Origin of the sequence: Agromyces salentinus (assembly GCF_009749395.1) — a bacterium.
Lineage (GTDB): Bacteria > Actinomycetota > Actinomycetes > Actinomycetales > Microbacteriaceae > Agromyces > Agromyces salentinus.
On the sequence record NZ_WBIR01000005.1, the window covers coordinates 112,369 to 170,039 of the forward strand.

A 57,671-nucleotide genomic window follows, 5' to 3' on the forward strand; every position below is an offset into this window, starting at 1 on the left:
CGCGAGGCCGGCGCTGAGCGGCGACATCCCGAGCACGATCTGGAGGTGGAAGGTGAGGTACAGCGTCGCGCCGATCATGACGCTGCCGGCCACCGCCTGGATGAGGAAGGCGCCGCCGCGGATGCGGTCGGCGACCACGCGGATGGGCAGCAGCGGCTGCGCGACCCTCGTCTCGATCCAGACGAACAGGGCGAGGAGCACGACGCCGGCGGCGAGGAATCCGATGGTCGACAGCCGACCCCACCCGCCCTCGGCGAGGCTGAAGCCGTAGACGAGCGAGCCGAGGCCGAGCGTGACGGTGACGGCGCCGACGAGGTCGTAGCGGTTCTCGCCCTCGGCCCGGCTCTCGGCCAGGAAGAACAGCCCGCCGATGAACCCGATCACGACGAACACGAGGTTCACGAGCAGGCACCAGCGCCAGTCGGCGAACTCGGTGAGCAGGCCGCCGAGCACGAGCCCGACCGCGGCGCCCGCGCCCGCGATGGTGCCGAAGACGGCGAACGCGACGTTTCGGTCGCGTCCCGAGGCGAAGGTCACCGTGAGCAGCGCGAGCGCGGCGGGGGCGAGCAGTGCCGCGAACGCACCCTGCAGCCCCCTCGCGACGATGAGCTCGGCGCCCGACTGCGCGAGCCCGCCATAGAGCGATGCCGCGCCGAAGCCGACCATGCCCACGAGCAGGGTGCGCTTGCGGCCCCAGTAGTCGGCGACGCGGCCGCCGAGCAGGAGCAGCGCGCCGAAGGCGAGGGAATACGCCGTCACGACCCACTGGCGCAGGCCGTCGGAGAGGCCGAGCTCGGCCTGCGCCTCCGGGAGGGCGATGTTGACGATGGTGCCGTCGAGCACGACCATGAGCTGGGTCAGCGAGAGCACGATGAGCCCCAGCCAACGGTTGGGGATGCGGGCGCGTGAGGACATGGAAAAACCTCCGGTGTCTTGTGAGAGTGCCGGAGGTTTCAAGCCTCGGACCACGCGCGAATCGCGGCGTGACCACTCTGGCCGGGGGCCAGACAGGTCTTCCAGTGTAACGGATGCCCCACGTCGTTCGGGATTCGCGGCATCGATGCAGCCGGCGGACGCGCCCGTCGCCCGGGGCCGCGCGCCGCGCGACGCGGCAACAGTCCGGCGCGGGGGACGACGAAGCGCGCGGCATCCGGGGTCGGATGCCGCGCGCTCGCGTGGTGCGGAGGGCGGGCCTATTCGGCTTCGCACACCTCGGTGACCGTGACCGCGGCGGCCTGGATGTCGCCGGAGGCGGTGGCCTGGGCGTCGGGGTCGATGGTCGACTCCTCGCCCTCCCCGGGGGCCGCGGTCGGCAGGGTGGCCGCGTACTCCTCGGCCGCCGTGATCTTCTCCTGCAGGCCGTCGATGGCCGTCACGAGGTCCTCGTCGTCGGCGTTCTCGTCCGCGACCTCGTCGAGTCGCTGCGAGTAGCCCTCGAGCTTCTCCGTGAGCGTCGGCTGGTCGACCGACGTGGCGATGGCGTTCTGCGCGCCGTTCGAGATGTCGCGAACGGCGACCCGGACGACCTCGCAGTTGTCGTCACCGGATGCGGTGTCGGAGCCGTTGCTCGAGGCGCAGCCGGTGAACAGCAGTGCGCCGGCGAAGAGCAGGGCCGTGGTCTTCATGATCTTCTGCATGGTGGCAGATCCCCCAATATCGATTTGTGACTCGAAGAGTCTAGCCACGATGGGAGGCGGCCCGAAGCATCAGCCGGATTTCTCGACGGCTGGGGAACAGAGCGGAGACGAGGGGATTTGAACCCCTGGTCCCCTTACGGGGACTCCACCTTAGCAGGGTGGTGCACTCGGCCGGACTATGCGACGTCTCCTCGCAGCGGCGCTTGCGCGCATGCGACTGCCATCATAACCCGCGGATGCCGCGAAACACGATTCGGCCGGAGCGCGAGCCGAGCACGCCGAGATGGAGCGGGTCCGGCACCGTTCGGAGGCGGCATCCGACCGGTGGGAACGCGCGCTACTGGTCCTCGAGGGTGCGGCCGGCGGAGCAGCGGGTGTCGGCCGCGGTCTGGCCGGTCACGTCGCTCGGGAGCGCCTCAGCGGTGGGAGCCGGCGCCTCGGCGGGCGGCGCCTCCTCGGCAGGCGCCTCCTCGGCAGGGGCCTCCTCGGCGGGCGCCTCCTCGACCGGAGCCTCCTCGACCGGGGCTGCCGCCTCGGCATTCGGATCCGCCGGGATCGCCGACGGGTCGGTCGCAGACGCGAACGACGCCTCGGTGGCGGTCGGATCGAACACCACGGGGATGTCCTGCTGCAGCGCCTGGTTCACGACGTCGGCCGAGTACGCGGGCTCGACACCGCCCTCGACGGCCGAGGTCGGGTACTGGATGAACGCGATCTTCGAGAGGTCGACGTCCTTCATCGCGACCGCGATCGAGACCATCGTCGTCGGGTTCACGAGCGTGTCGGACAGCTGCATGTTGGCCAGCGCCGCCTTCGCGATGCCGAACAGGGCGGCCGGGTCGGAGAGCGTCCCGCCCTCCTGCAGCTTGCGGGTGAGGGCCGAGAGGAAGACCTGCTGGTTCGAGATGCGACCCAGGTCGGAGCCGTCGCCGACGCCGTGGCGCGTGCGGAGGAACTGCAGGGCCTGCATGCCCGACAGCTCGGCCGTGCCGGCCGGCAGGTAGAGGTCGGTGTGCTCGTCCTCGATCGGCTCGGCGATGCAGACGTTCACGCCGCCCACGGCCTCGGAGAGGCCGGCGACGCCGAGGAACTGCACGACCCCGGCGAAGGGGATCGTCACGCCCGTGAGCTGCTCGACGGTCTTCACGACGCAGGCCATGCCGCCGTACTCGAGCACGGAGTTGATCTTCACGCCGTACTGCTCGTAGAGCGGATCGCCGGCGGGGTCCTCGGGGTCGGTGCACGCGGGAACGTCGACGAACATGTCGCGCGGGAAGCTGATGACCTCGACGTGCGAGTGGTCCTCGGAGATGTGCAGGAGCATCGTGACGTCGTTGAGGACGGCGGTCTCCTCGTTCGGATCGCCGAACGCGTCGCCCTGGCCCTCGCGGCTGTCGCTGCCGATCACCAGCAGGTTCACGCCACCTGGCATCGCACCGATGTCGGGCACGCCCTCGAGCACGCTCGCGTTGCCCAGCGAGACGGTGGGCTTCGCGGTGTTCGCCAGGTCCCAGGCGGCGTAGGCCGCCACGGCCGAGCCGGAGACGAGCGCGACGGCGACGACGGAGGCCGTGATCTTCGCGATCGAGCGCCACACGCTGTGTCGCTTGAGCCGCCCGTGACGCGCGATGGCGGGGTTCTTCGCGGCGGTTCGGGAACTGAACTGGCGTTCGTCGGTCACGGTCACCTCTCTCGGATGGTCGTCGCGGCAGGCGCTGGATTCGGGTCGGCAGGGCGGTCATCGACACGAGCGGAGGGCGTGGGATTCGAACCCACGAGACATTTCTGCCCACTGGTTTTCAAGACCAGCTCCATCGGCCGCTCGGACAGCCCTCCTCGCCCGCTCGGGGCGATGGAACGTGCTCCGGGGCGGACAGGCCACGATTCTAGCCGACTCGCGTCCCGTCAAGACTGGCAGCGATGCCTGTGAACGCCCTGAGGCGGCAACGGCGACCGGCCCATGCCCCGCCCGTCCCCGCGATGCGCGGCGCCGTCACCCCTCGTTCGCGCTCGAGCAGCGCACCTCCGCGGCGGTCTGGCCCGTGACGTCGGGGGGCAGCGGCGCCGCGGGCTCCGCCGGGGTCGCCGGATCGGCCGCGGCATCCGTTGCGGCCGGATCCTCCGGCACCGTCGGCTCCGACTCGTCGCCCGGTTCGACGGGCTCCACGGGCGCGATCGTGGGATCGGGGGCCGTCCCGAACTCCGACTGCGTGGTGGCGTTCGGATCGATCGCGAAGGGCAGGTCGGCCTGGAGCGCCGCGTTCAGGGCGGCCGCGGATTCCGAGGGCTCGACCGCGGTCGAGTCCTCGGTGTACACGGTCGGATACTGCACGAACGCGATCTTGGACAGGTCGATGTCCTGCACCGCGCGGGCGATGGAGATGAGCGCCGTCGGGTTCTGCAGCCGACTCGAGAGGTTCATGTTCGACAGCGCGGCCTTCGCGATGCCGTAGAGCTTGACGGGGTCGTTCAGCGTGCCCGACGACTGCACGGTGCGCATGAGCGCCGAGAGGAAGACCTGCTGGTTGGAGATGCGGCCGAGGTCGCTGCCGTCGCCGACGCCGTGCCTCGTGCGGAGGAACTGCAGGGCCGCCATGCCGGTGAGCGTGTGCATGCCCGGCTCCAGGTAGATGTCGGTGCGCTCGTCGGCGATGGCCTCGGCGACGCAGACCTCGACCCCTCCGACGGCCTCGGCGAGCGCTGCGACGCCGTAGAACTCGACGATGCCGCCGACCGGCACCGTGACGCCGGTCAGCTGCTCGACCGTGGAGGCGACGCACCCGAAGCCGCCGTACGAGAGGACCGTGTTGATCTTCACCGACGAGAGCGACGAGAGCGGCTCGCCCGCGGGGTCGGCCGGGTCGGGGCACTCGGGTACCGCGACGAGCATGTCCCTGGGGAAGCTGACGACCTCGACGTGCGAGTGGTCCTGCGAGATGTGCACGAGCATCGTCACGTCGTTCAGGACCGCCGAATCCTCCTCCGGGTCGCCGAAGGCGCCGTCGGGCGGGCGCTTGTCGCTGCCGACGAGCAGGAAGTTCAGGCCGCCCTCCATCGCGCCGATGTCGGGGACGCCGTCGAGCACGGACTCGTTGGCCAGCGTGAGGGTCGGCTTCGAGGCCACCGTGGTGACGAGGTCGGCCGCTGCGAAGGCCGCGACGGCGACGCCGCTCACGGCGATGACCGCGACGACCGCCGCCGCGAGCTTGGCACCCGAGATCCAGCCGCCGTGCCGCGGCATCCGCCCGTGCCTCGGCGGTACGGGCTTGGGAGCGGCGGAAGGGGGCAGGTCGGGCTCCACCGCCTCGGACGGCTCATCCGCCTCGGCAGGCGCCTCGGTCGGCTCATCCGCCCCGGTGGCCGCCTCGGACGGCTCATCCGCCCCGGCGGGCGCAGGGCTCTCCATCGACTCGCCCTGATCGCCCGAGTCGGGTCGTTCGCCGTCGTCGTCCACGCGCCCCTCCCCCGAAAGCCGAGTGTAACTCCGGAAGCCGGGGTTGCGCCGGAAGCCGCCGAATCAGGGCAGCGAGTCGAGCGTCGCGGCGAGGCCGGCCTCGTCGATCGACGCCGTGACCTCGGTCGCGGCGTCCTTGACCTCGTCGGGCGCCTGGCCCATCGCCACGGCGCGGCCCGCCGCCCCGGCCCACGCGAACATCTCGATGTCGTTGCGGCCGTCGCCGACGGCGATGACCCGGTCGAGTTCGTGCCCCTGCCACCCGCGGACCCGCTCGAGCGCCGTCGCCTTGCTGACGCCGTCGGGCGCGATGTCGAGCCAGGCGGTCCAGCCGATCGCGTAGCTGACCTGGTGCAGGCCCATGCCCGCCACGATGTCCATGAACTCGTCGGTGCCGTGCTCGGGCGAGACGACCACGACGCGCGTCGCGCTCGGCACGAAGAGCTCCTCGAACTCGACCTGCCGCGCCGAGTCGAGGTTCCACGTGTCCATGCCGGCCGTGTAGATCCGCTCGCCGTCGGGGAGCTCGACCATGAAGCGTCCGTCGGGCAGGAAGGTGCGGATGCGCTCGAGCGCCCCCGACGGGTCGAACGTCTCGATGTGATCGCGCACGTAGCTCGTCGCCGCCTGGCCGTCGGGTGCCCCGTGGTCGCGCTTCATCGTCACCGCGCCGTTGGCGCACACGACGTACTCGGGCCGCAGGTCGAGCGCGTCGAGCACGCTCGCGGTGCCGGCCCACGAACGACCGGTCGCGATGGTCACCTCGTGTCCGCGGTCACGGGCGGATGCCACGGCGGAGACCACGACGGGGTCGATGGACTCGTCCTCGTGCATGATCGTGCCGTCGACGTCGAGCGCGACGAACCACGGGTCGTCGGTGACGTCGGCAGGCGGCATCCGCTCGCTCATCGCGTGACGGGTTCGAGGACCTCGAGGCCGCCGAGGTACCCGCGGAGCGCCTCGGGCACCAGCACGGAGCCGTCGGCCCGCTGATGCGTCTCGAGGATCGCGACGATCCAGCGGGTCGTGGCGAGCGTGCCGTTGAGGGTCGCGACCGGAGCCGTCCGGCCGGACTCGGTGCGGTGGCGGATGTCGAGCCGGCGCGCCTGGTAGGTCGTGCAGTTCGACGTCGAGGTCAGCTCGCGGTAGGCGCCCTGCGTGGGCACCCAGGCCTCGACGTCGTACTTGCGCGCCGCGCTCGACCCGAGGTCGCCGGCCGCGGTGTCGATCACGCGGTACGAGAGCCCGAGGTCGCGGAGCATGCCCTCCTGCCAGGCGAGCAGCCGCTCGTGCTCGGCCTCGGCGTCGGCCGGGTCGATGTAGCTGAACATCTCGAGCTTGTTGAACTGGTGGACGCGGATGATGCCGCGGGTGTCCTTGCCGCCCGAGCCCGCCTCACGGCGGTAGCAGGTGGACCACCCGGCGTAGCGGATGGGGCCGTTCGACACGTCGATGATCTCGTCGGCGTGGTACCCGGCGAGGGCGACCTCGCTCGTGCCGGTGAGGTAGAGGTCGTCGGCCGGCAGGTGGTAGATCTCGTCGGCGTGGGCGCCGAGGAACCCGGTGCCCTGCATGATCTCGGGCCGCACCAGGGTGGGCGTGATGAGCGGCGTGAAGCCGGCGGCGAGGGCCCGGTCGAGTCCCATGTTCATGATCGCGAGTTCGAGGCGCGCGCCGATGCCCTTGAGGTAGTGGAACCGGGCACCCGACACCTTCGCGCCGCGGGCCATGTCGATCGCGTCGAGGAGCTCCCCGATCTCGAGGTGGTCGCGGGGCTCGAAGTCGAACGTGGGGATCTCGCCGACCTCGCGGAGCAGGACGAAGTCGTCTTCGCCGCCGGCCGGGACGCCCTCGAGCACGATGTTGCCGATGCGCTGGACCGCCGCGGTGAACGCCTCCTCGGCGATCGCGGCGTCGGCGCTGGCCTGCTTCACGCGCGCAGCGAGCTCCTGGGCCTGCGCGACGAGGGCCGCCTTCTCCTCCTTCGGAGCCCGGGCGACCTGCTTGCCGAACGCGTTCTGCTCGGCACGCAGCGACTCGAACGCCGTGATGGCGTGCCTGCGGGCGGAATCCGCGGCCACGGCGTCGTCGACGAGGGCCGGAGACTCCCCTCGGAGCTCCTGCGAATGCTTGATCAGGTCGGGGTTCTCGCGAAGCAGCAGGGGGTCGATCACGCGTGCCAGTCTAACTGCGGGCCCTCGATGGCATACCTTTGGCTGCGTGGCGCGGGGCGAGAAGCAGCAGACGACGGATGCGGCGCACGCGCGCCCGAAGGTCGCGGTGATCTACAACCCGAGCAAGCAGGGCATCGACGAGCTCCGGGCGACCATCGCGAGGATCGCCGACCTGCAGGGATTCGCGTCGCCACTGTGGATCGAGACCACCGTCGCGGACCCGGGAAAGGGCATGGCGATCGAGGCCCGTGAGGCGGGCGTCGACCTCGTGATCGCCGCGGGCGGCGACGGCACCGTGCGATCGGTCGCCGCGGGCCTGCGCGACAGCGGCCTGCCGTTGGGCATCGTGCCGCTCGGGACGGGCAACCTCTTCGCCCGCAACCTCGACATCCCCGTGAACGACGTGCCGGATGCCGTCGTGCTCGCCTTCTCGGGCTTCGCCCGCGCCGTCGACGTCCTGGCGATCGACGTGACCCGGCCCGACGGTGACACCGAGAACCACACGTCGCTCGTGATGTCGGGCATCGGCATCGACGCGGCGATGATCTCGAGCACGAACCCCGAGCTGAAGAAGCGCGTCGGCTGGCTCGCCTACGTCGACGCCGGCCTGCGCGCCCTGCCCGCCTCCAAGCCGTACCGGGCGGTCTACCGCACGGATGCGGGCAAGCTGCACCACTCGAGGGTCTCGACCATCCTCGTCGCGAACCTCGGGTACCTGCCCGGCAACATCGAGCTCATCCCCGGCGCCGAACTCGACGACGGCCGTCTCGACGTCGCCGTGCTCCAGCCTCGCAACTGGATCGGCTGGCTGTTCATCTGGCGCAAGGTTGCCTGGGAGAACCGGGTGCTGAGCAAGAGCGACCTCGGCCGCCAGATCATCGACCTGACGGGCGGCAAGCGACGTCGCGAGATCGTCTACTCGCGCGGGCGCTCGGTCGAGATCGAGATCGTCGAGGGTGCCGAGGAGTTCGAGATCGACGGCGACGAGTTCGGCACCGTCGTCTCGGCGAGGTTCACCGTCGACCCTGCCGCACTCATCGTGCGCGTGCCCTCGCTCGACTGACCCGCCCGGCCGGCAGGGCCGCGTCCGCCCCGTGGCCAGAAGCACCAGACGAACACAAGCGCCAAGGCGGAGGTCGCGGCCAGCACGCCGAGCGCGTTGATGGCCTGGTTCATGGCGTCCAGGGTCATCCACTGCACGTTCAGAGCATTCATCTCCTCGGCCGTCGTACCCTGGCTCGAGCTCAGGGCGTCGTAGCCGTCGGCGACGATCCGTGCGAGTCCCTGCACGGCGAGGATCGAGGCGACGAGCACGACGCCCAGCCCGATCACCGCCGGGTTGCGAAGTGGCTTCGGGCGAGGCATCACGACCGCCGACCCCGTGCGACCTGCACCGACCACAGCGCAAGGACCACGACGATGCCGAGCACACCCGCCTGCACGAGGCCCAAGCCGAGCGCGTGCATCGTGCTCAGGAACGCCTGGTCCTCACCGCCGATGCGGCCGCCCGGCTGCATCTGCTCGAGGTTCACGTTCCAGTAGAGCACCGCGCCGATGAGGACGAAGGCGATGCTCGAGGCGAGCGACACCCAGAACGCGAGCGACGGATGCCGGACGAACGGGGACTCGCTCTCGTGCTCGGCATCGGTGACGGATGCGTCGAGGAGCTCGGCCATGCCGGAGTCGGCATATTGGCCGGCCGCTGCGGGGGGCGCCTCGATGCGCGCGCCCCGGGGCGGTCCGCCGGTCGACCCGACCGCCTCCGACCCGGTTTCCCGGCCGAAGTATGCGAGCAGGGCCGCGGCATGGTCGTGGGCCTGCTCATCCGACACGATCGCGGTGTCGCCTCGCTGCGGCTTCCGGGCGACCGCGGCTTCCGTCGCGGCGGCACGGCCGCCGGGCTCGCGCTCGACGCGCTGCGCCTCGCGAGGGGCCTCGGGCACCGCAGTCGGCACCTCGTGGACGCCCGGCGTGTACCCGCGCTGGTATCTGGGGTCGAACCTCGGGTCGATGGCCCGCGCAGCCTCGTCGCTCATCGCGTGTCCTTCATGCCTGGGCGCCATCGGCGCCGGGTCGGGCCTCCGCCGGGGCGCGGGAACGTCAGTCGGGCTCGCCGCTCAGCAGCCCGCGCAGCCAGTCCCTGGCCTCGATGAAGATCTCGTCATCGTACTTCGCGTGGTACTCGATCTCACGCTGGTCGGCGCGCGGATACGAGCCGAGGAAGATCACGTTCGGGCTCGTGCGGCGAAGGCCGAGCAGCGCGTCGGCGACCCGCTCATCGGCGATGTGCCCGTCGAGGTCGACCACGAACCGGTACCGCCCGAGCGCGTCGCCGATCGGACGGGACTCCAGCAGGGACAGGTTCACGCCACGCGTCGAGAACTGCTCGAGCATCGCGAGCAGCGCACCGGGCTCATCGCTCGGCAGCTCGACGATGAGGCTCGTCTTGTCGGCACCGGTCGGCTCGGGGAGCACGCGCGAGCGCGAGACGAGCACGAAGCGGGTCACGGCGTTGGGGTTGTCGCCGATCTCGCGGGCGAGCACCGCCACGTCGTGGTGCTCGGTGATGCCGGGAGGTGCGACCGCGGCATCCGCTGCGCAGTCGGGGTCGAAGAGCGAGGACGCGGCCTGCACGTTGCTCGAGGAGGGGATGTGCCCGTGCTCGGGCAGGTGGCGCTCGAGCCAGCCGCGCGACTGCGCGTAGGCGACGGGGTGCGCGTTGACGACCCGGACGTCCTCGAGCGCGGTTCCGGGCCGTGCGACGAGGACGAAGTTCACGGGCACGAGCACCTCGCTCACGATGCGGAGGCCGGGCACCGTGGCCAGTGCGTCCTGGGTGGCCGAGACGCCGCCCTCGATGGAGTTCTCGATCGCGATCATCGCGGCGACGGAGCGGCCGCTCGTGACATCGGCCAGGGCCTCGCCCACGTTGTTGACCGAGCGCCAGGGCCTGCCCGCGGCCTCGGGAACCTGCTTCAGCGCGGCCTCGGTGAAGGTGCCGGCCGGCCCGAGGTACGAGTACGTCTCGTCGGGGGGCGTGGCTGCGGCATCCGTCATGCCGCAAGCCTAGCCACCGGGGGCGGGCGCGAACGGCTAGCGTCGAAGGGGTCCGCGACCCGTGATCGGAGGATGCGATGACCTCGACCCTGGAACGGCCGCGCCCCCGCCCGCGCGCCGCCGTGCCGACCGACGCCGAACGACTCGTGGCGCTGCGGCGCATGAAGCGGTTCGCGACGAGCCTGCTCGCCATCTCGGCGGTCGTGTTCGCCGTGTCCTTCGCGCTGCAGGACCAGGTGCCCTGGCTGGCGTACGTGCGGGCCGCCGCCGAGGGCGCGATGGTGGGCGCGCTCGCCGACTGGTTCGCGGTCACGGCGCTGTTCCGGCATCCGCTCGGCATCCCGATCCCGCACACCGCGATCATCCCGACCCGCAAGGACGAGATCGGCGCGAGCCTCGGCGCGTTCGTCGAGCACGAGTTCCTCTCCGACGAGGTGGTGCTCGGAAAGCTGCGGTCCATGGGCATCGCCCGACGCCTCGGCAGCTGGCTCGCCACCCCCGCGAACGCCGAACGGGTCACGGCCGAGGCCTCCGTCGCCGGACGGGGCCTGCTCGCCCTGCTCGGCGACGACGACGTCGAGGACGTGATCGAGCGACTCGCGCGCCGGCACCTGTTCGAGCCCGAATGGGCGCCCTCCATCGGCCGGGTGGGCGCGCGGCTCGTCGCCGCCGACCAGCAGCGGGCGGCCGTCGACGCGCTGCTCGAGAAGGCCGAGGACTGGCTCGAGGCGCATCCCGAGGCGTTCGGAAACATGGTCTCCGACCGCCTGCCGAAGTGGATGCCGGGGTTCGTCGATCGCTTCGTGGACGACCGGGCGTCCCGCGAGGTGCTGGCCCTCGTCCGCGCCGTGCGGAGCGACCCGGCGCATCCGGCGCGCGAGGCGATCGACCGCTACCTCGCCGACCTCGCCGACTCGCTGCAGCACGATCCGCAGACGATCGAGCGCGTCGAGGCGCTGAAGGCCGAGCTGCTCGCGAGCCCGCGGCTGCGCGAGTTCGCCGGCGAGGCCTGGGCGAGCGTGAAGGAGTCCCTCGAGGCGGCCCTCGCCGATCCCGGGAGCGACCTCCGCGCGAGCCTGACCTCGGCGGTGGCCGAGGTCGGCACGCGACTCGTGACCGACGAGCACCTCTCCGTGAAGGTCGACACGTGGGTGACCAAGGCCGCGGGGTACGTCGTGCGCAGGTACCGGCACGAGGTCGCCGACGTCATCACCGAGACCGTCGAGCGCTGGGACCCCGCGGAGACCACCGGCAAGCTCGAGCTCCAGGTCGGCCGCGACCTGCAGTTCATCCGCATCAACGGCACCGTCGTCGGCGCCCTGGCCGGCCTCGCGATCTTCACGGTCGCCTCCGGCCTGCAAGCGCTGTTCTGAGCATCACCCGGTGACGCGGGCACCGCCCGCTGACAGACTGGAGGCATGCACGCACGCGCGGGAACCCAGGCCACCGAATCCGACCTCATCGACGTCGAAGCGCTCGTGAGGGCCTACTACGAGCAGACACCGGATGCTGCGGTGCCCGAGCAGCGCGTCGCGTTCGGCACCTCGGGGCATCGTGGCTCCTCGTTCTCGACGAGCTTCAACGAGCACCACATCCTCGCGATCACGCAGGCCATCGTCGAGTACCGCACCGCGCAGGGCATCACGGGGCCGCTCTTCATCGGCTCCGACACGCACGCCCTGAGCGCGCCGGCGCAGACCACCGCGCTCGATGTGCTCGTCGGCAACGGCGTGCGGGTGCTCGTCGACCAGTACGACGACTACGTGCCCACCCCCGCGCTGTCCCACGCGATCCTCACGTGGAACAACGACCCCGCCAAGCGCGCCGAGGGCGAGGCCGACGGCATCGTCATCACGCCCTCGCACAACCCGCCGCAGGACGGCGGCTTCAAGTACAACCCGCCGCACGGCGGTCCGGCCGACTCCGACGCCACCGGCTGGATCGCGAACCGGGCCAACGAGCTCATCGCGGGCGGCCTGCGCGAGGTGAAGCAGGCCGAGCCGAGCGCCGTCGAGACCTACGACTTCCGCACGGCCTACGTCGCCGACCTCGCGAACATCATCGACTTCGACGCCATCCGCTCGGCGGGCGTGAAGATCGGCGCCGACCCGCTGGGCGGGGCATCCGTCAACTACTGGGCGGCGATCCGCGACGCGTACGACCTGGACCTCACCGTCGTCAACGAGCGGGTCGACCCCGCGTGGTCGTTCATGACGCTCGACTGGGACGGCAAGATCCGCATGGACCCGTCGTCGCCGAGCGCGATGGCCTCGGTGCTCGCGCACTCGGGCTACGACATCCTGACGGGCAACGACGCCGACGCCGACCGGCACGGCATCGTCACGCCCGACGGCGGGCTCATGAACCCCAACCACTACCTCGCGGTCGCGATCGAGTACCTGTTCGCTCATCGCCCCGAATGGCGAGCGGATGCCGCGATCGGCAAGACCCTCGTCTCGAGCTCGATGATCGACCGGGTCGCCGCGGCCCTCGACCGCCGCCTCTGGGAGGTGCCGGTCGGCTTCAAGTGGTTCGTGCCCGGCCTCGTCGACGGGTCGGTCGGCTTCGGCGGCGAGGAGAGCGCGGGCGCGTCCTTCCTCCGCTTCGACGGCACCGTCTGGACGACCGACAAGGACGGCATCCTGCTGTGCCTGCTCGCGTCCGAGATCCGCGCGGTCACCGGCCGCTCGCCCTCCGAGCTCTACGCCGACCTCGTCGAGCGCTTCGGCGACCCCGCCTACGAGCGCAAGGATGCCGCGGCGACCCCCGCGCAGAAGGCGGCGCTCGGCAAGCTCACCGGCGACGCGATCACCGCGACCGAACTCGCCGGCCAGCCGATCACGGCCAAGCTCTCGAAGGCGCCCGGCAACGACGCGGCCATCGGCGGCGTCAAGGTCCAGACGGCCGACGCCTGGTTCGCGGCGCGCCCGAGCGGCACCGAGGACGTCTACAAGATCTACGCGGAGTCCTTCAAGGGCGCCGACCACCTCGCGCAGGTGCAGGAGGAGGCCAAGCGCGTCGTCGACGCGGCGCTCGGCGGCTGACGCGGTTCGCACCGACGGGGAACGCCCGGCCGAGCAGAGCTCGACCGGGCGTTCTGCGCCTGCGCGCGGCATCCGATCAGTGGATCGAGAAGTACGTGACCGAGCCGCCGCCGGACGCCAGGGCCACGTCGACATCCCAGAAGTCGATGTCCTTGGTGTGGCCGCCGACCCAGACCTTCGTGCCGGCGTCGGTGTGCTCGACGCGAGTGACGACGGCCGTGTGGTCACGGTCGCCCGAGGAGTCCCAGTCGAACTGGGCGATGTCGCCCACCTTGACCTGGGCGCGCTGCGAGTCGTCGAGGGCGGTCGCGCGAGCGGGCTGGCCCAGGAGGTAGTCGCGCAGCGCGGTCGAGCTCGACCAGCTCGAGGACATCGTGCCGGTGCCGCCGTCGTAGAACCAGCCGGCGTCCATCGCCCAGCCGCGGGCGATGAGCGACTGGCTGGCGAAGTTCGCGCAGTCGACGCCGCCGAACACCGGGTACTGGGCCGAGTTGTAGCTGCTCCAGTAGGTGAGCACGTACTGCAGCTGCGCGTCGATGCCGGGGTCGCTGGTGTACGTGAGCACGAGCGGCTCGGCCGGCTTCTCACCGGCGGCGAGCTCCTGCTGCACCTCGGTCGCGTCGGCCGACGAGATCAGCGAGGCGACCGTGGTCGCGGCCGTCGAGGCGGGCGCCTCCGTCGTGACGACCTCGACCGGCTCGCCGTCGGCATCGGCCATCGTCACGTCGACGGCAGCACCGGCAGAGCCCTCGGCGACGGCCGGCACCTGGAAGGTGATCTTCGCGTCGTCGGCGGCGACGATCGTCGCCGGGGTGGACCCCACGGTCACGGAGGCGACCTCGTCCAGCGAGCGGCCCTGCACGGTGACCTGCGTCCCGCCGGTGAAGGGCGCGGCCTCGGTGGAGAGCCCGCTCGTGATCGCCGGGCGTGCCTCCGCCTCGGGGGCGGGCGTGATCGAGTCGAGGGCGGCGGCGTCGATCGAGTCGGCGTCGGCGGTCGAGGTCGCCTGGGCGGTCGAGTTCGCGTTCGCGGAGTCGCCACGGGCCAGCGAGTCGGATGCATCGGCGTCGGCGGCCGGGAGGATCGCGCCGAACGCACTGAGCCCGATGAACGCCACGGCCGATCCGAGCGCGGCCGTCCGCCGCACCGAGGCGCCCGCGCCGCCCTTGCCCGCGCCGGTCCGGCCGGCAGCCGCGGTGGGCGCACCCGCGACCGCGCGCCGGTTGCGGATCCGCTCCGCGCGGTGGCGCGGCGCGGACGCCGCACCGCGATCGGTCGCGGCCGTCGAGGCGGTGGTCGCGGCGGTGGTCGCAGCATCCGAGCCGCGGCCCGAGCGGTCGCCGCGCTCCTCGGGACGGTCCAGTTCGTCTGGACGGTCGAGGTCGTCGGGGTGGTCGAGCTCATCCAGGTGGTCGAGTTCCTCCGGCAGGTCGAACCCGCCGCGCGGGTCGACCGTGACGACCTCGGTCGCACCCTCGATCACGTCCGCGCCGTCGGCCGGCACGACGGTCACCTCGAGCGTCGACTCCGCGGCCGTCGGCTCCGTCACGGATCCGGCCGCAGTCGCGGCATCCGGCGCGTCGGCGGTCGTCGCGAAGCCCTCGGCGGTGGGCACGACGGAACCGCCGGAGGGCTTGGAACGGGCGCGGCGTCGACGCTTCGACGGCTCGTGCTGGTCGTCGGGTTCGATCGAGGGGGCCTGGAAGGTGGCGCGGCGGAGGACGGGGAGATCGGAGGGAGTGAGCAAACCGTGGAGTTTCGTGTCGGCAGAAAGGGGGACCCCCAGCCCAACACGTCAGTTTGTGAGGATCCCTCTTGAACGCTGGGAGACGTATGGGAGCGCGTTCACGCCGCCTGCGCCCGTCGCTGCGCCATGATCCGGAGGCCGACGACCGCGAGCGGCACCAGCACGAGCAGTGCCACCACATTCACGCCCGCGAACCCGAACGCGCCGAGGACGAGCCCCGAGAGCGCGGCCGACAGCGCCGCGGCGAGGTTCATCGCGGCATCCGTCGCGCCCTGCAACGGCACGCGGATGCGGGCCTCGACCGACGTCGTCACGAGCGTGGAACCGCCGATCATGCCGGCCGACCAGCCGAGCCCGAGCAGCCCGAGCGCGAGCGGCACGAGGAGCAGGTCGTCGCCAGGCGCGAGGATCCCGATGACCGCGGCGACGACGAGGATCGCCGAGCCCATGAGGATGACGCGCACGGACCCGATGCGATCGACGAGCCAGCCCATGAGCGGGCTCGCGCCATACATGCCGAGGATGTGGAGGCTGATCACGAGCCCGACGAGGTTCAGCGAGAGGCCGTGGGCGACCATGTGCACGGGCGTCATGACCATCACGCCCACCATCACGGTGTGCGAGCAGACGATCGCGAGGATCGCGAACAGCGCGCGCGGCTCGCGCACGGCGATGCGCATCGCCATCAGCGAACCCACGGATGCCGCGGGCGCGGCGCCCGTCGCATCCACGATGTCGACCCCCTCGTCGGGCCTCCGGCCACCGGGGCCGTCGCCCTGGAGCGCCTCGTCCGGCGCGGCCCCCGCGGCCGCATCCACGGTCGCATCGTCGGTCGCGGCGCGTTCGGTCGTGGCCGCCCCTTCGATCGGCGCCACGGCGGGATCGGTCGCGAGCACGCCGGCCGGCGGCATCCGGAGCAGCGTCGCCACCAGGATCGTCGAGATCGCGAACGCGCAGGCCGAGAAGATGAACGGGCCGACGAGGTACGGCAGGCCGAGGGCGACGCCGACCCGATCGCCCGACTCCGAGAGCAGCGGACCGGCGACGGAGCCGATGGTCGTCGCCCAGAGCACGAGCGACATGGAGCGCGCCTCGAAGCCGGGGGCGGCGACCTCGGTCGCGGCGAACCGCGCCTGCAGGCCGGCCGCCGAACCCGCGCCGAACGCCGCGAGGCCGAGGAACACCAGCGGAGCCGCACCGGTCGTGGCCGCGGCGATCACGAGCAGCGCGCCGACCACCGCGAGGCCGTAGCCGACGGCGAGCGAGACGTGCCGACCCGAGCGCACGGCGAGCTTCGCGAGCGGGATCGCCACGATCGCCGCCCCCAGCACGCTCGAGGACTGCGCGAGGCCGCCCATGGCGACCACGCCCGTCAGGTCGGCGACGAGGATCGCCGCGAGCGCCATTCCCGAGGCCACGCCGATGCCCGCGAGCAGCTGGTTCACGATGAGCACCGTCAGCGCGACGCCCCGGCGCGGCTCGCGGCGACGCGCGGCGCTCGCGCGCGACATCCGCTCGGCCATCGCCCCGTCGCTCATCGGCCGCCCACCATCACCCGGCGCCGGTCACCGCGTGCTGAGCGGAACGCTCGGCAGCCCGAAGAACTCCTCGAGCGTCGTGAACCCGGTGTCGTGCATCTCGGTCGCGAGCTCGACGCCGACGTACCGGAAGTGCCAGGCCTCGTGGGGGTAGCCGGTCACGTCGACCTTGTCGGCCGGATAGCGCAGCAGGTAGCCGAACCGGTAGGCGTTCGCCCGCAGCCACTCCCCCTCGGGGCTCGTCTCGAGGCATTCGAAGGTGCAGCCGTTCTCGGCGCCGATGTCGATCGCGAGCCCCGTCTGGTGCTCGCTGGCACCGGGGGGCGCGGTCGTGGGATCGTCGCCGGCGCCGTAGAGGTCGACCTGCGTGGAGTAGCTGCGGTAGGCGCTGTTCGAGGCGAGGTACAGGCCCGCCTCGTCGGCGGCGGCCTGGAACATCGCGGCGGCGGCGTCGGAGGCCTCCTGCCGCATCATCGGCTCCCAGGTGTGGGGCACCGGCACGTCGACGAGCTCGGGCTCGTAGTCCTGGGGGTTCAGCGGTCGCAGCTTGTTGACGACGACCCAGATGCTCGCCGGGTCGTCGATCGAGAGCGCGGCCTTGTCGAAGGTGTCGACCGCGGCCGGTGCGGCGGGCGCCTCGGGCTCGGGCCGGGGCGCCTGCGTCGCGCCATCGACGCCGGTCACGGAGGACCCGTCGGCTCCGGAGGACCCGGCGGACGCGTCGGCCCCGGTGACCGCCCCGATCACGACGGCCGCGATGGCGACGAGCACGAGGCTCAGCCCGCCGGCGAGCTGCAGGCGACGGCGCTGGACGCCCTCGGAGAGCGGTTCGCGGTCGACGTCAGGCACCGTCCGAGTCTACGCGGCGGCATCCGGACCGATCCTGAGCGCGCCCGCCTCGTCACGGTTCGGTAACGACACGCCCGCGTGAGAGCGCTCTCTTGACAGCGCATGTTTCGGGTGCGTAAAGTCTCCGACGAAACGTGAGAGCGCTCTCACGCGAATGTCTGAGAGCGCTCTCTCCGCCACATTCCGTCCCACGCACACAAAGGAGTGACCGTGAAGCTTTCACGACGCACCAGGGTTGCCGCAGCCGTCGCAGGCGCCGCATCCATCGCTCTCCTCGCAACCGCCTGTTCCACCGGCGGCGGCGAAGAAGGCAGCAGCGACGAGCCCATCACGCTGACCGTCACCACGTTCGGCACGCAGGGCCTCGACGACCTCTACGCGCAGTACGAGGCCGACAACCCTAACATCACCATCAAGGCGACGAACATCGACACCGGTGGAAACGCCCTCACCGACTGGCAGACCAAGCAGGCCGCCGGCGCCGGGCTCCCCGACGTCCAGGCCGTCGAGGAAGGCTGGCTCAGCAAGGTCATGCAGGTGAGCGACTCGTTCACCGACCTGAGCGAGTACGGCGCCGAGGACACGGCCGACCAGTGGGTCGACTGGAAGGTCAAGCAGGCCACCGACGCCGACGGCCGCATCATCGGCTACGGCACCGACATCGGCCCGGAGGGCCTGTGCTTCAACGGCGCGCTCTTCGAGGCCGCCGGCCTCCCGAGCGACCGTGAGGGCGTCGCGGCGCTCTTCGGCGGCGAGGACGCCACCTGGGAGAAGTTCTTCGAGGTCGGCAAGGAGTACACCGACAAGACCGGCAAGGCGTTCTACGACCAGTCCGGCTTCGTCTGGAACTCCATGGTCAACCAGCTTCCCGAGGGCTACTACACCGCCGACGGCGAGCTGAACGTCGAGGGCAACAAGGAGCTCGAGGCCCGCTGGGCGCTCCTCGCCGAGGGTGCGGCCAACGGCCTCTCGTCGGCACAGACGCAGTGGGACTGGGGTGGAGGCAAGGCCTTCACCGACGGCTCCTTCGCGACCTTCGTCTGCCCGGGCTGGATGCTCGGCGTGGTCAAGGGCCAGGTCGAGGCCGGCGGCGGCGACGCCAGCACCGGCTGGGACTTCGCCGACGTCTTCCCCGGCGGCGCAGCCAACTGGGGCGGCGCGTTCCTGACCGTTCCCACCACCTCGAAGCACCCGGCGGAGGCCGCCGACCTGGCAGCCTTCCTCACCAACGCGCAGTCGCAGGTCGCCTCCTTCCAGGCGGCGGGCGCCTTCCCGAGCAACATCGAGGCGCAGAGCGACGCCGGCGTGACCGGCGAGAGCGACCTCACGGCGTTCTTCAACGACGCTCCCATCGGTGAGATCCTCGCCGCCCGCGCCGAAGGCGTCGTGGCCCAGTACAAGGGCCCGGACGACTCGGTCATCCAGGAGCAGGTCTTCGGCCCCTCGGTGCAGGAGCTCGACTCCGGCAAGGCCGACGGCCCGACCGCATGGCAGCACGCGATCGACCTGCTGAACGAACTGGTCTCCGAGTAAGTCTCCTCGGACCTCACGACCGGGCCCGGCGGATCCATCCGTCGGGCCCGGTCCCCGAAACACCCGCATCCAGACAGGCGAGAAGATGACCTCGACACTCACCCCTTCGGCCGAGACGCCGACGCCGACGCCCAGGCCGGCCCCGGCGAAGCAGCGCCCCGAGTTCCGCCGCAAGCTGTCCCGCTTCGACGTGAAGTACTCCCCCTACTTCTACGTGGCACCCTTCTTCGTGCTGTTCGGGCTCGTCGGCCTCTTCCCCCTCGTCTACACGTTCGTCGTCTCCCTGAACGACTGGAACCTGCTGACCGGCCCCGGCGAATGGGTCGGCCTCGAGAACTTCACGACGGAACTGTCGAGTCCTCTCTTCTGGAACTCCCTGTTCAACACCTTCAGCATCTTCCTGCTGTCGGCCGTGCCCCAGCTCATCGCGGCCGTCATCATCGCCGCCGTGCTCGACCAGAACCTCCGCGCGAAGACGTTCTGGCGGCTCTCGGTGATCCTGCCCTACATCGTCACGCCCGTCGCCGTGACCCTCATCTTCAGCAACATCTTCGGCGAGAAGTACGGTCTCGTGAACAACATGCTCGACGTGATCGGGCTCGACCCGGTCATGTGGAAGACCGAGACCCTCCCCTCCCACATCGCCATCGCGACCATGGTCAACTGGCGCTGGACCGGCTACAACGCCCTCATCCTCCTGGCCGCCATGCAGGCCGTGCCGAGGGACGTGCACGAGTCCGCCGCGCTCGACGGCGCCGGCGCCGCCCGCCGCTTCTTCTCGATCACCATCCCGAGCATCCGGCCCACGCTGATCTTCGTCATCATCACCGCCACCATCGGCGGACTCCAGATCTTCACCGAGCCGAAGCTGTTCAACGCCACGAGCTCGATCCCCGGCGGCCCGCAGCGCCAGTACCAGACGACCGTGCTCTACCTCTGGGACCTCGCGTTCAACCGGCAGGAATTCGGCCGGGCCTCGGCCGTGGCCTGGATCCTCTTCCTCATCATCGTCGCGTTCGGCCTCCTGAACTTCTGGCTCTCGCGCCGCATCGCATCCAGCGAGGCCCGTTCCATCAAGAAGCGCAGCTCCAAGCGGCTCGCCCGCTATCGCACGCAGCGCGAGGCCGAGATCGACACCCTCGTCGCCGTCCCCGGCGCCTTCGCACCCGGAGAGACCCCGATCCCGCTCGAACGCGACGACGACCCGGACGATCGCCCGGGCACGACCGACAAGGAGGGCGCACGATGAGCGCCGCGACCGAGAACCGCATCGACCGGAAGCTCCGGTACGGGCGCGGCATGGGCATCGAGCGTCGCCCCGGCTGGCTCGCCTACACCCTGATCGGCGTCATCTTCGTCGGCGGCGCCTATCCCCTGTGGTGGTCGTTCATCATCGGGTCCTCCGACAAGTCGGTCCTGGCCGACACCTGGCCGCCCCTGCTGCCCGGCGGACAGTTCTGGATCAACGTCGGCGAGGTGTTCGACACCATCCCGTTCTGGCTCGCGCTCGGCAACAGCATCATCGTCTCGAGCGTCATCACGATCTCCGTGATCCTGTTCTCGACGCTCGCGGGCTACGCGTTCGCGAAGCTGAAGTTCCGTGGCCGCGAGGGCCTCATGGTGTTCGTCATCGCCACGCTCGCGGTGCCGACGCAGCTCGGCATCATCCCCCTCTTCATGCTCATGAAGGACTTCGGCTGGACCGGTACGCTCGGCGCGGTCATCATCCCGACCCTCGTCACGGCCTTCGGCGTGTTCTTCATGCGGCAGTACCTCGTCGACGTCATCCCCGACGAGCTCATCGAGGCCGCCCGCATGGACGGCGCGAGCATGATCAGCACGTTCTGGCACGTGGGCGTCCCCGCCGCGCGGCCGGCGATGGCCATCCTCGGCCTGTTCACCTTCATGACGGCGTGGACCGACTACCTCTGGCCGCTGCTCGTCGTGCCGCAGAACCCGACGCTCCAGGTGGCCCTCAGCCAGCTGCAGTCGGCGCGCTACGTCGACTACTCGGTGGTCCTCGCGGGCGCCGTGCTCGCAACGCTTCCGCTGCTCGTGCTCTTCGTGCTGGCAGGCAAGCAACTCGTTTCCGGAATCATGGCAGGAGCAGTGAAGGGTTGAACGTGAACACCTTCCCCAAGGACTTCATCTGGGGCTCGGCGACCGCCGCAGCCCAGATCGAGGGCGCGGCGCACGAGGGCGGCAAGGAGGACTCGATCTGGGACGCGTACGCACGCCTCCCCCAGGCGGTCGCCGGCGGCGACTCCCCCGAGCGCGGCGTGGACCACTACCACCGCATGCCCGAGGATGTCGCGCTCATGAAGCGGCTCGGACTCGACTCCTACCGGTTCTCGACCTCCTGGGCGCGCGTCGTCCCCGGCGGCCGGTCCGTCAACCAGGAGGGCCTCGACTTCTACTCGCGCCTCGTCGACGAGCTGCTCGGCGCAGGGGTGCTGCCCTGGCTGACGCTCTACCACTGGGACCTCCCGCAGGCACTCCAGGAGCGCGGCGGCTGGACCAACCGCGACACCGCGTACCGGTTCGCCGACTACGCCGAGGCCGTCTACGGCGCGCTCGGCGATCGGGTCTCGCACTGGACCACCTTCAACGAGCCGCTCTGCTCCTCGCTCATCGGCTACGTCGGCGGCGAGCACGCGCCCGGCCTCACCGACCCGGCCGCAGGCCTGGCCGCCGTGCACCACCAGCACCTCGCGCACGGCCTCGCCGTGCAGCGGCTCCGAGGGCTCGCGGATGCCGCGGGGCGCGACATCCAGGCGGGCATCACGCTCAACCTCACCAATGCCGTGCCGAACGACCCGACGGACCCCGTCGACCTGGAGGCGGCGCGCCGCATCGACGCCCTCTGGAACCGGATGTTCCTGGAGCCCATGCTCCTCGGCGCCTATCCGGCCGACCTCCTCGAGGACGTGCGCGACTACGGCCTCGCGGCGCGCATCCAGGACGGCGACCTCGAGGTCATCGCCCAGCCGATCGACTTCCTCGGCGTGAACCACTACCACGACGACAACGTGTCGGGGCATCCGCTGCCCGCCGACGCGGTGCCCGGCCTGCGGCCGACGCCGAAGCCCGGCCGCTCGCCGTTCCCCGGCAGCGAGTTCGTGACGATGCCGACGCGCGGGCTCCCCCGCACGGCGATGGACTGGGAGGTGCACCCGCAGGGACTGCACACGCTGCTCGTGCGCCTCGGCGCCGAGTACCCGAACCTGCCCCCGCTCTACGTGACCGAGAACGGCGCCGCCTACGACGGCGACGTCGTCACCGCCGAGGGCGCCGTGCACGACCCCGAGCGCACGGCGTACATCCTCGCCCACATCGAGGCGGTCGGCCGTGCCATCGAGGACGGCGCCGACGTCCGCGGCTACTTCGTGTGGTCACTGCTCGACAACTTCGAGTGGGCATGGGGCTACGAGAAGCGCTTCGGCATCGTGCACGTCGACTACGACACGATGGTGCGCACGCCCAAGGACAGCGCCCTCGCGTTCGCGAAGCACATCGAGGACACGAAGCTCGCGGCATCCGCTGCGGCTATCGTGGGGTGAGTCGATCGCAGGGAGGGGGCACGCGATGAGCACCGGCGGAGTCACCGGCCACGCGCCGACCCTCGAGATGGTCGCGGCCCGCGCCGGCGTCTCGAGGGCGACCGTGTCACGCGTCGTCAACGGCTCGCCGAAGGTGAGCCCCGACGTCGCCGAGGTCGTCCGCGAGGCCATCGCGGCCCTCAACTACGTGCCCAACCGCGCTGCCCGCTCGCTCGCGAGCCGGCGCACCCAGGCGATCGCCCTCGTCGTGCCCGAGTCGACGTCGCGCGTGTTCAACGACCCGTTCTTCGCGACGCTCGTGCAGGGCGTCGGCCTCGCCCTCGCGCCGACCGAGTACACCCTGTCGATGCTCATCGAGTCCGAGACGGGCAGTGAGAAGACGCGGCGTTACCTGCTCGGCGGCAATGTCGACGGCGCGCTCGTGGCCTCCCACCACACGGGCGACCACTCGTACGCGCACGTGAGCCAGTCGCTCCCGGTGGTGTTCGGCGGCCGCCCCCTCGACCCGACCGAGAGCGTCACCCACACGGTCGACGTCGACAACGCGCACGGCGCCGAGATCGCGACCCAGCACCTCATCGATCGCGGGCGGCAGCGCATCGCGACGATCGCCGGCCCGCAGGACATGCCTCCCGGCGTCGACCGCAAGCGCGGCTGGGCGACGGCGCTCGAGCGCGCCGGCCTGCCGGACGACGCCGTCGAGTACGGCGACTTCAGCCCGGCATCGGGCGCGATCGCCATGCGCCGCCTGCTCGAGCGCCATCCCGACCTCGACGCCGTGTTCGCGGCGAACGACCAGATGGCGATCGGCGCCTACTCGGCCATCGCCGACGCCGGACGCAGCATCCCCGGCGACGTGGCGATCGTCGGCTTCGACGACGACCGCTACGCGTCGACCGCGATGCCGCCGCTCACGACCGTGCACCAGCCCTCGCTCGAGATGGGCGCCGAGATGGCGCGCACGCTCGTGCGCATCATCGAGGGCGACGAGGTCGCGTCGACGACCCTCCTGCCCACGAGCCTCGTGATCCGCCAGTCGACCTGATCGAGCGGATGCCGCGGCGCGACGCCCGTGGAGGCCCTCGGCGCCCCGGCTACTCGACGGCCTCGACTCGCTCGACGGCCTCGGCCGGCTCGACGGCTCCGGTGGTGACGGCTTCGGTGGCGATGGCTTCGGCCGCGCCGTCCGCGCCCTCCTGGAACGCCACCCCCTCGATGTTCGCGAACCTGGCCCGCATCACGCCGATCGCCTCGGGGTTCTCGTCGACGAGCACGAAGCGCCGCCCGAGCGTCGCCGCGACGGCGCCCGTCGTGCCGGAGCCCGCGAAGAAGTCGAGCACCCAGTCGCCCTCCCGCGTCGACGCCTGCACGATGCGGCGGAGGATGCCCTCGGGCTTCTGCGTCGGATACCCCGTCTTCTCGCGCCCCGTCGGGGAGACGATCGTGTGCCACCAGACATCCGTCGGGAGCTTGCCGAGCTCGGCCTTCTCGGGCGTGACCAGGCCGGGCGCCATGTAGGGCTCGCGGTCGACGGCCGTCGAGTCGAACCAGTACGTCGAGGGGTTCTTCACGTAGACGAGGATCGTGTCGTGCTTGGTCGGCCACTTCCGCTTCGCCTTGGCCCCGTAGTCGTAGGCCCAGATGAGCTCGTTCAGGAAGCACTCCCGGCCGAACAGCGCGTCGAGCAGCACCTTCGCGTAGTGAGCCTCGCGGTAGTCGAGGTGCAGGTAGAGCGTGCCGTCGTCGGCGAGCAGCCGCCAGGCCTCGACGAGGCGCGGCTCGAGGAAGCCCCAGTAGTCGTCGAAGCGGTCGTCGTAGCGGAGCAGGTCGCCGCGGATCCGCTCGTAGCGCCGGCCCGCGAACCCGGTGATGGTCCCGGCGCCACCTCCGAACCCGGGCACGAGCTCGCCGTCATCCGTCGCCTCGACGCGGACGTGCCTGGTCGACTGCCGCTTCTGCGCGCGGCCCGTGTTGAACGGCGGGTCGAGGTAGACGAGCGTGAACGCTCCGTCGGGGAGGGTGGGCAGCACCGCGAGGTTGTCCGCGTGGATGATGCGGTCGGGCTCGTCGGGGGTCACGCGCTCCAGTCTGGCAGGGCGCGGGCTCGGGTCAGCGCTCGACGTCGAGGCGGATGCGGCCCTTGAACCGGTCGGGGTCGTCATCGTCGGCGTCGGCCGCGGCGTACGCGATGCCCTTGTCGCCGTCGCCGGGGACGGGGGCGGGCACGGGCAGGCGCGCCTGGCGGTCCTGCTCGACCTGCGCCTCGTACTTTCGCGGCGCGAAGACCTCGTCGCCGATCATCATGACGCCGCCGGAGCCCGATCCGCCGCGCTTCGTCTTGTCGGAGAGGTCGACCCACCCCCGCTTGATCGCGAGGGTCAGCACGGCCACGGCGAGCACGCCGATGCCGAGCCACATCCACCAGTCCATCCGGCGATTCTACCCGGCCTGGTGAGCCATCCTCACACGCGGCCCGGGCGCCCCTGGCGCGCGGACTACGGCACGCGCTGCAGCCACTCCTCGGTCGCGAACTTCGACTCGACGAGCGCCTCGGCCTCGGCGAGCTCGTCGGGCGACACGGTTCCGGGCGTCGCGCCGTACAGCGAGACGAAGGTCTGGATGAGCGCCTCGATGATCGCGGCCCGGCTGAGCCCGGTCTGCGATCGCAGGGGGTCCACGCGCTTGGCGGCCGACGCGATGCCCTTGTCGCTGATCTTCTCGCGCCCGATGCGCAGCACCTCGAGCATCTTCTCGTTGTCGAGGTCGTACGCCATGGTGACGTGGTGCAGCACGGCACCCGAGCCGAGCCGCTTCTGCGCGGCGCCGCCGATCTTGCCGAGCGGGCTCGCGATGTCGTTCAGGGGCTGGTAGGTGGCCTCGATGCCGATCGCGCGGAGCCCCTGCAGCACCCAGTCGTCGAGGAACGCGTAGGAGTCGGCGAAGCTCATGCCCTGCACGAGCTCGGCGGGCACGTAGAGCGAGTACGTGACGACGTTGCCCTTCTCCATCATCATCGCCCCGCCGCCCGAGATGCGGCGCACGACGTCGAAGCCGTTGCGCTCGGCACCCTCGGGGTCGACCTCGTTCCTCACGGACTGGAAGCTGCCGATGACGACGGCCGACTCGTCCCACTCCCAGAACCGGAGGGTCGGCTTGCGACGACCGTCGCCGACGCGGGTCGCGAGCACCTCGTCGAGGGCGAGGTGCAGTCGCGGCGACACGGCGGGGTCGTGCACGACCTCCCACTCGTAGTTCGCCCAGCTCGTGGCATCCGTCAGCGCACGTCGCACCGCGACCGCGATCGCCTCCGGCGAGAAGCCGAGCAGCACCGCGTCGGGACGGAGCGCGGCCGAGATCGCCCCGGCGATGGTCTTGGCATCGGATGCCGCGGCGAGGCCGTCGAGGGCGCCGTCGATGTCGCCGAGAGCCTCGTCGGGTTCGAGGAAGAAGTCGCCCGCGACGCGGGGCGAGCGGATGACGCCGTCGACGACGTCGAAGTCGACGACCACGAGCTTTCCGCCTGGGACCTTGTACTCACCGTGCATGAGGGACAGCCTACGGATGTCTCGGGCCGATGGGCCCGCGAATGCGTACGCTGGCGGGATGACGACGTTCTTCCTGGCCCGGCACGGCGAGACGGTGTGGCACGCGGAGCACCGCTACGCGGGGAACTCGGACGTCGCACTCACGCGGCACGGCCTCGGACAGGCGGCGGCGCTCGGCGCGTGGGCCGTCGACTCGCAGCTCGACGCGATCGTGGCCTCCCCGTTGAGCCGGGCGCAGCGCTCCGCCGCCCCCGCGGCCGAGACCACCGGGCTGGCCGTGCGCTCCGAGCCGCGGCTCGTGGAGATCGACTTCGGCGAGGCGGAGGGCCTGACGCCCGACGAGCTCACCGAGCGGTTCCCCGAGGAGTGGACGGCGTTCACCAGGGCGCCGGCGTCCAATCCGTTCCCCGGCGGCGAGACCGGCCGGGCCGGCATCGCCCGCGCCATCCCGGTGTTCGACGAGCTCGTCGAGGAGTTCCCCGACGGGCGGGTGCTGATCGTGGCGCACGCGACGCTCATCCGACTGCTGTTCTGCGAGCTCGCGGGCATGGATCCCGACGGCTACCGCGACCTGCTGCCGGTGCTCGGCAACTGCCACGTGACGACGATCGTCTACCCGTGGGCGACGGAGTCGGGCGCGGCCCACCATCCGCGCATCCGGCTGCTCGGTTACGACGTGCCGCCCTGGCACGCGAAGATGTAGCGATCAGTCGACCGCGAACCGCTCGTCCAGCCAGGCGACGAGGTCGCCGCGCACGTCTTCGCGGTTGGTCTCGTTGAACACCTCGTGCCTCGCATCGTCGTACACGATGAGGCTCACGTCGACGAGCCCCGAACGCCGGGCGTAGGCCTTCGCGAGCTTCACGGCGCTCCGCTCGCCGCCGAGGGTGTCGTCGGAGCCGACCATGATGAGCAGCGGCAGCTCGGCGGGCAGGCGCCTGGCCGGCAGCCCGAGCAGGCGCGCGGCGTCGACGGTGCCGAAGAGCTTCCGCAGTGGCACCTCGGTCGTGTACGGGTCGGCCATGAAGGCCGGGGCGACCTCGGGGTGCCGGCTGAGCCATTCGACGGGCGTGGGCCCGAGGTGCTTGTGCCTGGCGTTCAGGTCGCCGCCGTTCATGTCGAACAGGGTGCGATAGGCGGTGCCCGTGAGCACCACCGCGTCGTACTCGTCTGGATGCCGGTTGAGGATGATCTGCGCCATGAGCGAGCCCCATGAGTGCCCCAGCAGCACGAGCGGCAGCTCGTCACCCTCGGTCTCGCGGATGACGCCGGTGAACCGGTGCACGTCCTCGATCGTGGCGCGGAGGCCGCCGGGGCCCAGCCGACCCATGCGATCGAGGTCGCCGCCGTGCTGCTCGAACCCGGTCTGCCCGTGGCCGCGATGGTCATCGGCCCACACCGAGTAGCCCGCCGCGTTCAGCGCCTCGACGAGCTCGCCGTAGCGCCCGACGTGCTCCCCCACGCCGTGCACGAGCTGCACCACCGCCGTCGGCTCGGGGACCCGCCACGTCCGGTAGTGGATGTGGACCCCGTGCGCATCGGTGAACGTCGGCATGCGGCCATTGTGGCAGCCGCCCCGAGCCGTGCACACCCCATCGGCCCGGTCGGTCTCGCGCGTGTTCGGCCGCGCGCCGAACACCGCGACCGCCCCGCGCGGATTCGTCACCCGATCCCGCGGAAACACTTGACCGCGATGAAAGCAAGCTGATTCTATATGAACGTTTCGTGAGTCTTCAATCATTATCAATCAGCGATGTGAAAGTGAGTCACCGATGATCCACGCCCGGGAACACCGCAGACGCCGCACGGCGAATGCACTCGCCGTCGGTCTGGCCGCCGCCGTCGCGGCCGTGAGCGTCGGCCTCGCTCCGACCCTGGCGCCGGATGCCGCGACGGCCGCCCCGGCCGAGACGGCCCTCGCGGCCGCGACGACGCCCATCCAGCCCAAGCCCGTGACCCCGGAGGTCCCGGTCGACGCCGCAGGCAGCGGCATCGGCGCCATCACCGGCGTCGAGCAGGACGGCGCGAGCGTCACGCTGACCGCCGAGTCGGGCGCGATGCGCGTCACCTTCCTCGACGCGGGCACGTTCCGCTTCGAAGCCGACCCGAGCGGCGAGTTCACCGACCCGGCCAACACGCCGCAGGGCGACCCCGCCCGCACGGCGGACATCGTCGTCGGCACAGCGGACTTCGACGGCGCCGAGATCGCCGTCGCCGACGCCGACCCGATCACCATCGCCACGGGTGACGTGACGATCTCCATCGACCGGGCGACGACGCGCTCGAGCGCGACGCGCGCCGACGGCACCGTGCTCTGGGCCGAGTCGGCCCCCATCACCTTCGGCGGCTCCTCCGCCACCCAGCACCTCGCCCCGGTCGACGGCGAGCAGTTCATCGGCGGCGGCATGCAGAACGGCCGCTCGGTGCACACCGGAGCGACGATCAACATCGCCCGCAACTTCGACTGGGACGACGACGGCTACCCCAACGCGGTGCCGTACTACATGTCCTCCACCGGCTACGGCGTTCTCCGCAACACCTTCGCCCGCGGGAGCTACGACTTCGCGGCCGGGACCACGACCCACGAGGAGCGGCGCTTCGACGCGTACTACTTCGCCGGCGACTACAAGCAGTCCCTCGAGTCGTACACCAGGCTCACGGGCCGGCCGATGATGCCGCCCGTCTACGCGCTCGAGTACGGCGACGCCGACTGCTACAACCGCGCGAACCCGACCTACTCGGGCAGCCGGGTCGAGTCCAAGCTCCACACGCCGCAGGCCCTCGACTTCGCGAAGGACTTCGTCGAGAACGACATGCCCGGCGGCTGGATGCTCGTGAACGACGGCTACGGCTGCGAGTACGAGGCGCTGCCCGAGACCGTCGACGTCATCGAGGCCGAGACGGGCCTGAAGGTCGGCCTCTGGACGCAGCGCTCGCTCACGAACCAGGAGTACGAGGTCGGCGAGGCCGGCGTCCGTCTGCGCAAGCTCGACGTCGCCTGGGTCGGCCAGGGCTACCGCCAGGCCCTGACCGGCTGCGAGGCGGCCCACGGCGGCATCGAGCAGTACTCGGACGCCCGCGGCACCTCCCTCATGGTCGAGGGCTGGGCCGGGTCCCAGCGCTGCGGCATGCAGTGGACGGGCGACCACAGCGGCGACCTCGACGCGGTGCGCTGGCAGGTCTCCGCGCTCACGGGCGCCGGCAACTCCGGCCTCGCCTTCTCCACCGGCGATGTCGACGGCATCTTCGGCGGCTCGAGCGAGAGCTACGTCCGCGACCTGCAATGGAAGGCGTTCGCTCCCGCGCTCTACTCGATGAGCGGCTGGGCCCAGACCGACAAGCGGCCGTGGCTGTACGGCGAGGAGGCCACGGAGATCAACCGCGACTACCTCCAGCTCCGCCAGCGCCTGATGCCGTACATCTACACGCTGGCCGAGGAGTCGCACCGCACGGGCGTGCCGATGATGCGGTCCATCGCGCTCGAGTACCCGGGCGACCCCGGCGCGTACAGCGCCGAGGCGAACACCGAGTTCCTGCTCGGCGAGGACTACCTCGTCGCGCCGGTCTTCACCGACTCGGACGTGCGCAACGGCATCTACCTGCCGGCGGGCGACCAGTGGGTCGACTACTGGACGGGCACGGTCCACCAGGGCGGAAAGGTCGTGAACGGCCACCCGGCTCCGCTCGACCGGCTGCCGATCTTCGTGCGCGCCGGAGCGGTCGTGCCGCAGGGCATCACCGCCCGCAACGCCTCGCTCGTCCCCGAGGACTCGCCCATCACGCTGACGACGTACCCGCAGGGCGACAGCGCGTTCACGCTCTACGAGGACGACAAGACGACCAGGGCCCACACTGGCGGGGAGTCCAGCCACCAGGCCTTCGAGGTGCGCGCTCCCGGCGCCGCCGAGGAGGGCGACGTCACGATCGACCTCGGGTCGCGCGAGGGCGAGTACGACGGCAAGGCCGCGGAACGCGGCTACCGCCTCGAGGTGCACACGGGCTCCGAGCCGGCCACGGTCGAGCTGGACGGCGACGCGCTCGAGCAGGTCGACGACATCGACGCGCTCGAGGGCCGCACGGGCTGGGCGTACGACGGCGACCGCACCGGCGGCGTCGTGGTGGTCTCGACCGGGCGGCTGGCATCGGATGCCTCGGCGCAGGTCGTGCTCACCGGCACGAGCGCCGTCGGCGGTCGGGACCAGGACGCCTCCGCGGCATCCGTCGACGTCGCCCTCGACGCCCAGGTCTTCCAGGGCGAGCAGACGACGGCCACGGCCACCTTCACGAACACCGGCTCGGCCGCGAAGGACGGCGTGGTGCTCACGCCGGCGCTGCCCGAGGGCTGGACCATCGTGTCCGCGACCGGCGACCGCGCCGAGCGCGTGGAGCCCGGCGGGTCGATCACGGCCGAGTTCGTGCTCGAGGTGACCGCCGAGTCCGGGGCCGACCTGCAGACCGTGGCGGTGGCCGCCGCGTACACCTCTGCCTCGGGGCAGCAGGTCGAGGTCACGGGCGCGAACCAGATGTACGTCGCCTACGGCTCGCTGCAGGGCGCGTTCAACGCGGTCTCCATCACCGACCTCGAGACCGCGACCGCCGGCAACTTCGACGGCGGCGGCGCCTCCTTCTCGAAGGCGGCCCTCGAACAGGCGGGCGTCACCCCCGGCGGCGCCGTGACCGTGGGCACCGGGGACTCGGCCATCGAGTACACGTGGCCGACGCCGGTCGGCGAGCCGAACTCGGTCACGCCCGCGGGCCAGCTGATCCGGCTGAACGGGCAGGGCACGCACCTGGCCGTCCTCGGCTCGGCCGCGACGGGCGCGGGCGTCTCGCCCGAGCTCACGCTCACCTACACCGACGGCACCGTGGCGAAGGAACGGGTGTACTTCCCGAACTGGCTGCTGCAGGCCTCGGGGCTGCAGGGGGCGACCGTGGCGATCACGTCGATGGGACGCAACAGCGCGACCAACCCCGACGTGTACGAGTACCCGACCGGCAAGTACCAGGTGTACTCGAACCTGCTTCGCCTGAACCCGGGCAAGGAGCTCGCCTCGGTGCAGCTGCCGAACGAGAGTCGGGTGAAGTTCTTCGACTGGCAGGTCGTCGAGCAGCCGATGCCCGAGACGCCGACCGGCGAGGCCTGGGTCTCCGACCTCGACTGGATCAGCGCGACCAACGGCTGGGGCGTCATCGGCAAGGACGTCGCGAACAAGGACTCGGCGAGCTCGCCGGACCTGCCCCTGAAGGTCAACTACACCGACCCGGACACCGGCGAGTCCCCGGTGTACGAGAAGGGGCTCGGCGTGCACGCGCAGTCCAAGATCACCTACTACGTGGGTGGGAAGTGCTCGGCGTTCACGGCGCAGGTGGGGCTCGAGTCCGGCTTCAGCGGCAACGTCATCTTCAAGGTCGACGCCGACGGCGCCAACCGCTACCAGTCCCGCACCTTCACCCCCGGCTTCGCGCCGGAGTCGGTGGACGTCGACCTCGAGGGCGTGCAGTACGTCGACCTCATCGTCGAGGCGCCGGGCAGCATCAACGGCGCCCATGGCATCTGGGGCGACGCGAAGTTCAGCTGCGATGACGCCGGGCCGACCGGGCCGGAGGTGACGGCGACCGTCGGCACCAAGTGCCTCGGGTCGAAGGCCTACGTGACCGTGAAGGCGACGAACGAGGACGGCGCGCCGGTCTCGGTGAAGCTCACCTCGCCGTACGGCGAGAAGTCCTTCGCGTCGGTCGACGCCGGCAAGAACGCGACGCACTCCTTCACGACGCGCGAGAAGTCGGTGCCCGCCGGCTCGGTCACGATCGAGGCGACGCGGACGTCCGACGGCGGGGTCAGCTCCCAGGTCGTGGCGTACGACGCCCGCGACTGCGGCTGATCGTTCCGAGGACGGCCGGCTGGCCGGACGGATGCCCCGGGTCGCTTCTGCGGCCCGGGGCATCGCCCTGCTCGCGGCATCCGCTCGGCCGGGCTCGGCGGCGACATCCGCTCGGCCGTGGCCTCCGTCCGGGGAGGACCGCCGCTCAGGCGACGCGGGTGATCTCCACCGAGACGAACAGCTCGGATGCCCCGGGCCCGGCGTACACGCCGCGCAGTGGCGGCACGTCGCTGTAGTCGCGCCCGCGGCCGACGAGCACGTGCCGGTCGCCGATCTCGACGAGGTTCGTCGGGTCGTAGCCGCGCCACTCCCCCGCGAACCACTCGACCCAGGCATGCGACTCGCCCACGACGGTCTCGTCGACGGATGCCTCGGGGTCGGGGTGCAGGTAGCCCGAGACGTACCGCGCCGGGATGCCCGCCGAGCGCAACGCGCCCAGTGCGACGTGCGCGATGTCCTGGCAGACGCCCTTGCGCTCGGTCCACGCCTCGGCGGCCGTCGAGTGCACGCCCGTGACGCCGCGCATGTACTCCATCGAGGAGCCGACCGCCCGGCAGATCTCGAGCGCCGTCTCGCCGACGCCGCCGCCCTCGGCCCTGATCTCCGCGGCGAGCGCGCGAACCTCCTCGGGCGGCTCCGTGGCTCGCGACCGGCCGCTCGCCTCGACGAGCCCGACCGTGGAGGTCGCCGTCGTGGCCAGCTGGTCCCAGGCGAGCTCGGTCCGCGGCAGCGGCCGCGGGTGCACCTCGACGAGGCTCGTCGCCGTGACCGAGAGCTCGCGGTGGGGGGTGAGCACCTCGAACGTCGAGACCCGCGTGCCCCAGTAGTCGAGGTAGGAGTGCTGGCTCGCGCCCGGCCGGATGTCGAGGCCGGCCTGCATGACGAACTGGTGCCCGTCGGAGTGCGGCAGCATGCGCGCCTCGTTGTACGACGCCGTCGCCGGCTCGGCGTAGGTGAAGCCCGTGCGGTGCACGATCCTGATGCGGCTCATGAGACCTCTCCGATCCAGACGGGCACGACGCTCGTCGGGAAGTACCTCGCCCTGATCGCCTCGCTCGCCGACGAGGTCACCGCCTGCAGGTGCTCCATGTTGCCCGTCAGGTCGACGAGGATCTCGGAGATCGGGCGGTACTCGAGCTCGGAGCGGATCTGCCCGAGGAGCCGGCGCGCCTGGTCGGTGACGCCCACGCGTCCCGCGCGCGGGTCGATCTCCCGCAGGGACTCCTCGGCCCGGATGACGCTCGAGATGATCGAGCGCGGGAACAGGCGGTCGAGCAGGAGGAACTCCGCCGCCGACTCGCTCGAGGGCACGCCGCGGTAGCTCCGCAGGTAGGGCTCGTAGCCGCCGCAGCTGCGAAGGATGGTCGTCCAGCTGGGTCCGCTCGCCTCGGTGAGCGACCGGGTGGCGAGCAGGCGCGCGGTCATGTCCGCCCGCTCGATCGCCCGGCCCAGCGCGAAGAAGTGCCAGGCCTCGTCGCGGCTGGTCGCGGAGTCGACGACCCCGATCGCGAGCGCCGACCGGTCGCGGACCCACCGGAAGAACTCGTGGGTCTTGTCGCCGGCGACGCGTCGCGGCATCCGGGCGTTCGTGTGGTTCAGGGCCTCCCAGAGCTCGGTCGAGACGATCTCCCGGGCGCGGCGGGCGTTCTCGCGAGCGGCGGCGACGGAGTGCGCGATGGACGCCGGATGCTTCGGGTCGACGGCCAGCAGGGCGATGACGTCCGCCCGTCCGAGCGGTTCCTCGGGGTGCGCCTCGCTGCCCATGACGGAGAGCAGGGCGCGGCACGCGGTGTCCTCGTCGATCCACGGGTCCTCGAGGAGCAGTTGCAGGTGCACGTCGAGGATGCGCGCGGTGCCGTCGCTGCGCTCGATGTAGCGGCCGATCCAGAACAGCGACTCGGCGATGCGGCTCAGCATGGTGCACTCCTCTCGACGGCCTGCTGTTGCTGTTGCTGCTGCTGCTGGCGGATCGGGGCGTCCTCGTCCTGCGGCGACGAGGTGACCGGGGACGAGCGGTGCAGCGGTTCGGCCGATGCGGATGCCGCGGCGGGAGCGGACCCGGATGCCGCAGCGCCGGCCGAGGCGCCGCCGTGAAGCCCGGTCGCCGGAGCCGTGTTCGGCGAGGCCTGGTCGGCGACGAGCGCCCCGACGTTGCGGCTCGTCGCCGCGGCGGCGGCCGCCAACCGCAGGCCGGCGGTGTCCGTCAGCGCCGTGGCGGACTCGAGCACCCACGTGTCCTTCGACCCGCCGCCCTGGCTGGAGTTCACGACCAGCCGCCCCTCGGGCAGCGCGACGCGGGTGAGGCCGCCGGGGAGCACCCACACCTCCGAGCCGTCGTTGACCGCGAACGGCCGCAGGTCGGCGTGACGCGGCCGCAGGCCGTCCTCCACGAGGGTCGGGATGGTCGAGAGCTGCACCACGGGCTGCGCGATCCAGCCGCGGGGGTCGGCGAGCAGCCGCATCCGCAGTTCGTCCAGCTCGGCCTTCGAGGCATCCGGACCGATGACGAGGCCCTTGCCGCCCGAACCGTCGACGGGTTTGACGACGAGCTCGTCGAGCCGGTCGAGCACCTCGGCGAGCGCGTCGGGCTCCTCGAGGCGCCAGGTGTCGACGTTCGGGAGGATCGGCTCCTCGCCGAGGTAGTAGCGGATGAGCTCGGGCACGTACGTGTAGACGAGCTTGTCGTCGGCCACGCCGTTGCCGACCGCGTTCGCGATGGTGACGTGGCCGAGCCGCGCCGCGAGCATGAGGCCGGGGGCGCCGAGCACCGAGTCGGGCCGGAACTGCTGCGGGTCCAGGAACTCGTCGTCGACCCGGCGGTAGATGACGTCGACGCGGGTCGGGCCGGCGGTCGTGTGCATCCACACGCGCCCGCCGGAGCAGAACAGGTCGCGGCCCTCGACGAGCTCGACGCCCATGAGCCGGGCGAGCAGCGTGTGCTCGAAATAGGCGGAGTTATGCACGCCCGGCGTCAGCACCACGACCGTCGGATCCTCGGTGCCCTCCGGTGCGCTCGCACGGAGCGCCTGCAGGAGCCGGTTCGGGTACTCGCCCACGGGTCGCACGCGCATCGAGGTGAAGAGCTCGGGCAGCGTCTGCGCCATCACCCGACGGTTCGAGATGACGTAGCTGACGCCGCTCGGCACGCGCACGTTGTCCTCGAGCACGCGCCAGTCGCCCTGCTCGTCGCGGATCAGGTCGATGCCGGCGACGTGGATGCGCACGCCGTTCGCGCTCACGATGCCGGCCGCCTGGCGGTGGTAGTGCGTCGACGAGCTGATGAGCGCCGCCGGGATCACGCCGTCGCGGACGGCGAGCTGCGGGCCGTAGACGTCGGCGAGGAACCGCTCGAGCGCCCGAACCCGCTGGGCGACGCCCGCCTCGGCACGGCCCCAGTCGGATGCCGCGATCACCCGCGGAACCGCGTCGAGGGGGAACGGCCGCTCCTCCCCGGCGAAGTCGAAGGTGACGCCCTGCGCGAGGTAGGAGCTCGCGAGCGCCTCCGTTCGACCGCGGAGCTCGTCCTGCGACATCCGCGACAGGGCCGGGTAGAGCTCGCGATACGGCTCGCGGACCTCGGCCGTGCCGTCGGGGAACATCTCGTCCCATGGGCGCCCCGCGCGGCGCCGCCGACGCGCCGCGTTCGTGCCGCCCGTGGCGTATCCGTCGAAGAGGGTTGCCATGACGAGAGAATTCCACTCCGCGGTTTCCGGGCTGTTTCCATCGTGCGTCGTGCCCGAGCGGATGCCTCCGGCAATATGCTTAGCATCACTAATGAGCTAGGCTAAGCATTCGTGACCACCATCTCCGAACAGGCCTCCCAGGTGCGGTTGGCGACCGTGCGGCTGGCCCGTCGCATCCGGGCGCAGAAGTCCGACGACCGCGTGACCGACGGCCAGATGACCGTGCTCATGCACCTCGCCAAGCACGGGTCGATGACCCTCTCCGAGCTCGCCGAGGCCGAGCGCATCAGCGCCCCCTCGATGAACCGCACGGTCGACTGCCTCGAGGTCGACGGCCACATCACCCGCACCCCCGACGAGGCCGACCGCCGCAAGACGAACATCACCCTCACCGCCTCCGGCGAGGGCGTCGTGAGCGCCACCGTCGGCGTGCGCAACGCCTGGCTCACCGAGCGCATGACCGACCTGACCGCCGCCGAGCGCGCGACCCTCGTGGCCGCCGCCGAGATCATGGGGAGGCTCGCCACCGCGTGAGTGCGATGTTCCGGTCCCTCTCGGGATTCAACTACCGCGTCTGGTTCATCGGCGCCCTCGTCTCGAACGTGGGCGGATGGATGCAGGCCACGACCCAGGACTGGGTCGTGCTCACCGAGCTCACCGACAACAACGCCGCCGCCGTCGGTGCGACCATGGCGCTGCAGTTCGGCCCGCAGCTCCTGCTCGTGCCGATCACCGGCGCGGTGATCGACCGATTCGACCGGCGCAAGGTGCTCATCGTCACCCAGTCGGTGCTCATGCTGCTCGCCGTCGGCCTCGGCCTGCTCCTGCTCGGCGGCCACGCGCAGCTCTGGCACGTCTACGGCTTCGCCCTCGCGCTCGGCATCACGAGCGCGTTCGACGCACCGGCCCGCCAGACCTTCGTCTCCGACCTCGTGAGCGGGCCGAACGCCTCGAACGCGGTGGCGCTGAACGCGGCCTCCTTCAACGCGGCCCGCCTCATCGGCCCCGCGGTCGCGGGCGGGCTCATCGTGCTCGTGGGGTCGGGCTGGGTCTTCATGATCAACGCCCTGACCTTCATCGCCATGATCGGCGCCCTGCTCGTGATGCGCCGGCGCGAGCTCATCGTGCATCCCCGCGCCGTGCGCGACGGCAACCCGCTCGTCCAGGGGTTCCGCTACGTCGGCGGCCGCTCCGACCTCGTCGTGGTGCTGGTCATCGTGTTCCTCGTCGGCGCCTTCTGCATGAACTTCCCGATCTTCTCCTCGACCATGGCGGTCATGTTCGGCAAGGGCGCGGGCGAGTACGGCATCCTCTCCTCCATCCTCGCGATCGGCTCGCTCACGGCCGCACTGCTCGCCGCCCGGCGCGAGCGGGCGCGACTCCGCGTCGTCTTCGCCAGCGCCGGCGCTCTCGGCGCCGCCTCGCTCATCGCCGCGTTCATGCCCACCTACGAGACCTTCGCCGCCTCGACCGTGCTCATCGGCTTCGCGACCGTGACGCTGCTCACGACCGCCAACGGGTACGTGCAGACCACCACGGATCCCGCGGTGCGCGGGCGCGTCATGGCGCTCTACGTGGCGATCCTCATGGGCGGCACGCTCATCGGCGCCCCCACCGTCGGCTGGGTCGCGGATGCCGCGGGCCCGCGCTGGGCGCTCGGCGTCGCGGCCGTCGCCGCATTCGTCGCGCTCGGCGTCGGCGTCGGCTGGCTCATGGTCGCCCGCGGGCTCCGCGTCGCGCGCATGCCGCAGCGGCGCTGGCGGTTCGGGCTCGCCTGGGCCGCATCCGCGGAGGCGATCGCCGACGGCGGCGGGGTTCCGGCACCCGCGACGGGCTCGCTCGCGACGGTCTCCGGCCGCAACGATCCCGCGGACTTCTCCGACGAGGTCGCGATGACCTCGCCGATCCGGCTGCCGAAGCTCCCCGGGCACCGAGCGGATGCCGCGGGGCGGGCGGGCGGGCATCCGTCTCCGGATGTCGCCGCGCCGCGCACCTCTCGCCCGTCGACGACGCATCCATCCGTCGATCCTCGCCCCACCGCCGACCGCGAAGGGCGGATATCGACGGATCGGTGACTCCCACGATCGCGCACCGGCGGGGGCGTCAGCGCGCGGCGGGAGGGCTCAGGCGCGAGTCGAGGCGCGCACCACGAGTTCGGGCTGGAAGACGACGTGCTCGTGCACGTGGTCGTCGGCGCCCGACGCCGCGGCCGCCGCCTCCTTCAGCAGCAGGTCGACCGCGGTGTAGCCGATGAGGGTCGCCGGCTGGCGGATCGAGCTGAGCGGCACCACGGCCGCCGCCGCGAAGTCGATGTCGTCGTAGCCGATGAGGGCGATCTCGTCGGGAACCCGCACGCCGCCCTGCATCGTCAGGGCCTGCAGCACGCCCATCGCGAGCAGGTCGTTGGCGGCGAAGATCGCATCCGGGCGATCGAATGCCTCGCGTTCGCGCAACGACTCCCCGGCTGCCCGCCCCTCGAGCACGGTGAGCGACTCGGTGGAGACCACCTCGAGCGCGGCATCCGCCACCTTGGCGACCGCCCGACGAGCGCCCTCCAGGCGGTCGGCGACCTGCTGCAGCCCCTCGGGTCCGCCGACGAAGGCGATGCGGCGACGCCCGGACTCGAGCAGGTGCGAGACCGCGAGCTCGCCCCCGACCACGTCGTCGACGGCGACCGACGAGAACGCGCGGTCGGGCGACTCCCGGTCGACGAGCACGACCGGCGTGCCGCGCTCGCGGAGCCGCGCGAGGCGGGGCATGTCGTCGGTCAGCGGCGAGATGAGCACGCCGTGCACGCGCTGCTCCTCGAAGAGGTCGAGGTAGGCGCCCTCGCGCGTCGTGTTCTCGTCGCTGTTGCCGAGCAGCACGGTCATGTGCTCCTCGGCGGCGCGATCCTCCGCGCCGCGGGCGACATCCGTGAAGAAGGGGTTGCGCACGTCGAGCACGACGAGGCCGATGCTGCGGCTGCGGCCGGCGCGGAGCTGGCGGGCGGCGTCGTTGCGCACGAAGCCGAGCCGCTCGATTGCGGCCTGGACCCGCTCGACGGTGGCCGGCGAGACGATCTCGGGCCGGTTCAGCACGTTCGAGACGGTACCGACCGAGACGGATGCCGCGAGCGCGACATCCTTCACACTGACAGCCACCGGGCGTCCCTCCGTTCGACGGCGCCGCTGCGACGGCGCCTCCGGACATGATGTCAGGAATCCATCGGAATGCGCCGGAAGCGATCGCCGGGAGGCCGCATGCGGGGTCGCGGGCCCTCGGTGAGTTCACAAGACCGATACATCCTCGAAAACCGGAGGGGTACCCGGGCCCGAGAGGATCGGTTTCTATCACCCGATAGAAACCTTCATCCCCTTTGGAGCCCCCATGATCATCCTCGGAGTGGGCATCACCGTCCTCGCCGTCCTCGGCGTCGGCATCATCGTCGCGAAGAAGGTCGACGGCGACAGCGAGAACTTCCTCGTGGCCGGACGACGACTCGGCGTGCCACTCGTCGCGGTCTCGCTGACCGCGGCCGCCGTCGACGCGAACGCCACCGTCGGCAACACCGACCTCACCGCCGACTTCGGGTTCTGGTCGGGAGCCTCGCTCGCGCTCGGCCTCGCGATCTGCCTCCTGCTGGCCGGCCTGTTCCTCGCCCGGCCGCTGAACGCGATGCGGCTCTACACACTCGGCGACTACTTCCGCGTCCGGTACGGGCGGCGCACCGAGGTGACGGCGAGCATCATCATGTCGTTCGCGTTCACCATCCTCCTCGCGGGCAACCTCGTCGCCTGCGGCTTCCTCATGGAGCGGTTCGCGAACATCCCCTATGCGTGGGGCATCGTGCTCGTCGCCGTGCTCGTCGTCGCGTACACCATCGCCGGCGGACTCTTCTCCGACGCCTACACCGCCGCGATCCAGACGACGATCACCATCGTCGCCGCCCTGGCGCTGCTCGGCTGGACCGCCCTCTCGTTCGGCATCGTCATCCCAGAGGGGCGAGGCCCGTTCGACCTCGGACAGCTCACCGACCCGGCCCAGGGGGCCGCGATCAACTGGGCGACCCTCGTCGCACTCGGCATCGGCGACCTCGTGGCCATCGACTTCATGCAGCGCATCTTCGGGGCGCGTTCGCCCGAGGTGGCGCGACGGTCGTGCTTCACGGCGGCCGCGCTCACCGCCGGCATCGGCACGATCTTCGCCCTCGTCGCCCTCACGGCCTCGGCGGTGCTCGGGCTCACCGCCGCCGACGGCCCCGTGCTGTACCAACTCCTCGACGGCTGGGCGCCCCCGCTGATCTCGATCCTCGTGCTCTCGGGCATCGTCGCGGCATCCTTCTCGACCGCGTCGGGTGCGATCCTCGCGACCTCGGCCGTCATCGTCCGCAACATCTTCAAGCTGCGCCGCACGACCATCCAGGGTGCACGGGACCCGCTGCTGACCTGGACCCGCCTCGCGATGATCCCCATCGTCGTCATCGGCGGGTTCGTCGCGATCAACGTCAGCCAGACCGGCGTGCTGCTGACCCTCGCGTTCGACCTCATGCTGGCCTGCCTCGCCGCGCCCTTCATCGCGGGCGTCTTCTGGCGGCGCCCGGGCCGGGTCGCGACCCTCGTGTCGGCGGCGCTCGGCCTCGTCGTTCGCCTGACGCTGCTCGTGCTGCAGCCGACGATCTACGGCGTGCCGAACGACATCCTCTACATCCCGAACGACCTCGTGACCGCCGACCTCGACGGCTGGGTGACGCTCATCGCCTTCGGCGTCAGCCTCGCCGCGTTCTTCCTCCTCAGCTGGCTGAGCCCGCGGACCGAGGATGAGCTCGCCGACGAGCTCGAGGCGATCGAATCGCTGCGCGCCGAGCAGGCCGAGGCGCCGCGCGGGCGGGACGAGGTCCCCGTGCCGGCCTGAGCCGGAATCGCAGGGCGGCCGCAGGCCGCAGCCGCAGGCCGCAGCCGCAGGCCGCAGCCGCAGGGGCGGGCCCGGACGAGCATGCGTCCGGGCCCGCCGTCGTGCTCACGCGCGGGCGAGCACCCTCGCGACATCCGCCTCGGTCGCACGCGCCACCCGAAGGCACGCCTCGCCGATGCGCTCGGGCAGGGAGTCCGGCACCTCGCCGTCACGCCGCAGCGGGATCACGAGCTCGACGAGCTGCATGCAGCAGGCTCCCGCGAAGGCCGGTTCCTGGGCCGGGTCGATGCGATGCGCGAGCGCGCCGTACACGGCGGCGAGCTCGGCGCGTGCACGGCGGAACGGCGCGAACGCCTCCGCCGCGACCTCGGGGGCGAGGTACATCGTGCCGATGTTGTGCGGCTCGTCGAGGAGCGTGGTGACGTCGGCACGGGCGAGGTCGTAGAGCGCGGCGACCGGGTCGGCGGCGTCGAGGCAGTCGGCCGCACGCTCGAGGGTCGGGGCCACCGACGGCTCCAGGAGCGCGAGCAGGATGTCCTCCTTGCCCGCGAAGTGGTAGTACATGCTCGCCTGCCGCATGCCCGCGCGCTCGGCGATGCGTCGTGTGCTCGTGCCGGCGTAGCCGAGCTCGGCGAACAGCGATGCGGCGGCGTCGAGGATCTCGGTGCGGGGGTCGACCTCGGGCCGGCCTGGGGTGATCCGCGGCCGCCCGACGGTCGATGATGCCATGCCCCTATTGTGCCTGCAGCTCCAGGTAGCGACACCATCCGCCGAACCGCGTGATGTCGGCAGCGCCGTCGACGGCGACGTGCTCGGCGTGGAAGCCCGCGACCGACGACCCGTCCTCGAGCCGCACCCGTCCGATGGTCATCGGCTGCGGAAGCCCCGCGACGAACGCCCCGAACCCGGAGGCCGGGAGGGTCCAGACCTCTCCGTCGATCGCCTCGCCGCCCTGACCGACCCGGCGGAGGCCCGGCTTCGGCGGCACCGTGTCGAGCGCGTGGAGGCGGTACTCGGGCGCCGTGTGCACGCGGGCCTTCAGCCTTCCGCCCGCGGCGACGAGCTGGTGGTTGAGCGGCTGGCCCTCCAGGTGCGCCCCGACGACGAGCAGGTCGAGCGGCGCATCCGCGATCAGGCGGGCGAGCTCGGCGAGCCGGCGGTCGCTTCCGGCGGGGCCGGTCAGCATCACGCCGTACGGCACGCCGTCGACGGCGCCCGCGGGCACCGCGAGCGAGGCGTAGTCGAGCAGGTTCGCGAAGTTCGTGAACCGCCCCATCCGGGCGTTGGCGCCCACCGGGTCCGCCGCGACCTCGGTGAGCGTCGGATGCCACGTGGTGGTCGGGGTGAGCAGGGCCGCGGTACCCGCGAGCCGCGCGGCGCCCTCGAGCCCGAGCCGGGCGAGCCGCTCGCGGTCGCGGAACACGTCGACCGCACTGCTCGCGTCGCCGCCCAGGACGATCTTCGCCACCGTCGGGTCGAGGTCGGAGCCCACGAGCTCCGGATGCTCGCGGATGAAGTCGCCGACCGCGGCGGTGCGCTCCGCGACGAAGGAGCCGCCGTACAGCAGGGCGGCCGCCTCGAGCAGCGGGGCGATGTCGACCTCCACGATCTCGACGCCGGAGCGGGCGAGTCGATCGACGACGCCGGCGAACTCCTCGGCCCAGCCGTCGGCGAGCCCCTCGAGGTGCTCGGGCGTCGGGATCGCGATGCGCGGCGACGCCTCGACCCCCGGCAGGACGGGACGCGGGCGGGCGAGCGGGTCGACCCCGTCGGGTCCCTCCATGAGCTCGGCGGCACGTCGCGCGAGGCGGAGGTCCCGCCCGAAGACGGTCACGACGTCGATCGACCGGCAGGCGGGCACGACCCCGGTCGCCGGGATCAGGCCGACGCTCGGCTTCACGCCGTAGATGCCGTTCAGGGCCGCGGGCACGCGACCGGATCCCGCGGTGTCGGTGCCGAGCGCGAGGTCCACGAAGCCGAGGGCGACCGCGACTGCCGATCCCGAGCTCGAGCCCCCCGAGATGCGATCGGGGCGCCACGCGTTGCGCACCGCGCCGAACGGGCTGCGGGTGCCGACGAGTCCGGTCGCGAACTGGTCGAGGTTGGTCTTGCCGACCACGACGGCGCCCGCCTCCCGCAGCCGGGCGACGGCCGTGGCATCCGCTTCGGGGTCGTAGGCGTACGCCGCGCTGCCGGCGGTCGTGGGCAGGCCCGCGACGTCGATGTTGTCCTTCACCGCCACGAGCACGCCCGCGAGCGCCAGCGGTTCGCCGGCGGCACGACGCGCGTCGACGAGCTCGGCCTCCTCCGCGACATCCGCCTCGGGCCGGAGGGTGATCCAGACCTCGGGCCGGTCCGCGGCGGCAATGCGACGGTACGCCTCGCGCACCCGCCCTGCGGCGCTCACGAGCCCGCCCCGACCGCGGCGGCGAACTCGGTGGGCGGCGATACCGGCGAGGGCGGGGCGCCGGGTCGCACGGCGGCGAGCACCTGGCCCGCGGCGACCTGGTCCCCCGGCTTCACGTAGACCTCGACGACGACCCCCGAGGTCGGCGCGAGCACCTCGTTCTCCATCTTCATCGCCTCGAGCACGAGCAGCCGGTCGTCGGCCTCCGCCGAGGCGCCCGCCTCCACGTCGACCCGCCAGACGCTCGCCGCGAAGGGCGCCGTCACCGGCATGCAGCCCTCGGGCACGGGCGTCTCGGCCGCGACGGCGACCGGCTCGTCGTAGACGCGATCGAACTCGCCGGCCTGCCGCCAGCGCTCCTTCTCCTCGTCGAACGCGCGACGCTGCGTCGACTGGAACCGGGCGATCGATTCCTGCTCCCGCGCCAGGAACGCCTCGTACTCGGCGAGCGAGAAGCTGCCCTCCTCGGTGCGGAACGACCCGCGGCCCGCGTCGACCTCCGCGCGCAGCTCGAGCAGCTCCTCGGCCGACACGGGATACCACCTGATGCGGTCGAACGGGCGCAGCGCCCACGGGTTCTCCTCGATCAGGCCGCCACGTCGGAACGTGTTCCAGATCTGCACCGTGCGACCGACGAACTGGTATCCGCCGGGGCCCTCCATGCCGTAGATGCACATGTAGGCGCCGCCGATGCCGACCGAGTTCTCGGCCGTCCACGTGCGGGCGGGGTTGTACTTCGTGGTCACGAGCCGGTGACGCGGGTCGACGGGCGTCGCGACCGGGGCGCCGAGGTAGACGTCGCCGAGGCCGAGCACGAGGTAGTCCGCGTCGAAGACGATGCGCTGGACCTCCTCGACGCTGTCGAGCCCGTTCACGCGGCGGATGAACTCGATGTTCCACGGCGTCCACGGGGCGTCGTCGCGGACGCTCGACATGTACCGCTCGATCGCGACCCTGGTCGCGGGGTCGTCCCACGAGAGGGGCAGGTGCACGATGCGCGACGGCACCACGAGCTCGCTCGTGGCGGGCAGCGCGGCCTCGATCCGCTGGAGCTCGTCGAGCAGGGTCGACGCGCGCAGCACCTGCGGGTCGGTCTGCACCTGGAGCGAGCGGATGCCGGCGGTGATGTCGCGCACCCCCGGGATGGCCCGGGCGACGACGGCCTCCTCGAGGGCGTGGACGCGCATGCGCAGGCCCAGGTCGAGCACGTTCTCGCCGTACTCGACGAGGATGTTCGCGACGCCGTCGCGGCGGTACGTGACGGACGGCGCCAGCACGACGTCATCGACGACGACGGGCTCTCGGCGTGCGAGCACGCCGTCGTCGCCGTCACCAGCGGCCCGGCCGTGCTCGAGGTCGGGCTGGAACCGGTGGGCCTCGTCGTCGCGCACCGGCGCGAACCGCACGGTGTCGCCCGGGCGCAGTTGCCCGACCTTCCAGAACTCGCCGCTCGCGACGACCGCGGGGCAGACGAACCCGCCGAGGCTCGGCCCGTCGGGACCGAGGATGATCGGGGTGTCGCCCGTGAAGTCGAGCGCGCCGATCGCATAGGCGGTGTCGTGGATGTTGGAGGGGTGCAGGCCGGCCTCGCCGCCGTCCTCCCGGGCCCAGGCCGGCTTCGGGCCGCGCAGGCGCACGCCGGTGCGGGCCGACTGCACGTCGACCTCGTAGACGGCGAGGTACAGCTCGTCGATGTCGGCGCGCGTGAAGTACTCGGGAGCGGCGTGCGGGCCCTCGGTCACGCCGATGACCCACTCGTGCGTCAGCCGCGGGCGGCGGGCCTCGGGCGTCTCGCCGCCGACCGCCGCCCCGCCGCCGACCGCCGCCCAGCCGCCGACCGCCGCCTCGCCGGGCACTGCCGTCCGCGACGCGGCGCCGGGACGGAGGACGTCCCCCGCGACGAGGGCGCGCCCGCCGTGCCCGCCGAACCCGCCGAGCGTGAAGGTCGATGCGCTGCCGAGGTACTCGGGGACGTCGAGTCCGCCCCGCACCGCGAGGTAGGCGCGCATGCCGACGGTGGTCGCGCCGATCGCGAGCACGCCCCCGGCCGGGACGGCGATCGGGGCCCACTGGTCGACGGGCGATCCGTCGAGGGTGACGGCGGCCTCCGCGCCGGTGACGGAGACGAGCGTCGCATCCGAGAAGCGCAGGCGAGGGCCGGACATCGTGATCTCGAGCGCCGGCGCCTCCGCCGGGTTGCCGACGGCGAGGTTCGCCTCCCGGAACGAGACGGCGTCCATCGGGCCCGACGGCGGCACGCCGACCTTCCAGTGGCCGATGCGGCCGGGCAGGTCCTGGACCGTGGTCATGAGCCCCGGTGCCAGCACGTCGATGCGGGCATCCGGGTCCTGGGGGTCGCCCAGGGTGCCGGTGTCATGGCGGACCGCGCGCACCGTCGGGTCGTCGCAGAGCGCGCGGAGCATGCCGAGCCCGGTCACGATGCCGTCGACGCGGGTCGCCGCGAGCGCCTCGCCGAGCCGGTCGAGCGCGGCGTCGCGGTCGTCGGCGTGCGCGATCACCTTCGCGAGCATCGGGTCGTAGTCGGGCGTGACGCGAAGGCCCGTCTCGATCCACGAGTCGACGCGGATCCCCTCGCCCTCGGGGAACTCGGCCCGGGTCACGAGTCCCGGCGAGGGTGCGAAGCCGCGCGCGGGATCCTCCGCGTAGACGCGCGCCTCGAGCGCGTGGCCCACCGGCACCTGCTCCTCGAAGAGGCCGTCCTCCAGCGAGGCCGCCCCGTCGCGCGCGAGGCGCAGCATGAGGGCGACGAGGTCGATGCCGAAGACCGCCTCGGTCACGGGGTGCTCGACCTGCAGGCGCGTGTTCATCTCGAGGAACGAGACCTCGCCGCGCTCGGCGTCATAGATGAACTCCACCGTGCCCGCCGAACGGTAGCCGACGGTCGCGGCGAGCCGCCGGGCGGAGTCGTGCAGCTCTCGGCGCACGGCATCGCTGAGCCCAGGGGCGGGCGCCTCCTCGATGACCTTCTGGTTGCGGCGCTGGAGCGAGCAGTCGCGGTCGCCGAACACCGCGACCCGGCCCTCGCCGTCGCCGAAGACCTGCACCTCGACATGCCGGGCCCGGGTCACGAGCCGCTCGAGGAAGACGCCGCCCGAGCCGAAGCTGCGCGCCGCCATGGACGCGACGGCGACATAGCCCTCGCGCACGTCGTCGACGGTGCGGCAGACGCGCATGCCGATGCCGCCGCCGCCGCTCGTCGCCTTGAGCATGACGGGCAGGCCGATGCGCTGCGCCTCGGCGATGGCCTCCTCCGCGGAGCCGAGCAGGCCCGTGCCGGGCAGCAGGGGCACCTCGGCCGCCTCCGCCCGCTCCCGAGCTGTGTGCTTGAGGCCGAACGTCTCGATCTGCTCGGGCGTCGGGCCGATCCAGGTGAGCCCCGCGGCCTCGACCGCTCGGGCCGCCTCCACGTTCTCGGAGAGGAAGCCGTAGCCCGGGTGGATCGCTCCTGCGCCGGTCGCGATGGCCGCTTCGACGATGGCCTCGATGCGGAGGTATGACTCGGCGGCCGGGGCCGGCCCGAGCCGCACGGCGACGTCCGCCTCGCGGACATGGGGCGCCGCACGGTCGGCGTCGGAGTAGACCGCGACCGTGCGCAGTCCCAGCTCCTTCGCCGAGCGGATGATGCGGCGGGCGATCTCGCCGCGGTTGGCGACGAGGACGGTGTCGAAGGTCATCGTGCGGCTCGTTCCGGACGGGTGACGATCGCGCGGAGCGGCGTCACGTTGAAGTCGTTGCAGGGGTTGTTCATCTGGGGGCAGTTGGAGATCACGACGATCACGTCGCGCTCCGCCCGGCACGCGACCCGGCGCCCGGGCGCGCTCATCCCGTCGACGATGCCGAGCGCGCCGTCGGCCTCGACCGGCACGTTCATGAACCAGTTGAGGTTCGAGACGAGGTCGCGGGCGGTGAGCCCCCATCGCTCGCCCTCGTGGAGGAAGTTCTCGCGGCAGGCGTGCTGGTACGCGGTGTGATGCCCGTAGCGGAGCGTGTTCGACTCCTTGCTGCACGCGCCGCCGATGGTGTCCTGGCGGTCGATCTCGTTGCCGACGACCGTCATCAGCGGCTCCCCGAGGTTCGAGCGCAGCACGGTGCCGGTCGACACGTACGCGTTGCCCTGCCAGGCGAGGGTGTCGGGTGCGCTGTAGCGCTCCGAGGTGTCCTCCGCGGCGAAGATCAGGCAGTCGCCCGATTGGTTGCCGCCGACGTCGACGAGCGTGAACACGTCGCCGGCGCGCACGATCGCCGACCAGGAGGCGCGGGGTGCGATGTCGTCGTCGAGGATGATCCGGCCGGCGACGAACGGCTCGGACCGGTCGAGCACGGAGCCCGCCGCGAAGATCGGCCGCGGCGGGACGGTGGTGGTGAAGGCCATGACGGATTCCTCTCAGAGCCCGGCGAGCTCGGCGTACGCGATGGTGTTGAGGTAGGCCCGCTCGCGTTCAGGGCTCGCCGCGAAGCGCGGGTCGTCGCTGTCCGTCGCGCGGCTCCGCCACGCGTGGACGCGCAGTGGGCCGGCGACGTAGTCGGTGCGGGGATCCAGCGGATGCGGCGCGTTCGCGATGAGCACGATGAGCGGCAGTTCGGCGACCAGGTCGACGTGGGTTCCCGCGCCGGCGGAGCCGATCCAGTCGAGCGTCCCGTCCGCGGCGACCCGCACGCCCTTGAAGAAGGAGGCCGCCGGCGGGATGTCCCGTCGCGTGAGCCCGTGCTTGGCCGCGGCCATGCGGAGGAGCGCGTGGCCCGACGGCGTCGGGCCCTCGGGCGTCGCGTCGCCGAACCGGCGGACGTTCCATGCATCGCCGGAGGCGCCGCAGAGCGCGTCATGCCGGCCCGACGTGTCCTCCACGATGGTCGCGAGCACGCGTCCGTCGCCGGAGAGCAGCGGATGCCCCGCGCCGAGGTAGGCCTGCCACGGGATCTTCTGCGTGTCGGCCACGTTCAGGCGCTCGGCGGTGTTCAGCGAGCTGAGCACGACGACGCTCGCCGAGGCGTCGCCGTCGAGGTCCTCGAGGCGGATGCGCGTGCCGCGGGCGACGCGCAGGTGGGTGTAGCCCCCAGGGGCGACCGTCTCCGACCAGAGCAGCGCGGCCGGGTCGACGCCGACCGGGGGCGTCGGGGTCGAGGCGGCCGGCAGGTCGGGCATCCAGGGCGAGCGGGTGCCGCGGGCGCGGGCGTCGGAGCGCGCGGCGCCGACGCTGTCCAGCGTCGCCATCCGTGCCGTGCTGTCGATGGTCATCGGCCGACCTCCGTATTTCTGTCGTTTGACAGAAATCAGACCAGCGGCGCGTTTCGCCGGTGTTTCCGGAACGAAACAACCGCGCGCGAGTTCGGCGTCAGCGGCCGTGCCGCCCCGGATTCGCCGCCGCGACACCAGTCGGCGCGGTCGAGCGGCGGACGACGAGCTCCGGCAGGAACACGGTCTGCCGAGGGATGAGGTCGGGGTCCGCGGTCTCCTCGAGGAGGATCCGCAGCGCCGTCCGACCGATCATGCGGCTGGGCTGGCGCATCGAGGAGAGCGGCACGGCGGCGGCCGCCGCGAAGGGGATGTCGTCGAACCCGATGATCGCGATCTCGTCGGGCACGAGCATCCGTCCCTCGACGATGAGCGCCTGGAGCAGGCCGAGCGCGACGAGGTCGTTCGCCGCGACGAGGGCGTCGGGTCGTTCGCCGCGCGGGCGGGCCAGGATGCGGGCGCCGGCGGCGACCCCGGCGGCCACCGTGGTCGCCTCGGTCGCGACGACCTCGACCTCGACCGGCGCGACGGCGTTCTCGGCGGCGACGCGGGCGCCGGCCAGGCGGTCGCGCACCTGCTGGATCTCGAACGGCCCGCCCACGAAGGCGATGCGGCGCCGGCCGGAGTCGATGAGGTGCTCGACGGCCATGCGCCCGCCGGCGACGCTGTCGACCGAGACCGAGCTGAACCGGCCGTCGCCGCTGAAGCGGTCGACGAGCACGGCTGGGATGCCGCGCGCCCGCAGGCGCTCGAGGCGGGAGTGGATGTCGCCGTAGGGCGAGATGAGCACTCCCCGCACCTGCTGCTCCTCGAAGAGGTCCAGGTACATCCGCTCACGGGCGACATCCTCGTCGGTGTTGCCGTAGAGGATCGCGAGGTTGTGGCTGCTGGCCTCGTCCTCGGCACCGCGCACGACGTCGGTGAAGAACGGGTTCTGCCCGTCGAGCACGACGAACCCGACGGTGGTGCTCACGCCTGCGCGCAGCTTGCGGGCGGCGTCGTTGCGCACATACCCGAGTTCCTCGATGGCGCGGTTGACCCGCTCGACCGAGTCGGGCGAGACCTCGCCGGGACGATTGAGCACGTTGGACACCGTGCCCACCGACACGCCGGCATGCTCGGCGACGTCGCGGATGCGCACCCCAGCCATTGCAGCTCCCTCGCCGATGTCGTGTCCGGTCGTGTACCCGGCGGACTTGACCGCCGATGAAACGTTCCATACAGTAGCCCCTGAATCGTACATGAATCGATTCATCCAGATTCACCTCGATGAGGAGGCCATCGTGCAGACGGACCCGCCGCAGACGCCGGCGCCGCCCATGCTTGAGCTCTCGAGGGTCGTCAAGTCCTTCGGTCCGGTGGTCGCCCTCCGGTCGGGGAGCCTGCGACTCCAGTCCGGCTCGATCCACGCGCTCGTGGGCGAGAACGGCGCGGGCAAGTCGACGCTCGTGAAGATCGTCGCCGGGCTCTACCGCCGCGACGCGGGCGAGTTCCGCCTCCGCGGCGAGGAGGTCGACTTCACCTCGACGGCCCAGTCCAAGGCCGCCGGCATCGCCGTGATCTACCAGGAGCCCACGCTCTTCCCCGACCTCACGGTGACCGAGAACATCTTCATGGGCCGCCAGCCCGTGAACCGCTTCGGCCGGATCGATCGCAAGGCCATGCGCCGCGAGGCGGAGGAGCTCTTCCAGCGCCTCGGCGTGCGCATCGACCCCGACCGGCCCGCCGAGGGCCTGTCGATCGCCGACCAGCAGGTCATCGAGATCGCGAAGGCCGTCTCGCTCGACGCCCGCGTGCTCATCATGGACGAGCCGACCGCCGCGCTCTCGGGCGTCGAGGTCGACCGGCTCTTCGCCGTCGCCCGCAGCCTCCGCGACGAGGGCCGGGCCCTCCTGTTCATCTCGCACCGCTTCGACGAGATCTTCGCCCTCTGCGACACCGTGACCGTCATGCGCGACGGCGCCTACGTCGCGACCACGCCCATCGCCGAGACGACCGTCGACGAGATGGTGCGCCAGATGGTCGGCCGCGACGTGACCGAGCTCTTCCCGAAGACCCCGGCCGAGATCGGCGAGCCGCTCCTCGAGGTCGAGGGCCTCACCCGCGCCGGCGTCTTCCACGACATCTCCTTCTCGGTGCGCGCCGGCGAGATCGTCGGCCTCGCCGGGCTCGTCGGCGCCGGCCGCAGCGAGGTCGCCCGCGCCGTGTTCGGCGTCGACCCCTACGAGTCCGGCTCGGTGCGCATCGGCGGCAAGGGCCTCCCGAAGCGCCGCCCCGACGCCGCGATCCGCGAGGGCCTCGCGCTCGTGCCCGAGGACCGCCGCAAGCAGGGACTCGTGCTCGAGTCATCCGTCTCCCGGAACGTCTCGCTCGTCATCCGCGGGCAGCTGGCCAAGGCCGGCATCATCACGAACGGCTTCGAGAACCGGGCGGCGAAGGTCTGGGCCAGCCGCCTCGAGGTCAAGACGAACGCGCTCAGCACGATCGCCGGCACGCTCTCGGGCGGCAACCAGCAGAAGGTCGTGCTCGGCAAGTGGCTCGCGACCGAGCCGACCGTGCTCATCATCGACGAGCCCACGCGCGGCATCGACGTCGGCACGAAGGCCGAGGTCCACCGCCTCCTCTCGGAGCTCGCGGGCCGCGGCATGGGCATCCTCATGATCTCGTCCGAACTGCCCGAGGTGCTCGGCATGGCCGACCGCGTGCTCGTGATGCGCGAGGGGCGCATCACCGCCGAGATCGACCGAGCGGATGCCACCAGCGAGAACGTCATGTTCGCCGCAACCCACGCGACCGGAGCCCACTCGTGACCTCTTCCGCCCCCGCACCCGCACCGGTCATCGAGAAGACCGCCGTCACGAAGCGCCTGCAGGCCGTCGGGGCCGCCCGCGAGTTCGGCATCCTGCTCGCCCTGGTCATCGTGGTGGTCGCGGCCACCGTCGCGAACCCGAACTTCCTCTTCAGCGCCGACGGATGGCGCGACCTGCTGCTCACCCCGTCGATCCTCGTGCTCGTCGCGATCGGCCAGGCGATCGTGCTCATCACGCGCAACGTCGACCTCTCGGTGGGCTCCATCCTCGGGCTCTCGGCGTACCTCACGGGGCGCCTGTTCATCGACATCCCCGGCATCCCGATCCTCGCCGTGTTCGTCGCGGCCGTCGTGTTCGGCGGTCTCCTCGGCCTTGTGAACGGCGCGCTCGTCGCCTTCGCGAAGGTGCCGGCGATGGTCATCACGCTCGGCACCCTCTACGCCTACCGCGGCATCAACGTGCTCTGGACCGGCAGCGACCGCGTGAACGCGTCGGACCTGCCGAAGGACTTCCTCGCCCTCGGCACCGGCCAGATCCTCTGGATCCCGATCCTCACCGTCATCGCGCTCGTGGTGCTCGTGATCGTCGGCTGGATCATGAAGAACACCCGCGGCGGGCGGGAGTTCTACGCCATCGGCTCCGACCCGTCGGCCGCGGAGCTCTACGGCCTGCGCGTCACGCGTCGCCTCCTCATCGCCTTCGTGTCCTCGGGCGCCCTCGCGGGCCTCGCCGGCGTGCTCTACACGGCGCGCTACGGAACCGTGAACTCGCAGGCCGGCTCCGGCTGGGAGCTCGACGCGGTCGGCGCCGCGGTCATCGGCGGCGTCGCGATCACGGGCGGCGTCGGGTCCGTCTGGGGCGCGGCGATCGGCGCTGTACTGCTCCTGACCATCAACCGGGCGCTGCCGATCCTCGGCATCCCCGACTTCTGGCAGCGCGCCGTGGTCGGCGTGCTCATCATCGGCGCGATCGTGCTCGACCGCGTGCTGGCCGTGCGCCAGAAACGCAAGCTCATCGCAGCCCGGGAGGACGACTGATGACCACCGCGACCGCCACCGCCCCGGTGCGCACCTACCGCGACTACGACCGCCCGCTCTGGCAGCGGCTGCTGCTCACGCGCGAGATGGCCATCATCGCCCTGCTCGTCATCGTCGCCATCGTCGCCACGGCGACGGTGCGCGGCTTCGGCCAGCCGATCACGTTCACGTACCTGATCCTCGACGTCACGCCCATCCTGCTCATCGCACTGCCGATGACCCTCATCATGATCACGGGCGAGATCGACCTCTCGGTCGCGAGCATCGTCGGCCTCTCGAGCGTGCTCACCGGCGTGCTCACCCAGGCGGGCGTGCCCTTCGAGGCGGCGATCGTCGTGGCGCTCGTCGCCGGCGCGATCGCCGGCGCGGTGAACGGCTTCCTCGTGACGGTCGTCGGGCTGCCGTCGCTCGCCGTGACCATCGGCACGCTCGCGCTGTACCGCGGGCTCGCCGTCGGCCTGCTCGGCACCACGGCGGTGACCGACTTCCCCGACTTCTGGACCGACCTCGCGAAGATGAAGCTCGGCGGCTCGAACGTGCCCGCTGTGCTGCTCCTGTTCCTCGCACTGCTCGTCGTGTTCGTCGTGCTCTTGCACTTCACGCCGTTCGGCCGCGGCATCTACGCGATCGGCCTGTCGAAGTCGGCGGCCCACTTCTCGGGCGTGCACGTCGAGCGCACGAAGTTCCTGCTGTTCGTGATGTCGGGCACGATCGCGGCGCTGGCGGGCATCTACTACACGCTGCGCTTCGGCAGCGCCCGCGGCGACAACGCGACGGGCCTCGAGCTGCAGGTCATCGCCGCGGTCGTGCTCGGCGGCGTCTCCGTGTTCGGCGGTCGCGGCGCGATCCACGGCGTCATCGCCGGCGTGCTCCTGATCGGCATCCTCGCGAGCGCCCTGCGACTGGCCAACGTCACCTCCGACGTCATCAACATCATCACCGGCGTGCTGCTCGTGGCGTCCGTGGTGTCCAACAGCTTCCTGGCTTGGCTGCGCACACGACGCAGGGCACCAGGGGGAACCGCGCGCGCGAGGGCTTCCGCAGCAGGGTGACCGCCCGCGCACGCGTGTCGATGCGATCACCCATCGACTGATCCGATGAAGGGAAGAACAACGATGTTTCACAAGAAGTCCCGCGCCGCGGCCATGGCCGCGCTCGCGGTGAGCGTCGCGCTCATCGCCACCGGCTGCGCAGCCGGCGATTCCGGTTCGGGCGGCGGCGAGGGCGGCGACAGCGGCAACCTCGCCATCACCTTCCTCCCGAAGAACCTCGGCAACCCGTACTTTGACACCTCGTCGAGCGGCGCGAAGGAGGCCATCGAGGAGTTCGACGGCACGTTCGCCGAGGTCGGACCCGCCGAGGCGACGCCCGACGCCCAGGTCAGCTACATCAACACCCTCACGCAGCAGGGCGTGGGTGCGATCGCCGTCTCTGCGAACGACCCCGAGGCCATCTGCGACGCACTGAACGAGGCCCGCGACGCCGGCGTCAAGGTCGTCACGTTCGACTCCGACACGAACCCCGACTGCCGCGACCTGTTCATCAACCAGGCCGACGCCGAGGGCATCGCGAAGGTGCAGGTCGACCTCATCGCCGAGCAGATCGGCGGCGCGGGCGAGATCGCCATCCTCTCGGCATCCGCCAACGCCACGAACCAGAACGCCTGGATCGAGATGATGGAGGAGTACCTCGCGAGCGACTACCCCGACATCACGCTCGTCGAGACGGTCTACGGCGACGACGACGACCAGACCTCGTTCGACAAGACCGCTGCGCTGCTGCAGACCCACCCCGACCTGAAGGGCATCATCTCGCCCACGACGGTCGGCATCGCGGCGGCCGCTCGCTACCTCTCGACCTCGGACTACAAGGGCAAGGTCGCGCTGACGGGCCTCGGCACGCCGAACCAGATGCGCGAGTACGTCGAGGACGAGACGGTCACGGCGTTCGCGCTGTGGAACCCGGCCGACCTCGGCTACCTCGCGGCCTTCGCCTCGAAGGCGCTCATCGAGGGCGACATCACCGGTGAAGAGGGCGACTCCTTCGACGCGGGCAAGCTCGGCGAGTACGAGGTCGGCGCCGACGGCGTCGTTCTCCTCGGCGACCCGTTCGTGTTCGACGCGGAGAACATCGGCGACTTCGTCTTCTAGGTCGGATGCCGCAACGGGGCCCGGTATCGGCAGATGATGCCGCCCGGGCCCCGGTCCTTCCGGCCGGCGGCCGTCCCAGCGCGCGCCGTTCCCACCCCGCCCTTCCGCTCGCCCCGGCGCGCGCATAGGGTGGAGCGGAAGGGAAAGCGTATTCCCGTTGCGCGGTCCCGAAGTCTGAGGTACAGTATTGAAACGATTCACGCGGGACGTGGATCACCTTGCAGAACCGACCGAGACGATCGGCACCACCCAGAGAGGACGGGGAGCTCGATGACGAGCCGCACCGACGCAGCCACCGAACGCGTCTGCTTCCAACTGCAGGTCGACCCCGCCCGGCTCGACGAGTACCGCGCCCGGCACGCCGCCGTGTGGCCCGACATGCTGCACGCCATCGAGGCGTCCGGCCGCCGCAACTACTCGCTGTTCCTCCGCGAGGACGGCCTGCTCATCGGGTACTACGAGACCGACGACGACGCGGCATCCCAGCTCGCACTCGAAGCCGACCCCCGCACCGCCGCGTGGGAGGCCGAGATGGCGGAGTTCTTCATCGCCCTCGACGGCGCGCGCCCCGACCAGGGCGCCCCGCGCCTCGCCCAGGTGTTCAACCTCGAGGCCCAGCTCGCAGCCCTCGACGAGGCGGCCGCGCCGGCTCCGGCGCCCCCGGCCTCGCCCGACGCCCGACCCACCGACCACGCGGCATCCGCCGCCCAGCACGACCGGCACGCGGCATCCGCCCCCGCCCAGACCGAAGAAAGCAGCCACTCGTGAGCACCTTCTCCGCCGACCAGCTCGCCCAGCTCGAGCAGCAGGCCATCGAACTCCCCAGCTGGGCGTTCGGCAACTCGGGCACCCGCTTCAAGGTGTTCGCCACGCCGGGCACGCCCCGCGACCCTTACGAGAAGATCGCGGATGCCGCGCAGGTGCAGAAGTTCACCGCGCTCGCGCCGACGGTCGCGCTGCACATCCCGTGGGACAAGGTCGACTCCTACGACGACCTCCGCGCCCACGCGGAGGGCCTCGGCGTGCAGCTGGGCACGATCAACTCGAACACCTTCCAGGACGACGACTACAAGTTCGGCGCCCTCACCCACGAGGATGCCGCCGTGCGCCGCAAGGCGATCGACCACCACCTCGAATGCATCGACATCATGCACGCGACCGGTTCGCGCGACCTCAAGATCTGGCTCGCCGAGGGCTCGAACTACCCCGGCCAGGCCGACCTGCGCGGCCGCCAGGACCGCCTGCAGGAGTCGCTCCAGGAGATCTACGCGCGCCTCGGGGACGAGCAGCGCCTCGTGCTCGAGTACAAGTTCTTCGAGCCGGCGTTCTACCACACCGACGTTCCCGACTGGGGCACGAGCTACGCCCAGGTCGCGGCCCTCGGCGACAAGGCCATGGTCTGCCTCGACACCGGCCACCACGCGCCGGGTACGAACATCGAATTCATCGTCATGCAGCTGCTGCGCCTCGGCAAGCTCGGCTCGTTCGACTTCAACTCGCGCTTCTACGCCGACGACGACCTCATCGTGGGCGCCGCCGACCCGTTCCAGCTGTTCCGCATCCTCTACGAGGTCATCCGCGGCGGCGGCCTCAACAACCCCGACGTGGCGTTCATGCTCGACCAGTGCCACAACGTCGAGGACAAGGTGCCCGGCCAGATCCGCTCCGTGCTGAACGTGCAGGAGATGACGGCCCGCGCCCTCGTCGTCGACGGCGAGGCGCTCTCCTCCGCCCAGCGCAGCGGCGACGTGCTCGAGGCGAACCGCATCTTCATGGACGCGTTCTACACCGACGTGCGCCCGGCCCTCGCGGAATGGCGCGAGTCGCGCGGCCTGCCCGCCGACCCGATGGCGGCGTTCGCGGCATCCGGTTACCTGCAGCAGATCGCGGCCGACCGCGTCGGCGGCGTGCAGGCCGGCTGGGGCGCCTGATCCGATGCTCGTGATCCGTCGATCTTCGCCCTTCCCCGGCCCGGGTGGGGCGGCGTTCGACGGATCGATCCCGACCAGACGATCCGAGAAGACGAGAGGAGCGAGCGGATGTCACAGCTGACGGCGTACGGCGCAGCCGACGGGCTCGTGCGGGTGTACCCGGCCGCGCGCGACGGCGACGCCGCGCGCGACGACGACGACACATCGGCGCCAGCGCCCGCGGACGCCCTCACGCGCACGCCCGCCCTCGTCTGGGCGCACGGCGGCGGCTTCGTCGCCGGCGACCTCGACATGCCCGAGGCCGACTGGGTCGCCCGCTCGCTCGCCGCCCGCGGCGTCGCGGTGATCTCGATCGACTATCGCCTCGTCGCGGCCGATGGCTCCGGACAGTACCCTGCGGCATCCGACGACGTGCTCGCCGCCTGGCGGTGGACCCTCGAGCACGCGGGCGAACTCGGCATCGACCCGGCCCGCACGGTGCTCGGCGGCGCCAGCGCGGGCGGCAACCTCGTCGCGGGCGCGATGCTCCGGCTGCTCGCGGACGCCGACACCACAGGCCCCGTCGGCGGCGCTGGACCCGGTGAGACGGTGGGGGCCGCTCCCACCGAGGTCGCGCCGCCGACGGACTTCCCGTCGACCTCGCTCGCCGGCACGATCCTCCCCGCCGGCCTCGTCCTCGCGTATCCGACGCTCCTGGCCGTGCAACCGGCGCCAGATGCCGCGCTGCGGGCCCTGCTCGACGCGGATCCCGAGGCCGACGTGTTCCCACCGGCGCGCGTGCTCGCCATGTACGAGGACTACCTCGGCGGCACGATCGGGGCGCCGCCGCTCGCGGCCGTGCCCGGACTCGCGACGCCGGACGACCTCACGGGGCATCCGCCCGTGCTCATGGTCAACGGCGAGGCCGACGAGCTCCGCGTCTCGGGCGAGGTCTACGCCGCGGCCCTGACGGCCGCCGGCGTCGACCTCGAACTCACGACCGAGCCCGGCACGGGGCACGGACACCTGAACCGACCGGGCGAGCCCGCGGCATCCGCGACGATCGAGCGCGTCGTGCGCTGGCTCGATGGGCTCGCCGCCCGGCCCGCCACCCACCAGACCACCCTCCGCACCACCGAAGGAATCCGCTCATGACGAACCAGGCAGCAGCCGACCTCATCGCCCGGTCGAACCGCCTCGGCGCCGACCCGAAGAACACGAACTACGCCGGCGGCAACACGTCGGCCAAGGGCACCGAGACCGACCCGGTCACGGGCGAGCCCGTCGAGCTCATGTGGGTCAAGGGCTCGGGCGGCGACCTCGGCACGCTCACCGAGCAGGGCCTCGCGGTGCTGCGCCTCGACCGGCTGCGCGCGCTCGTGGACGTGTACCCCGGCCTCGAGCGCGAGGACGAGATGGTCGCGGCGTTCGACTACACGCTGCACGGCAAGGGCGGCGCGGCCCCGTCGATCGACACGGCCATGCACGGCCTCGTCGACGCCGCGCA

General features: G+C 71.6%; 46 protein-coding genes and 2 tRNA genes (2 of these 48 only partly in view). 21 read left to right on the plus strand and 27 right to left on the minus strand.

Going from position 1 to position 57,671, the window contains the following annotated elements; all coding sequences use genetic code 11:
- The 8 genes from GQQ95_RS06360 to serS all read right to left on the minus strand — a co-directional run.
- Nucleotides 1-915: the 5' portion of an MFS transporter gene (locus tag GQQ95_RS06360; protein ID WP_157426818.1), read on the minus strand. It extends 573 nt beyond the left edge of the window; 915 of the gene's 1,488 nt are visible here — the first part of the coding sequence; it begins with the start codon at nucleotides 913-915; its stop codon lies off the left edge, out of view.
- A 278-nt stretch (nucleotides 916-1,193) separates the two neighbouring features.
- Complete coding sequence (locus GQQ95_RS06365; RefSeq protein WP_157426819.1) at nucleotides 1,194-1,637, minus strand: hypothetical protein; 444 nt, start codon at nucleotides 1,635-1,637, stop codon at nucleotides 1,194-1,196.
- A 102-nt stretch (nucleotides 1,638-1,739) separates the two neighbouring features.
- Nucleotides 1,740-1,828, minus strand: a tRNA-Ser gene (locus GQQ95_RS06370).
- Between the two features lie 146 nt (nucleotides 1,829-1,974).
- Nucleotides 1,975-3,318, minus strand: a complete 1,344-nt coding sequence (locus tag GQQ95_RS06375) for an LCP family protein (protein ID WP_157426820.1) — start codon at nucleotides 3,316-3,318, stop codon at nucleotides 1,975-1,977.
- A gap of 70 nt (nucleotides 3,319-3,388) precedes the next feature.
- Nucleotides 3,389-3,473, minus strand: a tRNA-Ser gene (locus GQQ95_RS06380).
- A 157-nt stretch (nucleotides 3,474-3,630) separates the two neighbouring features.
- A complete protein-coding gene (locus GQQ95_RS06385) occupies nucleotides 3,631-5,091 on the minus strand; it encodes an LCP family protein (RefSeq protein WP_157426821.1) in 1,461 nt (486 codons plus the stop codon).
- 63 nt (nucleotides 5,092-5,154) lie between these two features.
- On the minus strand, nucleotides 5,155-5,988 hold the full coding sequence (locus tag GQQ95_RS06390) for an HAD family hydrolase (protein ID WP_246205210.1): 834 nt from the start codon (nucleotides 5,986-5,988) through the stop codon (nucleotides 5,155-5,157).
- An 8-nt stretch (nucleotides 5,989-5,996) separates the two neighbouring features.
- On the minus strand, nucleotides 5,997-7,265 hold the full coding sequence (gene serS / locus GQQ95_RS06395) for a serine--tRNA ligase (protein WP_157426823.1): 1,269 nt from the start codon (nucleotides 7,263-7,265) through the stop codon (nucleotides 5,997-5,999).
- A gap of 46 nt (nucleotides 7,266-7,311) precedes the next feature.
- Here serS and GQQ95_RS06400 point away from each other — a divergent pair, with 46 nt between their 5' ends.
- Entirely contained in the window at nucleotides 7,312-8,328 is a 1,017-nt protein-coding gene (locus GQQ95_RS06400; RefSeq protein WP_170296991.1) for a diacylglycerol/lipid kinase family protein, read from the plus strand.
- Nucleotides 8,329-8,629: 301 nt separating this feature from the next.
- Here GQQ95_RS06400 and GQQ95_RS06405 read toward each other — a convergent pair whose 3' ends face one another.
- Nucleotides 8,630-9,301: a hypothetical protein gene (locus tag GQQ95_RS06405; protein WP_157426825.1), complete on the minus strand. Its 672-nt coding sequence runs from the start codon at nucleotides 9,299-9,301 to the stop codon at nucleotides 8,630-8,632.
- 64 nt (nucleotides 9,302-9,365) lie between these two features.
- Complete coding sequence (gene pheA, locus GQQ95_RS06410) at nucleotides 9,366-10,322, minus strand: prephenate dehydratase (protein ID WP_157426826.1); 957 nt, start codon at nucleotides 10,320-10,322, stop codon at nucleotides 9,366-9,368.
- Nucleotides 10,323-10,399: 77 nt separating this feature from the next.
- Here pheA and GQQ95_RS06415 point away from each other — a divergent pair, with 77 nt between their 5' ends.
- Both GQQ95_RS06415 and pgm read left to right on the plus strand, forming a co-directional pair.
- Nucleotides 10,400-11,695: a DUF445 domain-containing protein gene (locus GQQ95_RS06415; protein WP_157426827.1), complete on the plus strand. Its 1,296-nt coding sequence runs from the start codon at nucleotides 10,400-10,402 to the stop codon at nucleotides 11,693-11,695.
- Between the two features lie 45 nt (nucleotides 11,696-11,740).
- On the plus strand, nucleotides 11,741-13,366 hold the full coding sequence (gene pgm / locus GQQ95_RS06420; RefSeq protein ID WP_157426828.1) for a phosphoglucomutase (alpha-D-glucose-1,6-bisphosphate-dependent): 1,626 nt from the start codon (nucleotides 11,741-11,743) through the stop codon (nucleotides 13,364-13,366).
- A gap of 76 nt (nucleotides 13,367-13,442) precedes the next feature.
- Here pgm and GQQ95_RS06425 read toward each other — a convergent pair whose 3' ends face one another.
- The 3 genes from GQQ95_RS06425 to GQQ95_RS06435 form a co-directional block, all read right to left on the minus strand.
- Nucleotides 13,443-15,113, minus strand: a complete 1,671-nt coding sequence (locus tag GQQ95_RS06425) for an amidase domain-containing protein (RefSeq protein ID WP_157426829.1) — start codon at nucleotides 15,111-15,113, stop codon at nucleotides 13,443-13,445.
- A 98-nt stretch (nucleotides 15,114-15,211) separates the two neighbouring features.
- Nucleotides 15,212-16,651 (minus strand): MFS transporter, encoded by a 1,440-nt coding sequence (locus GQQ95_RS06430; protein WP_157426830.1) that lies wholly within the window; start codon nucleotides 16,649-16,651, stop codon nucleotides 15,212-15,214.
- A 27-nt stretch (nucleotides 16,652-16,678) separates the two neighbouring features.
- A complete protein-coding gene (locus GQQ95_RS06435; RefSeq protein WP_246205212.1) occupies nucleotides 16,679-17,500 on the minus strand; it encodes a M15 family metallopeptidase in 822 nt (273 codons plus the stop codon).
- Between the two features lie 210 nt (nucleotides 17,501-17,710).
- On the opposite strand from GQQ95_RS06435, the gene GQQ95_RS06440 reads away from it, so the two are divergent.
- From GQQ95_RS06440 to GQQ95_RS06460, 5 genes are all read left to right on the plus strand, one after another.
- Complete coding sequence (locus GQQ95_RS06440; RefSeq protein WP_157426831.1) at nucleotides 17,711-19,033, plus strand: ABC transporter substrate-binding protein; 1,323 nt, start codon at nucleotides 17,711-17,713, stop codon at nucleotides 19,031-19,033.
- Between the two features lie 85 nt (nucleotides 19,034-19,118).
- Nucleotides 19,119-20,282: a carbohydrate ABC transporter permease gene (locus GQQ95_RS06445; protein ID WP_157426832.1), complete on the plus strand. Its 1,164-nt coding sequence runs from the start codon at nucleotides 19,119-19,121 to the stop codon at nucleotides 20,280-20,282.
- A 50-nt stretch (nucleotides 20,283-20,332) separates the two neighbouring features.
- Nucleotides 20,333-21,154, plus strand: a complete 822-nt coding sequence (locus GQQ95_RS06450; RefSeq protein WP_425482561.1) for a carbohydrate ABC transporter permease — start codon at nucleotides 20,333-20,335, stop codon at nucleotides 21,152-21,154.
- A gap of 2 nt (nucleotides 21,155-21,156) precedes the next feature.
- Complete coding sequence (locus GQQ95_RS06455; protein ID WP_425482558.1) at nucleotides 21,157-22,593, plus strand: glycoside hydrolase family 1 protein; 1,437 nt, start codon at nucleotides 21,157-21,159, stop codon at nucleotides 22,591-22,593.
- 25 nt (nucleotides 22,594-22,618) lie between these two features.
- Complete coding sequence (locus GQQ95_RS06460; RefSeq protein WP_157426835.1) at nucleotides 22,619-23,638, plus strand: LacI family DNA-binding transcriptional regulator; 1,020 nt, start codon at nucleotides 22,619-22,621, stop codon at nucleotides 23,636-23,638.
- Between the two features lie 49 nt (nucleotides 23,639-23,687).
- Here GQQ95_RS06460 and GQQ95_RS06465 read toward each other — a convergent pair whose 3' ends face one another.
- The 3 genes from GQQ95_RS06465 to lplAB form a co-directional block, all read right to left on the minus strand.
- Nucleotides 23,688-24,755, minus strand: coding sequence for a DNA-methyltransferase (locus GQQ95_RS06465; RefSeq protein ID WP_157426836.1), 1,068 nt, complete (start codon nucleotides 24,753-24,755; stop codon nucleotides 23,688-23,690).
- A complete protein-coding gene (locus tag GQQ95_RS06470) occupies nucleotides 24,703-25,023 on the minus strand; it encodes a hypothetical protein (protein WP_157426837.1) in 321 nt (106 codons plus the stop codon). The genes GQQ95_RS06465 and GQQ95_RS06470 overlap by 53 nt, the downstream gene beginning before the upstream one ends.
- 65 nt (nucleotides 25,024-25,088) lie before the next feature.
- Complete coding sequence (lplAB, locus tag GQQ95_RS06475; protein ID WP_157426838.1) at nucleotides 25,089-26,138, minus strand: lipoate-protein ligase LplAB; 1,050 nt, start codon at nucleotides 26,136-26,138, stop codon at nucleotides 25,089-25,091.
- Between the two features lie 58 nt (nucleotides 26,139-26,196).
- Between lplAB and GQQ95_RS06480 the strand changes: the two genes are divergently transcribed.
- Nucleotides 26,197-26,841 (plus strand): histidine phosphatase family protein, encoded by a 645-nt coding sequence (locus GQQ95_RS06480; protein WP_157426839.1) that lies wholly within the window; start codon nucleotides 26,197-26,199, stop codon nucleotides 26,839-26,841.
- 3 nt (nucleotides 26,842-26,844) lie between these two features.
- Here the strand turns inward: GQQ95_RS06480 and GQQ95_RS06485 are convergent, their stop codons facing one another.
- A complete protein-coding gene (locus GQQ95_RS06485; RefSeq protein WP_157426840.1) occupies nucleotides 26,845-27,693 on the minus strand; it encodes an alpha/beta hydrolase in 849 nt (282 codons plus the stop codon).
- 217 nt (nucleotides 27,694-27,910) lie between these two features.
- On the opposite strand from GQQ95_RS06485, the gene GQQ95_RS06490 reads away from it, so the two are divergent.
- Nucleotides 27,911-32,020: an NPCBM/NEW2 domain-containing protein gene (locus GQQ95_RS06490; protein ID WP_157426841.1), complete on the plus strand. Its 4,110-nt coding sequence runs from the start codon at nucleotides 27,911-27,913 to the stop codon at nucleotides 32,018-32,020.
- 145 nt (nucleotides 32,021-32,165) lie between these two features.
- Here GQQ95_RS06490 and GQQ95_RS06495 read toward each other — a convergent pair whose 3' ends face one another.
- Genes GQQ95_RS06495 through GQQ95_RS06505 form a run of 3 tightly spaced genes read right to left on the minus strand, consistent with a single transcriptional unit; the run spans nucleotide 32,166 to nucleotide 35,703 of the window.
- Nucleotides 32,166-33,011 carry a transglutaminase family protein gene (locus tag GQQ95_RS06495; protein WP_157426842.1) on the minus strand — a complete coding sequence of 282 codons (846 nt, stop codon included), beginning with the start codon at nucleotides 33,009-33,011 and terminating at the stop codon, nucleotides 32,166-32,168.
- Nucleotides 33,008-33,937 (minus strand): alpha-E domain-containing protein, encoded by a 930-nt coding sequence (locus tag GQQ95_RS06500; protein ID WP_157426843.1) that lies wholly within the window; start codon nucleotides 33,935-33,937, stop codon nucleotides 33,008-33,010. The genes GQQ95_RS06495 and GQQ95_RS06500 overlap by 4 nt, the downstream gene beginning before the upstream one ends.
- Nucleotides 33,931-35,703, minus strand: a complete 1,773-nt coding sequence (locus tag GQQ95_RS06505; RefSeq protein ID WP_157426844.1) for a circularly permuted type 2 ATP-grasp protein — start codon at nucleotides 35,701-35,703, stop codon at nucleotides 33,931-33,933. The genes GQQ95_RS06500 and GQQ95_RS06505 overlap by 7 nt, the downstream gene beginning before the upstream one ends.
- Nucleotides 35,704-35,814: 111 nt before the next feature.
- Here GQQ95_RS06505 and GQQ95_RS06510 point away from each other — a divergent pair, with 111 nt between their 5' ends.
- Complete coding sequence (locus tag GQQ95_RS06510) at nucleotides 35,815-36,237, plus strand: MarR family winged helix-turn-helix transcriptional regulator (RefSeq protein ID WP_157426845.1); 423 nt, start codon at nucleotides 35,815-35,817, stop codon at nucleotides 36,235-36,237.
- 5 nt (nucleotides 36,238-36,242) lie between these two features.
- A complete protein-coding gene (locus GQQ95_RS06515; protein WP_157426983.1) occupies nucleotides 36,243-37,778 on the plus strand; it encodes an MFS transporter in 1,536 nt (511 codons plus the stop codon).
- A 48-nt stretch (nucleotides 37,779-37,826) separates the two neighbouring features.
- Here the strand turns inward: GQQ95_RS06515 and GQQ95_RS06520 are convergent, their stop codons facing one another.
- A complete protein-coding gene (locus GQQ95_RS06520) occupies nucleotides 37,827-38,846 on the minus strand; it encodes a LacI family DNA-binding transcriptional regulator (RefSeq protein ID WP_157426846.1) in 1,020 nt (339 codons plus the stop codon).
- Nucleotides 38,847-39,072: 226 nt separating this feature from the next.
- Between GQQ95_RS06520 and GQQ95_RS06525 the strand changes: the two genes are divergently transcribed.
- Nucleotides 39,073-40,596 (plus strand): high affinity choline transporter 1, encoded by a 1,524-nt coding sequence (locus GQQ95_RS06525; RefSeq protein ID WP_157426847.1) that lies wholly within the window; start codon nucleotides 39,073-39,075, stop codon nucleotides 40,594-40,596.
- 105 nt (nucleotides 40,597-40,701) lie between these two features.
- Here the strand turns inward: GQQ95_RS06525 and GQQ95_RS06530 are convergent, their stop codons facing one another.
- The 6 genes from GQQ95_RS06530 to GQQ95_RS06555 form a co-directional block, all read right to left on the minus strand.
- Nucleotides 40,702-41,325, minus strand: a complete 624-nt coding sequence (locus tag GQQ95_RS06530; protein WP_157426848.1) for a TetR/AcrR family transcriptional regulator — start codon at nucleotides 41,323-41,325, stop codon at nucleotides 40,702-40,704.
- Between the two features lie 4 nt (nucleotides 41,326-41,329).
- Nucleotides 41,330-43,003, minus strand: coding sequence for an allophanate hydrolase (locus GQQ95_RS06535; protein WP_246205215.1), 1,674 nt, complete (start codon nucleotides 43,001-43,003; stop codon nucleotides 41,330-41,332).
- Nucleotides 43,000-46,698, minus strand: a complete 3,699-nt coding sequence (uca, locus tag GQQ95_RS06540) for an urea carboxylase (protein ID WP_157426849.1) — start codon at nucleotides 46,696-46,698, stop codon at nucleotides 43,000-43,002. The genes GQQ95_RS06535 and uca overlap by 4 nt, the downstream gene beginning before the upstream one ends.
- Nucleotides 46,695-47,396 (minus strand): urea amidolyase associated protein UAAP2, encoded by a 702-nt coding sequence (locus GQQ95_RS06545; RefSeq protein WP_157426850.1) that lies wholly within the window; start codon nucleotides 47,394-47,396, stop codon nucleotides 46,695-46,697. Before GQQ95_RS06545 ends, uca begins: the two co-directional genes overlap by 4 nt.
- Before the next feature lie 12 nt (nucleotides 47,397-47,408).
- Nucleotides 47,409-48,260: an urea amidolyase associated protein UAAP1 gene (locus GQQ95_RS06550; RefSeq protein ID WP_157426851.1), complete on the minus strand. Its 852-nt coding sequence runs from the start codon at nucleotides 48,258-48,260 to the stop codon at nucleotides 47,409-47,411.
- A gap of 97 nt (nucleotides 48,261-48,357) precedes the next feature.
- Entirely contained in the window at nucleotides 48,358-49,407 is a 1,050-nt protein-coding gene (locus GQQ95_RS06555; RefSeq protein WP_157426852.1) for a LacI family DNA-binding transcriptional regulator, read from the minus strand.
- A gap of 169 nt (nucleotides 49,408-49,576) precedes the next feature.
- Between GQQ95_RS06555 and GQQ95_RS06560 the strand changes: the two genes are divergently transcribed.
- The 8 genes from GQQ95_RS06560 to GQQ95_RS06595 form a co-directional block, all read left to right on the plus strand.
- The gene (locus GQQ95_RS06560) at nucleotides 49,577-51,067 is read left to right on the plus strand and encodes a sugar ABC transporter ATP-binding protein (RefSeq protein WP_157426985.1); all 1,491 of its coding nucleotides are present in this window, start codon (nucleotides 49,577-49,579) and stop codon (nucleotides 51,065-51,067) included.
- Nucleotides 51,068-51,096: 29 nt separating this feature from the next.
- Nucleotides 51,097-52,104, plus strand: a complete 1,008-nt coding sequence (locus GQQ95_RS06565) for an ABC transporter permease (RefSeq protein WP_212275335.1) — start codon at nucleotides 51,097-51,099, stop codon at nucleotides 52,102-52,104.
- Nucleotides 52,104-53,156, plus strand: coding sequence for an ABC transporter permease (locus tag GQQ95_RS06570; RefSeq protein ID WP_157426854.1), 1,053 nt, complete (start codon nucleotides 52,104-52,106; stop codon nucleotides 53,154-53,156). Before GQQ95_RS06565 ends, GQQ95_RS06570 begins: the two co-directional genes overlap by 1 nt.
- 63 nt (nucleotides 53,157-53,219) lie before the next feature.
- Nucleotides 53,220-54,254 carry a rhamnose ABC transporter substrate-binding protein gene (rhaS, locus tag GQQ95_RS06575; protein ID WP_157426855.1) on the plus strand — a complete coding sequence of 345 codons (1,035 nt, stop codon included), beginning with the start codon at nucleotides 53,220-53,222 and terminating at the stop codon, nucleotides 54,252-54,254.
- A 270-nt stretch (nucleotides 54,255-54,524) separates the two neighbouring features.
- The gene (locus tag GQQ95_RS06580; protein ID WP_157426856.1) at nucleotides 54,525-55,022 is read left to right on the plus strand and encodes an L-rhamnose mutarotase; all 498 of its coding nucleotides are present in this window, start codon (nucleotides 54,525-54,527) and stop codon (nucleotides 55,020-55,022) included.
- On the plus strand, nucleotides 55,019-56,185 hold the full coding sequence (gene rhaI / locus GQQ95_RS06585) for an L-rhamnose isomerase (protein WP_157426857.1): 1,167 nt from the start codon (nucleotides 55,019-55,021) through the stop codon (nucleotides 56,183-56,185). Before GQQ95_RS06580 ends, rhaI begins: the two co-directional genes overlap by 4 nt.
- 108 nt (nucleotides 56,186-56,293) lie before the next feature.
- A complete protein-coding gene (locus tag GQQ95_RS06590) occupies nucleotides 56,294-57,319 on the plus strand; it encodes an alpha/beta hydrolase (protein WP_157426858.1) in 1,026 nt (341 codons plus the stop codon).
- Nucleotides 57,316-57,671, plus strand: partial view of a bifunctional aldolase/short-chain dehydrogenase gene (locus GQQ95_RS06595; RefSeq protein WP_157426859.1) — the beginning only. The gene runs 1,681 nt beyond the window's last position; the window shows 356 of its 2,037 coding nt (coding positions 1-356); it begins with the start codon at nucleotides 57,316-57,318; its stop codon lies beyond the right edge, outside the window. The genes GQQ95_RS06590 and GQQ95_RS06595 overlap by 4 nt, the downstream gene beginning before the upstream one ends.

What these genes read in the sequence shown, in the direction of transcription:
- GQQ95_RS06505 (WP_157426844.1), bottom strand. Translation starts at nt 35,703, where the DNA reads ATGGCAACCCTCTTCGACGGATACGCCACGGGCGGCACGAACGCGGCG.
- GQQ95_RS06465 (WP_157426836.1), bottom strand. Translation starts at nt 24,755, where the DNA reads ATGACGACCCCGACCGGTTCAAGGGCCGCATCCGCCTCGACGTCGAGC.
- GQQ95_RS06405 (WP_157426825.1), bottom strand. Translation starts at nt 9,301, where the DNA reads ATGAGCGACGAGGCTGCGCGGGCCATCGACCCGAGGTTCGACCCCAGA.
- lplAB (WP_157426838.1), bottom strand. Translation starts at nt 26,138, where the DNA reads ATGCACGGTGAGTACAAGGTCCCAGGCGGAAAGCTCGTGGTCGTCGAC.
- GQQ95_RS06550 (WP_157426851.1), bottom strand. Translation starts at nt 48,260, where the DNA reads ATGACCATCGACAGCACGGCACGGATGGCGACGCTGGACAGCGTCGGC.
- GQQ95_RS06570 (WP_157426854.1), top strand. Translation starts at nt 52,104, where the DNA reads ATGACCACCGCGACCGCCACCGCCCCGGTGCGCACCTACCGCGACTAC.
- GQQ95_RS06450 (WP_425482561.1), top strand. Translation starts at nt 20,333, where the DNA reads ATGGGCATCGAGCGTCGCCCCGGCTGGCTCGCCTACACCCTGATCGGC.
- GQQ95_RS06470 (WP_157426837.1), bottom strand. Translation starts at nt 25,023, where the DNA reads ATGGACTGGTGGATGTGGCTCGGCATCGGCGTGCTCGCCGTGGCCGTG.
- GQQ95_RS06525 (WP_157426847.1), top strand. Translation starts at nt 39,073, where the DNA reads ATGATCATCCTCGGAGTGGGCATCACCGTCCTCGCCGTCCTCGGCGTC.
- GQQ95_RS06500 (WP_157426843.1), bottom strand. Translation starts at nt 33,937, where the DNA reads ATGCTGAGCCGCATCGCCGAGTCGCTGTTCTGGATCGGCCGCTACATC.
- GQQ95_RS06365 (WP_157426819.1), bottom strand. Translation starts at nt 1,637, where the DNA reads ATGCAGAAGATCATGAAGACCACGGCCCTGCTCTTCGCCGGCGCACTG.
- GQQ95_RS06480 (WP_157426839.1), top strand. Translation starts at nt 26,197, where the DNA reads ATGACGACGTTCTTCCTGGCCCGGCACGGCGAGACGGTGTGGCACGCG.
- GQQ95_RS06545 (WP_157426850.1), bottom strand. Translation starts at nt 47,396, where the DNA reads ATGGCCTTCACCACCACCGTCCCGCCGCGGCCGATCTTCGCGGCGGGC.
- GQQ95_RS06415 (WP_157426827.1), top strand. Translation starts at nt 10,400, where the DNA reads ATGACCTCGACCCTGGAACGGCCGCGCCCCCGCCCGCGCGCCGCCGTG.
- GQQ95_RS06495 (WP_157426842.1), bottom strand. Translation starts at nt 33,011, where the DNA reads ATGAGCCGCATCAGGATCGTGCACCGCACGGGCTTCACCTACGCCGAG.
- GQQ95_RS06555 (WP_157426852.1), bottom strand. Translation starts at nt 49,407, where the DNA reads ATGGCTGGGGTGCGCATCCGCGACGTCGCCGAGCATGCCGGCGTGTCG.
- GQQ95_RS06590 (WP_157426858.1), top strand. Translation starts at nt 56,294, where the DNA reads ATGTCACAGCTGACGGCGTACGGCGCAGCCGACGGGCTCGTGCGGGTG.
- rhaS (WP_157426855.1), top strand. Translation starts at nt 53,220, where the DNA reads ATGTTTCACAAGAAGTCCCGCGCCGCGGCCATGGCCGCGCTCGCGGTG.
- pgm (WP_157426828.1), top strand. Translation starts at nt 11,741, where the DNA reads ATGCACGCACGCGCGGGAACCCAGGCCACCGAATCCGACCTCATCGAC.
- GQQ95_RS06530 (WP_157426848.1), bottom strand. Translation starts at nt 41,325, where the DNA reads ATGGCATCATCGACCGTCGGGCGGCCGCGGATCACCCCAGGCCGGCCC.
- uca (WP_157426849.1), bottom strand. Translation starts at nt 46,698, where the DNA reads ATGACCTTCGACACCGTCCTCGTCGCCAACCGCGGCGAGATCGCCCGC.
- pheA (WP_157426826.1), bottom strand. Translation starts at nt 10,322, where the DNA reads ATGACGGATGCCGCAGCCACGCCCCCCGACGAGACGTACTCGTACCTC.
- GQQ95_RS06560 (WP_157426985.1), top strand. Translation starts at nt 49,577, where the DNA reads ATGCTTGAGCTCTCGAGGGTCGTCAAGTCCTTCGGTCCGGTGGTCGCC.
- GQQ95_RS06430 (WP_157426830.1), bottom strand. Translation starts at nt 16,651, where the DNA reads ATGAGCGACGGGGCGATGGCCGAGCGGATGTCGCGCGCGAGCGCCGCG.
- GQQ95_RS06390 (WP_246205210.1), bottom strand. Translation starts at nt 5,988, where the DNA reads ATGCCGCCTGCCGACGTCACCGACGACCCGTGGTTCGTCGCGCTCGAC.
- GQQ95_RS06460 (WP_157426835.1), top strand. Translation starts at nt 22,619, where the DNA reads ATGAGCACCGGCGGAGTCACCGGCCACGCGCCGACCCTCGAGATGGTC.
- GQQ95_RS06515 (WP_157426983.1), top strand. Translation starts at nt 36,243, where the DNA reads ATGTTCCGGTCCCTCTCGGGATTCAACTACCGCGTCTGGTTCATCGGC.
- GQQ95_RS06485 (WP_157426840.1), bottom strand. Translation starts at nt 27,693, where the DNA reads ATGCCGACGTTCACCGATGCGCACGGGGTCCACATCCACTACCGGACG.
- GQQ95_RS06580 (WP_157426856.1), top strand. Translation starts at nt 54,525, where the DNA reads ATGACGAGCCGCACCGACGCAGCCACCGAACGCGTCTGCTTCCAACTG.
- GQQ95_RS06490 (WP_157426841.1), top strand. Translation starts at nt 27,911, where the DNA reads ATGATCCACGCCCGGGAACACCGCAGACGCCGCACGGCGAATGCACTC.
- GQQ95_RS06445 (WP_157426832.1), top strand. Translation starts at nt 19,119, where the DNA reads ATGACCTCGACACTCACCCCTTCGGCCGAGACGCCGACGCCGACGCCC.